Annotated in this window: 50 protein-coding genes, 6 tRNA genes, 3 rRNA genes and 1 pseudogene; 24 read left to right on the top strand and 36 right to left on the bottom strand. The window is 39.6% G+C overall.

Annotated elements, in window-relative coordinates; genetic code table 11:
• Positions 1-50 precede the first annotated feature (50 nt).
• The 7 genes from AC52J8_RS02570 (at position 51) to AC52J8_RS02540 (ending at position 4549) form a co-directional block, all read left to right on the top strand.
• Positions 51-704, top strand: a complete 654-nt coding sequence (locus tag AC52J8_RS02570; protein WP_005065247.1) for a glutathione S-transferase N-terminal domain-containing protein — start codon at positions 51-53, stop codon at positions 702-704.
• A gap of 6 nt (positions 705-710) precedes the next feature.
• Positions 711-1145, top strand: coding sequence for a ClpXP protease specificity-enhancing factor (locus AC52J8_RS02565; RefSeq protein WP_005804921.1), 435 nt, complete (start codon positions 711-713; stop codon positions 1143-1145).
• Between the two features lie 17 nt (positions 1146-1162).
• The gene (locus tag AC52J8_RS02560; RefSeq protein ID WP_005065252.1) at positions 1163-1819 is read left to right on the top strand and encodes a hypothetical protein; all 657 of its coding nucleotides are present in this window, start codon (positions 1163-1165) and stop codon (positions 1817-1819) included.
• A 340-nt stretch (positions 1820-2159) separates the two neighbouring features.
• On the top strand, positions 2160-2519 hold the full coding sequence (locus AC52J8_RS02555; RefSeq protein WP_003656109.1) for a roadblock/LC7 domain-containing protein: 360 nt from the start codon (positions 2160-2162) through the stop codon (positions 2517-2519).
• 83 nt (positions 2520-2602) lie between these two features.
• Positions 2603-3568: a hypothetical protein gene (locus AC52J8_RS02550; protein WP_086400386.1), complete on the top strand. Its 966-nt coding sequence runs from the start codon at positions 2603-2605 to the stop codon at positions 3566-3568.
• A gap of 8 nt (positions 3569-3576) precedes the next feature.
• On the top strand, positions 3577-4137 hold the full coding sequence (locus tag AC52J8_RS02545) for a GTP-binding protein (RefSeq protein ID WP_086400385.1): 561 nt from the start codon (positions 3577-3579) through the stop codon (positions 4135-4137).
• Positions 4130-4549: a roadblock/LC7 domain-containing protein gene (locus AC52J8_RS02540; protein ID WP_004796294.1), complete on the top strand. Its 420-nt coding sequence runs from the start codon at positions 4130-4132 to the stop codon at positions 4547-4549. The genes AC52J8_RS02545 and AC52J8_RS02540 overlap by 8 nt, the downstream gene beginning before the upstream one ends.
• Positions 4550-4601: 52 nt before the next feature.
• On the opposite strand, the gene AC52J8_RS02535 is transcribed toward AC52J8_RS02540, so the two are convergent.
• Genes AC52J8_RS02535 through AC52J8_RS02510 form a run of 6 tightly spaced genes read right to left on the bottom strand, consistent with a single transcriptional unit; the run spans position 4602 to position 12943 of the window.
• The gene (locus tag AC52J8_RS02535) at positions 4602-6542 is read right to left on the bottom strand and encodes an acetyl/propionyl/methylcrotonyl-CoA carboxylase subunit alpha (RefSeq protein WP_086400384.1); all 1941 of its coding nucleotides are present in this window, start codon (positions 6540-6542) and stop codon (positions 4602-4604) included.
• Between the two features lie 18 nt (positions 6543-6560).
• Positions 6561-7397 (bottom strand): enoyl-CoA hydratase/isomerase family protein, encoded by an 837-nt coding sequence (locus tag AC52J8_RS02530; protein ID WP_086400383.1) that lies wholly within the window; start codon positions 7395-7397, stop codon positions 6561-6563.
• Positions 7398-7413: 16 nt separating this feature from the next.
• Entirely contained in the window at positions 7414-8571 is a 1158-nt protein-coding gene (locus AC52J8_RS02525) for an acyl-CoA dehydrogenase family protein (RefSeq protein ID WP_086611621.1), read from the bottom strand.
• A gap of 42 nt (positions 8572-8613) precedes the next feature.
• Complete coding sequence (locus tag AC52J8_RS02520; RefSeq protein WP_086400381.1) at positions 8614-10227, bottom strand: acyl-CoA carboxylase subunit beta; 1614 nt, start codon at positions 10225-10227, stop codon at positions 8614-8616.
• A gap of 2 nt (positions 10228-10229) precedes the next feature.
• Positions 10230-11117 carry an SDR family oxidoreductase gene (locus AC52J8_RS02515; RefSeq protein WP_197738965.1) on the bottom strand — a complete coding sequence of 296 codons (888 nt, stop codon included), beginning with the start codon at positions 11115-11117 and terminating at the stop codon, positions 10230-10232.
• Positions 11118-11137: 20 nt separating this feature from the next.
• Positions 11138-12943, bottom strand: coding sequence for an acyclic terpene utilization AtuA family protein (locus AC52J8_RS02510; protein WP_086400379.1), 1806 nt, complete (start codon positions 12941-12943; stop codon positions 11138-11140).
• Positions 12944-13129: 186 nt separating this feature from the next.
• On the opposite strand from AC52J8_RS02510, the gene AC52J8_RS02505 reads away from it, so the two are divergent.
• Positions 13130-13729: a TetR/AcrR family transcriptional regulator gene (locus AC52J8_RS02505; RefSeq protein ID WP_086400378.1), complete on the top strand. Its 600-nt coding sequence runs from the start codon at positions 13130-13132 to the stop codon at positions 13727-13729.
• Entirely contained in the window at positions 13726-14244 is a 519-nt protein-coding gene (locus AC52J8_RS02500) for a GNAT family N-acetyltransferase (RefSeq protein ID WP_086400377.1), read from the top strand. The genes AC52J8_RS02505 and AC52J8_RS02500 overlap by 4 nt, the downstream gene beginning before the upstream one ends.
• A 27-nt stretch (positions 14245-14271) precedes the next feature.
• Here the strand turns inward: AC52J8_RS02500 and AC52J8_RS02495 are convergent, their stop codons facing one another.
• The 11 genes and pseudogenes from AC52J8_RS02495 to AC52J8_RS02445 form a co-directional block, all read right to left on the bottom strand.
• Positions 14272-15435: an acyl-CoA dehydrogenase family protein gene (locus AC52J8_RS02495; protein WP_017482432.1), complete on the bottom strand. Its 1164-nt coding sequence runs from the start codon at positions 15433-15435 to the stop codon at positions 14272-14274.
• A gap of 141 nt (positions 15436-15576) precedes the next feature.
• Positions 15577-16140 (bottom strand): DUF4256 domain-containing protein, encoded by a 564-nt coding sequence (locus tag AC52J8_RS02490; RefSeq protein WP_017482433.1) that lies wholly within the window; start codon positions 16138-16140, stop codon positions 15577-15579.
• A gap of 132 nt (positions 16141-16272) precedes the next feature.
• Positions 16273-16668, bottom strand: coding sequence for a putative signal transducing protein (locus tag AC52J8_RS02485; RefSeq protein ID WP_017482434.1), 396 nt, complete (start codon positions 16666-16668; stop codon positions 16273-16275).
• 146 nt (positions 16669-16814) lie between these two features.
• Positions 16815-16929, bottom strand: a 5S ribosomal RNA gene (gene rrf, locus AC52J8_RS02480).
• 186 nt (positions 16930-17115) lie between these two features.
• Positions 17116-20006: ribosomal RNA gene (locus tag AC52J8_RS02475) — 23S ribosomal RNA — on the bottom strand.
• A gap of 352 nt (positions 20007-20358) precedes the next feature.
• Positions 20359-20434, bottom strand: a tRNA-Ala gene (locus AC52J8_RS02470).
• A gap of 55 nt (positions 20435-20489) precedes the next feature.
• Positions 20490-20566 (bottom strand) — tRNA-Ile (locus tag AC52J8_RS02465).
• 59 nt (positions 20567-20625) lie between these two features.
• Positions 20626-22163, bottom strand: a 16S ribosomal RNA gene (locus tag AC52J8_RS02460).
• The 16S, 23S and 5S rRNA genes sit together here with 2 tRNA genes alongside, the layout of an rRNA operon.
• A gap of 443 nt (positions 22164-22606) precedes the next feature.
• Positions 22607-23693 (bottom strand): annotated as a pseudogene (locus AC52J8_RS02455) (DUF6670 family protein).
• A gap of 17 nt (positions 23694-23710) precedes the next feature.
• Complete coding sequence (pssA, locus tag AC52J8_RS02450; protein WP_002119541.1) at positions 23711-24544, bottom strand: CDP-diacylglycerol--serine O-phosphatidyltransferase; 834 nt, start codon at positions 24542-24544, stop codon at positions 23711-23713.
• A 41-nt stretch (positions 24545-24585) separates the two neighbouring features.
• On the bottom strand, positions 24586-25443 hold the full coding sequence (locus AC52J8_RS02445) for a 23S rRNA (adenine(2030)-N(6))-methyltransferase RlmJ (RefSeq protein ID WP_002119552.1): 858 nt from the start codon (positions 25441-25443) through the stop codon (positions 24586-24588).
• Positions 25444-25560: 117 nt separating this feature from the next.
• On the opposite strand from AC52J8_RS02445, the gene AC52J8_RS02440 reads away from it, so the two are divergent.
• Entirely contained in the window at positions 25561-26166 is a 606-nt protein-coding gene (locus tag AC52J8_RS02440; protein ID WP_086399114.1) for a 2OG-Fe(II) oxygenase, read from the top strand.
• 67 nt (positions 26167-26233) lie between these two features.
• A complete protein-coding gene (locus tag AC52J8_RS02435) occupies positions 26234-26761 on the top strand; it encodes a hypothetical protein (protein ID WP_002119538.1) in 528 nt (175 codons plus the stop codon).
• A gap of 62 nt (positions 26762-26823) precedes the next feature.
• Here AC52J8_RS02435 and AC52J8_RS02430 read toward each other — a convergent pair whose 3' ends face one another.
• The 4 genes from AC52J8_RS02430 to AC52J8_RS02415 form a co-directional block, all read right to left on the bottom strand.
• A complete protein-coding gene (locus AC52J8_RS02430; RefSeq protein WP_032004786.1) occupies positions 26824-27069 on the bottom strand; it encodes a DUF2789 family protein in 246 nt (81 codons plus the stop codon).
• A 172-nt stretch (positions 27070-27241) separates the two neighbouring features.
• Positions 27242-28228: a malate dehydrogenase gene (locus AC52J8_RS02425; RefSeq protein WP_002119517.1), complete on the bottom strand. Its 987-nt coding sequence runs from the start codon at positions 28226-28228 to the stop codon at positions 27242-27244.
• A 211-nt stretch (positions 28229-28439) separates the two neighbouring features.
• Positions 28440-29102 carry a ribonuclease T2 family protein gene (locus AC52J8_RS02420; RefSeq protein ID WP_005804634.1) on the bottom strand — a complete coding sequence of 221 codons (663 nt, stop codon included), beginning with the start codon at positions 29100-29102 and terminating at the stop codon, positions 28440-28442.
• A gap of 57 nt (positions 29103-29159) precedes the next feature.
• Entirely contained in the window at positions 29160-31103 is a 1944-nt protein-coding gene (locus tag AC52J8_RS02415) for a lytic transglycosylase domain-containing protein (protein ID WP_086399113.1), read from the bottom strand.
• Positions 31104-31390: 287 nt separating this feature from the next.
• On the opposite strand from AC52J8_RS02415, the gene miaB reads away from it, so the two are divergent.
• Genes miaB through ybeY form a run of 3 tightly spaced genes read left to right on the top strand, consistent with a single transcriptional unit; the run spans position 31391 to position 34454 of the window.
• A complete protein-coding gene (miaB, locus tag AC52J8_RS02410) occupies positions 31391-32842 on the top strand; it encodes a tRNA (N6-isopentenyl adenosine(37)-C2)-methylthiotransferase MiaB (RefSeq protein WP_002119558.1) in 1452 nt (483 codons plus the stop codon).
• A 37-nt stretch (positions 32843-32879) separates the two neighbouring features.
• A complete protein-coding gene (locus tag AC52J8_RS02405; RefSeq protein ID WP_002119513.1) occupies positions 32880-33968 on the top strand; it encodes a PhoH family protein in 1089 nt (362 codons plus the stop codon).
• A gap of 9 nt (positions 33969-33977) precedes the next feature.
• Positions 33978-34454, top strand: coding sequence for an rRNA maturation RNase YbeY (ybeY, locus tag AC52J8_RS02400; RefSeq protein WP_086399112.1), 477 nt, complete (start codon positions 33978-33980; stop codon positions 34452-34454).
• A 52-nt stretch (positions 34455-34506) separates the two neighbouring features.
• On the opposite strand, the gene AC52J8_RS02395 is transcribed toward ybeY, so the two are convergent.
• Positions 34507-35391, bottom strand: coding sequence for an energy transducer TonB (locus AC52J8_RS02395; RefSeq protein ID WP_086399111.1), 885 nt, complete (start codon positions 35389-35391; stop codon positions 34507-34509).
• Between the two features lie 232 nt (positions 35392-35623).
• On the opposite strand from AC52J8_RS02395, the gene AC52J8_RS02390 reads away from it, so the two are divergent.
• The 3 genes from AC52J8_RS02390 (at position 35624) to AC52J8_RS02380 (ending at position 37814) form a co-directional block, all read left to right on the top strand.
• On the top strand, positions 35624-36295 hold the full coding sequence (locus tag AC52J8_RS02390; protein WP_086399110.1) for a hypothetical protein: 672 nt from the start codon (positions 35624-35626) through the stop codon (positions 36293-36295).
• Positions 36296-36452: 157 nt separating this feature from the next.
• Positions 36453-37166, top strand: a complete 714-nt coding sequence (locus AC52J8_RS02385; protein WP_086399109.1) for a DUF3108 domain-containing protein — start codon at positions 36453-36455, stop codon at positions 37164-37166.
• A gap of 72 nt (positions 37167-37238) precedes the next feature.
• Positions 37239-37814, top strand: coding sequence for a xanthine phosphoribosyltransferase (locus AC52J8_RS02380; protein ID WP_002119547.1), 576 nt, complete (start codon positions 37239-37241; stop codon positions 37812-37814).
• 51 nt (positions 37815-37865) lie between these two features.
• Here the strand turns inward: AC52J8_RS02380 and wrbA are convergent, their stop codons facing one another.
• Positions 37866-38468, bottom strand: a complete 603-nt coding sequence (wrbA, locus tag AC52J8_RS02375; protein WP_197738964.1) for an NAD(P)H:quinone oxidoreductase — start codon at positions 38466-38468, stop codon at positions 37866-37868.
• A 361-nt stretch (positions 38469-38829) separates the two neighbouring features.
• Here wrbA and AC52J8_RS02370 point away from each other — a divergent pair, with 361 nt between their 5' ends.
• Complete coding sequence (locus tag AC52J8_RS02370; protein WP_086399107.1) at positions 38830-40077, top strand: YihY family inner membrane protein; 1248 nt, start codon at positions 38830-38832, stop codon at positions 40075-40077.
• A 100-nt stretch (positions 40078-40177) separates the two neighbouring features.
• On the opposite strand, the gene AC52J8_RS02365 is transcribed toward AC52J8_RS02370, so the two are convergent.
• Both AC52J8_RS02365 and AC52J8_RS02360 read right to left on the bottom strand, forming a co-directional pair.
• A complete protein-coding gene (locus AC52J8_RS02365; protein ID WP_086399106.1) occupies positions 40178-40819 on the bottom strand; it encodes a fumarylacetoacetate hydrolase family protein in 642 nt (213 codons plus the stop codon).
• 39 nt (positions 40820-40858) lie between these two features.
• Positions 40859-41356 (bottom strand): YcxB family protein, encoded by a 498-nt coding sequence (locus AC52J8_RS02360; protein ID WP_086399105.1) that lies wholly within the window; start codon positions 41354-41356, stop codon positions 40859-40861.
• A gap of 223 nt (positions 41357-41579) precedes the next feature.
• Between AC52J8_RS02360 and AC52J8_RS02355 the strand changes: the two genes are divergently transcribed.
• Positions 41580-42272 (top strand): nitroreductase family protein, encoded by a 693-nt coding sequence (locus tag AC52J8_RS02355; RefSeq protein ID WP_068930738.1) that lies wholly within the window; start codon positions 41580-41582, stop codon positions 42270-42272.
• Positions 42273-42387: 115 nt separating this feature from the next.
• Here AC52J8_RS02355 and AC52J8_RS02350 read toward each other — a convergent pair.
• Both AC52J8_RS02350 and AC52J8_RS02345 read right to left on the bottom strand, forming a co-directional pair.
• Positions 42388-42464: transfer RNA gene (locus AC52J8_RS02350), tRNA-Arg, on the bottom strand.
• Between the two features lie 88 nt (positions 42465-42552).
• Positions 42553-42672: a hypothetical protein gene (locus AC52J8_RS02345; RefSeq protein WP_227504977.1), complete on the bottom strand. Its 120-nt coding sequence runs from the start codon at positions 42670-42672 to the stop codon at positions 42553-42555.
• Between the two features lie 372 nt (positions 42673-43044).
• Here AC52J8_RS02345 and AC52J8_RS02340 point away from each other — a divergent pair, with 372 nt between their 5' ends.
• Entirely contained in the window at positions 43045-45162 is a 2118-nt protein-coding gene (locus AC52J8_RS02340; RefSeq protein ID WP_197738963.1) for a beta strand repeat-containing protein, read from the top strand.
• 64 nt (positions 45163-45226) lie between these two features.
• Here the strand turns inward: AC52J8_RS02340 and AC52J8_RS02335 are convergent, their stop codons facing one another.
• The 4 genes from AC52J8_RS02335 to AC52J8_RS02320 form a co-directional block, all read right to left on the bottom strand.
• Complete coding sequence (locus AC52J8_RS02335) at positions 45227-45820, bottom strand: HAD-IB family hydrolase (RefSeq protein WP_086399952.1); 594 nt, start codon at positions 45818-45820, stop codon at positions 45227-45229.
• A gap of 106 nt (positions 45821-45926) precedes the next feature.
• Positions 45927-46003: transfer RNA gene (locus tag AC52J8_RS02330), tRNA-Arg, on the bottom strand.
• 39 nt (positions 46004-46042) lie between these two features.
• Positions 46043-46119, bottom strand: a tRNA-Arg gene (locus tag AC52J8_RS02325).
• Between the two features lie 10 nt (positions 46120-46129).
• Positions 46130-46220, bottom strand: a tRNA-Ser gene (locus tag AC52J8_RS02320).
• A 261-nt stretch (positions 46221-46481) separates the two neighbouring features.
• On the opposite strand from AC52J8_RS02320, the gene rnr reads away from it, so the two are divergent.
• The 4 genes from rnr to AC52J8_RS02300 all read left to right on the top strand — a co-directional run bounded on the left by rnr (position 46482) and on the right by AC52J8_RS02300 (position 51781).
• A complete protein-coding gene (rnr, locus tag AC52J8_RS02315; RefSeq protein ID WP_197738962.1) occupies positions 46482-48899 on the top strand; it encodes a ribonuclease R in 2418 nt (805 codons plus the stop codon).
• A 134-nt stretch (positions 48900-49033) separates the two neighbouring features.
• The gene (locus AC52J8_RS02310; protein ID WP_086399323.1) at positions 49034-51088 is read left to right on the top strand and encodes a M3 family metallopeptidase; all 2055 of its coding nucleotides are present in this window, start codon (positions 49034-49036) and stop codon (positions 51086-51088) included.
• Between the two features lie 40 nt (positions 51089-51128).
• A complete protein-coding gene (locus AC52J8_RS02305; protein WP_002117042.1) occupies positions 51129-51338 on the top strand; it encodes a YheV family putative zinc ribbon protein in 210 nt (69 codons plus the stop codon).
• 11 nt (positions 51339-51349) lie between these two features.
• Positions 51350-51781, top strand: a complete 432-nt coding sequence (locus tag AC52J8_RS02300; RefSeq protein WP_068613735.1) for a hypothetical protein — start codon at positions 51350-51352, stop codon at positions 51779-51781.
• 161 nt (positions 51782-51942) lie between these two features.
• On the opposite strand, the gene AC52J8_RS02295 is transcribed toward AC52J8_RS02300, so the two are convergent.
• From AC52J8_RS02295 to AC52J8_RS02275, 5 genes are all read right to left on the bottom strand, one after another.
• The gene (locus tag AC52J8_RS02295) at positions 51943-54138 is read right to left on the bottom strand and encodes a TRAP transporter large permease subunit (RefSeq protein WP_017400431.1); all 2196 of its coding nucleotides are present in this window, start codon (positions 54136-54138) and stop codon (positions 51943-51945) included.
• 179 nt (positions 54139-54317) lie between these two features.
• The gene (rrtA, locus tag AC52J8_RS02290) at positions 54318-54893 is read right to left on the bottom strand and encodes a rhombosortase (protein ID WP_140157903.1); all 576 of its coding nucleotides are present in this window, start codon (positions 54891-54893) and stop codon (positions 54318-54320) included.
• A gap of 84 nt (positions 54894-54977) precedes the next feature.
• Complete coding sequence (locus tag AC52J8_RS02285; RefSeq protein ID WP_014207738.1) at positions 54978-56066, bottom strand: hypothetical protein; 1089 nt, start codon at positions 56064-56066, stop codon at positions 54978-54980.
• A gap of 770 nt (positions 56067-56836) precedes the next feature.
• Entirely contained in the window at positions 56837-57226 is a 390-nt protein-coding gene (locus AC52J8_RS02280) for a hypothetical protein (protein ID WP_086399324.1), read from the bottom strand.
• A 6-nt stretch (positions 57227-57232) separates the two neighbouring features.
• Entirely contained in the window at positions 57233-57490 is a 258-nt protein-coding gene (locus AC52J8_RS02275; RefSeq protein ID WP_002117064.1) for an FAD assembly factor SdhE, read from the bottom strand.
• Between the last annotated feature and the right edge of the window lie 181 nt (positions 57491-57671).

The raw sequence follows: 57671 nt of genomic DNA, 5'->3' as shown, positions 1-57671 counted from the left end.
GAGCATTTTTAGTATCCTAATCGATTCACTCAACCACGTCGTCTTGTGATATGTCGGTCGAAAACACCTCTATTCAGGGGATTACCCTTTACAGTCATGCTGATGATTTCCGTTCTCACTGGATTCGTTTCTTATTAGCAGAAAAACAAATCAAATATCAATTGATCATAACTGACCATGAAGACGAAGATTTAGCCAGCTTAAATCCTTACAACCAATTACCGATGTTGGTCGAACAAAATCTTAAATTATTTTCAGCGCCTATCATCGCTGAATATTTAGATGATCGTTATCGTCAAAGTAAGCTTTATGCTGATGCACCTATGATGCGTGCGGAACAGCGTCAGTATATCTGGAGACTTGAAAACGACTGGTTTAAGTTAGCAGATCACATGTTAAAACATGCTGACTCACTAAATGTCGAACAAAAGCAAAAAGCTCAAAAAGAACTACGTGAAACATTAATTTCACTTACTCCCCTATTTCAGCATTTTCCGTATTTCATGTCTGAGAATTTTACAATCTTAGACTGCATGCTTGCCCCTATCTTTTTAAGATTAAATAGCATGGGAATTGATTTACCAAAACAGCACTGTCGACCTATATTTTTGTACTGTAAACGTATCTTTGAACGGCCTTCTTTTGCTAAATCAATGACGCCTCAAGAGAAAAACCGTTACAATGAACTATTAAATATGGAATAGCGTGATATGTCTGAGCAAACTATTGATTTAACCCCTACACGTCCTTATCTTGCTCGTGCAATCTATGAATGGATTTGTGATAACCAGCTTACTCCTTATCTATTAGTTGATGCGACACAACCGTATACCGACGTTCCGCAACAATTTGTTAAAGATGGGCAAATTGTTCTAAATATTGTGCCCCATGCAGTTCATCAATTGCTTATTACCAATGAAGCTATTACTTTTTCAGCTCGTTTTGGCGGAGCATCAAAAGACATTTATGTTCCTATTCAAGCAGTTTTAGGGATTTATGCACGAGAAAATGGACAAGGTTTATTCTTTGATCCTGAAGAATATGCCAATGTAACACCTGTAGAAAATACAGTAGAGTCAGAAGTACAAGAAGCAACTGAAACAACATCGACTAAGAAAAAACCATCGTTAAGAATTTTAGATTAAATTTAGAGGAAGAAAGCATGGCATTTGATTTAGTCCAATACTTTGCTGAGCAGATAAAAATTCAAAAGCCTCAGCTTTTAAATCAATATCCAGTTAATGAAAAAAATAAACTGATTGATGAGGTGAATATTCTTACGCTTGGAAAACTGATTAGTTTATGGCGTCAGAATGATAATAAGATTTATCAAGAAATCAAAACCTCAGATCCACTTTATATTCAAGAAGTTGCTCGTCATTTAACGACTTCTAAACATAATCAGTCGACTTTAAAAAATTCAGAACTAGAACAGAGTATTTCTGAAATTTTAACTTTGCAGTTAGCAGAACTTAATCAGCTCGATGAAACAGGTGGTTTTGGGCATAATGGCTTAAAAGAATTAATTTTAGGTCAGATTGAACATTTATCAGGTCAAGCTGAAGATTGGGTTTGGTCAACAAACCACCTAAATGAATTAATTGGTTCTAAACCTGTGGAACAAGAAGAGCTATCATTGGATACAACAATGAAGGAGTTCAACCAAATGGTTCACCAAGCCCAACCTCATCATGATGACGTGCATATTGAAGAACAAGCTGCTGAAATTTCTGTACCTACATGGTCAAAGATTGTTGCCCCTGTAGTTGCTTTAGCAATTTTGGGCTATCTCTACTGTATTTATACACAGCTCGTTTAATTTAATTTTTATATAAAAAAAGGGGAGTTCATTATTCCCCTTTTTATGATTAAAATTAGAATATTTTATTTTTCAATATTTTATTAACATTCTATTACAATTGTTTTATTCAGATTTTAAAATATATAATGTAAAACTCAGCACAATATTAAAAGTATAATGTAAAAATAATCTTATAATATTTTTTATAATCTGACATTTTCTGTCACTTATTTCCCAAAATAACAATTTCTCTATTTCTTTGATTTATTGACTTCAAATTAAGCAGAAATATAATGAATTTCAACTACTTTTAGGAAAAAGTAGTAAATATAATTTTAGAATCCTGAGAGATAAAAACATGGCTAAACTTTCTTTAGATAGCTTAACTGAAATTGATGGTTTTATTGCATCTGCACTTGTTGATTCAGAAAGTGGTTTATCACTTGCAACTCAAGGTGGTGGGGAAATTGATTTAGAATTGGCGGCTGCCGGCAATACAGAAGTAATCCGCGCAAAACGAAACATCGCCAATGCTTTAAAATTAAATGACAATATTGAAGACATCTTAATTACATTAGGTAAGGCTTACCATTTAATTAGACCTCTAGAAAGTAATAATAATTTATTCCTTTACTTAGTCCTTGACCGAAGTAAGTCAAATTTAGCAATGGCTCGCCACGAGTTAAAGTCATTTGAAAAAGAGTTAGACTTTAGCTAATTAATCTAAGATGTGCTTTTTATACCTATTATAAAGAGCACATTAAAACCCCTCTCTTATTCAATAAAATTTAATGTGATACTATGGATAGGCATTGCATAAATATTGCAACCTCTGGTTTAAGCTTAAAAGTTTCGGATGAATTAAAAACTTTAATTAGAAACTTAATATCTAATCAGTATGATATTAATTGGGTTAATATTTCTAATATTCATATTGATCTATTATTAATTAACGAAAACTTTTTTGATTCAGATAGTATTCAAAATATTCTTCAAAAGAAAAAATGTCCTTATTTAAAAATTAGTAAAACTCCCTCAAAAAATGGATATCAAGTTGATGAACACACCCTGCATCTGCCACTAGAAAAAGTAGAGTCTTTACTTAACTGGATAGAAATAAACTTATTATTGTATTTGAACAAAAAAAATACTGCTGTAGTTTCAGATTTATCAAATGAGCCACTGTTGATTGATGATAAGTTTATAAGGAATTTACACAGTCCAGAAAATGCCAGACTACATATTTTTGATGATAAAGGTACTCTAGCCATTATTGATAATAGAACTCAAATCGCTTGGTTAGAGCCATCACGCCAACATACGCAAACCAATCAAAGCTTTGATTTTACTTTTGCTAATACTTCAGACTTCACTAAGGTTTCGCGTAAAAAAGATTATTATTTACAGGACTGGCTATGGAATCTGATTTGGAATTCAAACAATTTTGAAAATCTAGCCTCGAAGGATAGCTATTTTAAAATTGATCATTGGCCACAGCCCTATCAAAAAGAATATAGAAAAGTGAGCCTACAACTCTCTGCATGCTTTATACAGGGAGCTAAAATTACTGATGTGGCTAACCAGCTTAACTTATCAATTGATGATGTCTTACGCTTCGTTACAGCTTGCTTAATGGCAAATAATGGAAAATTTATTTCTGCAAGCAAATGCACTTACACGCCAAATTCGTACTTAGAGAATTCAAATACAGAGAATCATTTTTTTAAAAATTTTATAGGGAAAATTAGACGGCGATTTGGTCTTTAAGGGAAGTTATGATTATACAGCAATATAAAATTGTCTTTGCAGGTAGCATGGGGGCAGGAAAAACAGAAGCGATTAAATCGCTATCTGAAATTCCAATTCTGGAAACAGAAGCATTCAACACTGATGTACAAAGCCACCAGAAAACCCAGACCACTGTAGGCATTGATTATGGTGAAATTACTTTAGATGATGGAATCAAAATCGGACTCTATGGTACCCCAGGACAAAACCGTTTTGATTTTATATGGTCGGTCATTTGTGAAGGTGCAATCGGCGTTATTTTATTATTAGATCACAATAGTCCTAATCCGATTGACGAGCTAGAAAGCTACTTAGAAACTTTTAAAAATTATAACGATAATATTGCGATTGGTATTACTCATGTTGATGAAAATAAAGAATCGTCACTTCAACAATATCGTCATTGGATAAAAGAAAACGGACTGTCATATCCATTGTTTTTTATTGATGCACGCGAGCAAGAACAAATTTTAATGATGGTTGAATCATTAATTGCATCACTTGAAATCAAAGTAGGTTTAACATCTCAAGGGAATGATCATGCTTAGTATTCCAACTCAGAAACGCACCGCCCCGACACAATTGCTACAGCTAGCAAAAACTGAAGCTCATAATATTTTGATGAATACGCGTGGTGTTGATTTTGTCATGATTTGCTCTTCTGATGGTTTTGAATTAGCGACAGTAAGTCATAAAAACTACCATAACACCACCAAATTAGCGGCGGTGAGTAGCTCAATTTTGGCAATGGTCACTGCTTTTTTAAAAGAGATTCAGCTCACTGGCTGTAACAACATTACTTTAGATGCAGATAATGGTAAGGCTATTCTGACGGCTATTCCAGCAACTCATCACCCGATGGTTATGGTCACGCTCAGCAATAAAGAGGTACTTTTAGGACAACTCTTGTATAGCCTAAAAAAAGCAAGTCAGTTGATTGCAGAGGCTGATGGAGAATAAATCAAGACTTTTGATCGAAAATAAAAACCGCTCAAATAGAGCGGTTTTTTAATTAAATTTGAATACTAAATAACATTTGCCGTTTTTTTACTTGCTGTCCTTGCTGACCTAACACATCTTCAACTACACCATCCACATCAGATTTAATCTGTTGCTGGATTTTCATAGCCTCAAGCACTAATAAAGTTTGACCTTTCACGACTTGATCGCCTTTATTAACCAAAATATTTACCACAGCGCCATCCATCGGCGCACGAATATTGCCATCACCCGCCACATCAGCTATTTCTGGGGCAGCATAAGTTACGTTGCGAATTGCAACATTGCCATTATCCCGATCTAGATAAAGCTGATCATCATTTAATACATATTGCACACGGCGACGTACACCATCAATTAAATAAATCAGTTGCTCTGGTGTTCTCTCAAGCACTTCCATACAAACTGATTGATCACAGAGCTGTACCTTAAAGGTATTGTTCTCGGATGAGAGCTGTAATTGGATACTCTGATCATCACATTTCAACTTCAAAGGTAATGACACACCAAGACCCGTTTGCCATGCCACAGTTCCTTTGCTTTGGCTAAATAATGCCGCAGCAATCGCTAAGGTTTCTAAAGATAGAATCTGCTTATCTAGACTGCCATCATCTTGAAAATGCTGCTGAATAAATGCTGTATTGGTATCACCAGCCACCACAACTGGATGGCGTAGTAAATTGACCAAGAACTGCTTATTACTGTTCACTCCAAGTAAAACACAGTCATCTACGGCACGAGCCAGTAAGCGAATCGCATCCTCACGGGTTTTCCCATATGCGATCACCTTCGCCACCATTGGATCATAGAAAGGGCTAACCTCATCAGTTGCTAATATGCCATGATCTATTCGTACATTTGGCAAAGTTGCTGGCTGCCAACGCAGAACTTGTCCTGTTTGTGGTAAGAAATCTTGCCGTGGATCTTCTGCATACAAACGTACTTCAATAGCATGTCCGTTTAAAGTCAATTCATGTTGTTGCAGTGGTAAATGCTCACCATTGGCAACACGCAACTGCCATTCAACCAAGTCCAATCCTGTAATAAGCTCAGTCACAGGATGTTCTACCTGTAAGCGGGTATTCATTTCCAAAAAATAAAATGCACCCGATGCATCAAGTAAAAACTCAACCGTTCCCGCACCGACATAAGCACATGCTTTTGCCGCTGCCACAGCTGCCTCACCCATTTGCAGACGTAGTTCAGGTGTCATGACCGGACACGGCGCCTCTTCAACGACCTTTTGGTGACGGCGCTGGATTGAACAATCACGCTCAAACAAATAAACATAATTGCCGTGTGTATCGCCAAAAATCTGAATTTCGACATGGCGCGGAGCAATGACAGCTTTTTCTAAAATAAGCTCGCCTGAACCAAAGGCATTTTCAGCTTCTGAACGTGCTGTTTGTAATGCCTCAATCAATTCAGTTGCTTGTTGTACCAAACGCATGCCACGACCGCCGCCACCCGCAGAAGCTTTTACCATAATTGGAAAGCCAATCTGCTCAGCTTGATCTGCTAAATATTCAAGATCTTGACGATCGCCTTCGTAACCCGGTACACAAGGGACACCTGCTTCAATCATGGCAATTTTTGAGAGGCGTTTACTGCCCATTAACTCAATTGCAGAAGCAGTAGGCCCAATAAATGTAATCTGGTTGTCGATACATGCCTGAGCAAAATCAGTATTTTCTGACAAAAAACCATAGCCAGGGTGAACTGCATCAGCACCTGTCTTTTTGCATGCATCTATTATCTTGGTAATTGAAAGATATGACTCAGATACTTTTGAAGCACCAATATAGACAGCTTCATCGGCCTCTTGCACATGGCGAGCATGACGGTCTGCATCGGAATAAACTGCGACAGTTTGATAGCCCATTGCCTTAGCAGTTTGCATGACTCGAACTGCAATTTCACCACGATTGGCAATCAGTACTTTTGAAAATTTCATTATTTTTATTCCTATCGCTTATGATTCATCGGTCCAATTCGGCAACCGTTTCTGAATAAAAGCCATCGTTCCTTCTTGTCCCTCGATACCACCAACTGCTTGAGCAAACTGCTGTGCAGCATCATCTAATAAATCACTCAAAGGCTCATTGAGCGTTCGATGTAACAGTGCTTTAGTCACGCGGGAAGCCTCGGGTGCGGCACGTTTAATGTGTTGAATAGTTTCCTGTAAAGCTTGTTCAAGCTCAATTTCATTATGTGCAATTTGATGAACCACACCGACACTTAGTGCTGTATGTCCTTCAAAACGCATGCCGAGTAAAGCAAGTCGGCGTGCCTGAGTCAGGCCAATACGTTTCACCACAAAAGGAGCAATTTGCGCAGGAATTACACCTAGACCCGTTTCAGGTAAACCAAACTGGGTATTGTCACGACTAATGGCAACATCGGAAACACATGCAAGACCAAATCCCCCACCTAACACTGCCCCCTCTAAAATGACCACAACAGTCTGCAGCGCAGCTTCGACTTGCTCAAGCATGGCACCAAAACGGCGGTTAAAGTCAGCATAAGGTTGTAGACTGCCGACATGAGTTGCTTCAACTCGTAAGGCAGCCATGTCTTTAATATCCCCACCTGCACAAAAAGCCCCGCCTTCACCACGGATAATCACCGCACGAATCGAAAGGTCATCGCGAATAGCAGCAAAAACTTGTTGAATGGCATTCACCATATTCAAGTTCATGGCATTACGGCTCTCTGGTCGATTTAACCAAAGGTATAAAATACTGCTGTCTTGTTCTAATTGAATGCTGTCATCAAGATCTAAAGCTTGTAGAGATGCTGAAAGTGTCATGGTGTATTCCTTATATTTATTTGTGCTTTTTAGGCAGAATATCCATCAACTTACAGATAATCCCCAACATAATCTCATCTGCCCCGCCCCCAATAGACCCTAGGCGGCCATCACGATACAGCTGCGACGCAGGGTTATCCCACATGAAGCCATTGCCGCCCCAGTATTGCAGACAACTATCAGCAACTTCACGAGTTAAACGTCCAGCTTTGAGCTTTGCCATAGACGCCAACATCGTGACATCTTCGCCCGCAATATGCTGTTCGCATGCTTGATAAGTTAATGCTTTGAGTGCTTCCACTTCGGTCATAAGTTCAGCAAAGCGGAAATGGATATATTGGTTATTAATGAGAGGTTGACCAAAAGTAGTACGCTCTTTGGTGTAATTAATTGTTTGCTGAATACAATGCTGCAAGCCACCAATCGCATTGGCACATGCCCATAAGCGCTCTTCCTGAAATTGCATCATTTGCATCATAAAACCCATACCTTCAACACCCACCAAGTTACGCTGAGGTACACGTACATTGTCTAAATAAACCTGCGCTGTGGTTGTTGAACGCATCCCTAATTTATTAAGTGGCTCTGAAAAACTAATCCCTTTGGTTTTTGCAGGTACGATAATCATCGATTTATTAACGTGTGGTTTATCATCAGACGTATTGGCTAAAAGACAAAAGAAGTCTGCCTGCAATGAGTTGGTAATCCACATTTTGCTGCCGTTAATGACATAGTCATCGCCATCTTTTTTAGCTGTAGTTTTAATGGCAGCAACATCCGAACCAGCATGTACTTCCGATACTGCAATGGATGCAACATATTCCCCAGCAATCGCTGGTGTTAAAAATTCATCACGTAATTCTTTGCTGCCAAAACGGGCCAAGGCTGGTGTTGCCATATCGGTTTGCACACCAATTGCCAAAGGCACCCCACCACAGGCTGCATAGCCAATTTCTTCAGCAACCACGAGGTTATACGAATAATCTAACGCTAAACCGCCATTTTCTTCTGGCTTGCAAATACCTAATAAACCAAGATCACCCATCTTCTTAAATACTTCATGGATTGGGAAACGTCCCGCAGCTTCCCATTCTGGAATATGTGGATTCAGCTCATTTTGAACAAATTGACGAGCTGTACGGCGTAATGCTTCATGTTCGGCAGTAAATTTCATGGTTTTATTCCTATTAATTTTTTTAATTGCGGTAAAGGTTGATTAAAAACGGGACACACCAAAACGAGTTGGATTTAGCTCTCGTTGCTGTGCTTCATAAATGGTTTGTAAAAGGAAAATTAATAATTTTCGGGTATCTCGGGGATCAATAATGCCATCGTCATGTAGCATGGCCGTATTGAAAAGCGCGGTAGATTGCTGTTCCAATTTCATGGCCGTACTTTGCTCAAGAAAATCGAGCATTTGCGGATTCGGTTCCTGACCGGAAGCTTTTTGTTTTCCTTCGGCAACAATACGCAGTACTTTTCCAGCTTGTGCAGCACCCATTACAGCAACATGCGAATTTGGCCAAGCAAAAATAAAGTCTGGTGATAAACTCCGACCACACATCGCGTAGTTGCCAGCGCCATATGACCCTGCTACAACGATCGAAATTTTAGGTACGGTACAATTGGCAACCGCTTGAATCAGTTTTGAGCCATGTTTAATAATGCCATTTTGCTCTGCATCGGTTCCCACCATAAAACCAGTAGTGTTATGCAAAAATAATAATGGACGCTTAGTCTGTTCACACAGATGTATAAACTGAGCTGCCTTCGCTGCCCCTTGAGGTGTAATCGGGCCATTATTTGTAATAATACCGACATGTAATCCGCCAATCTTTGCCCAGCCACACACCGCTAAATCATCATATTCCTGCTTAAATTCTAGAAAATCTGAATCATCAATAATGCGGGCAACCACTTCTTTCATATTGAATGGGTGTTTAGGGTCACTTGGAATCACACCCAACAGTTCCTCGGAATCGTAACGAGGTTCTTTATAAGTCGTTTCAACTGGCTTGATTTGCTCTTTCCAATTCAGGTGTTCAAAAATTTCACGTGCCAGTCGAATCCCATCGGCATCATTTTCAGCCAGATATTCTGCGGTTCCGGCAACTTGCGCATGCATTTCTGCTCCGCCCAATTCTTCAGCTGTTGCTACTTCACCAGTCGCAGCTAAAAGTAAAGGTGGACCTGCAAGAAGCATTTCGGTTTGTTTGCGTACAGCAATGACATAATCGGAAAGTCCGGGTTGATAAGCCCCTCCTGCCGTTGCATTACCATGCACCACTGCAAGTTGGGGAATACCTGCCGCAGAAAGACGTGCCTGATTGGCAAAGGTCATGCCGCCATAGGTAAATACTTCTGCCGCATAATTTAAGTTGGCACCGCCACTTTCGGTCAGCGTAATCAGTGGGAGTTTTTGTTCTAAAGCAATTTTTTGCAAGCGCAAGGTTTTCTGTACACCCATGGGTGACATGGTCCCGCCTTTAATCGCGCTATTACTTGCAGAGACCAGACAACGCACACCACTGACAAAACCAAGGCCAGCAATTACCCCACCACCAGCTTCCGAGCCATCTTTATCATCATGCATGTTGTAACCAACCAAACCGCATAGTTCGATAAAAGGCGAATCGGCATCAAGTAATAATCGTACACGCTCATGCGGCAAAATCTTGCCTTTCTTGTCAAACTTCGGTTTGGCAGCATACGATTTATCAATACTTTTTTGTTGAATGGCACGGACTTCACTCAGTTGAGTAAGCAATGCCTCTTTATTCTTTTGATAATGTTCACTACCAACAGCAATTTCGGATTGGAGAATAGTCACTGTTACTCCTCCTCAGCCTCAGTCTTTTTCTGAAAAATTTCAGGAATAAACGCGCGATGGAAACCATTATAAGACTGACTATTTGTCGCATCAGCTAGTGGATACATTCGTGTTCCTTGCGATGCAGCGCCATCAATACGCAAAGTTACACCTGACACAAAAGCCGCAGCATCTGACAGTAAATAACAAATCGCCGATGAAACTTCTGATTCAGTTCCCATACGTTTTAACGGAACATTTCCAGCAAGGCTTGGAATAATCACTTTGGCAAAATCACCGCTATAATTATCCATACCGGATGACACAATCCACCCCGGTGCAACCGCATTTACACGAACGCCAGATTTGCCCCACTCAACCGATGCTGTTTTAGTTAAGTTATCAACCCCTGAACGCGCAGCACCAGAATGTCCCATCCCTGGCATGCCGCCCCACATATCAGCTGTCATGTTGACGATACTGCCACCATGTTTAGCCATCCATTGGTTATAAGCTTCACGCATTAAATAGAAAGTTGCATGCAAGTTATTACGCACCACTGCATCGAAACCATTCGCTGAAATATTCTCTAAAGCTGAGGGGAACTGGCCGCCAGCATTATTTACCAAGCCATCTAATTTGCCGAATTTCTCAATCACTTCGGCAATCATATTTTTCACTTGTTCTTCTTCACGGTTATCACAAACAATGAAATGAACTAAGCCCCCATCTTCTATAATTTCTTGGCTTACTTTCTCTAATTTTTCAATTTTGCGTCCCGTAATCACTACTTGTGCACCCAAAGCGGCAAGTTCATGTGCCGTACAACGGCCAATACCTGAGCCCCCACCTGTCACAATAATGACTTTATTGGCGAAAGCATCTGATCTAAATATTGATTGATAACTCATCTTTGTTTCATCCATTCATTTTATTTTTCTAAAAGATGTGCCGGAACTTTAACAGGCATATCCAATAATTGCTGTGCAAATGCTTTGCCTTGTGGATCGATACGTAAGCTTGCAACACCACCGCCACCCAAGGCATTTTCCAACATAAAATTCAGTGCATTCAAACCCGGTAACTCATAACGGATTACTCGCCCTTTCTCAGCATCCAAGACATGTTGCATATAGCTTGCAACAGCCTCTTCCGTAAGTGCTGCACGGATCCATGGCAAATATTCTGCTTTACGTGCAATCACACCGATATTGCTATGATTGCCTTTATCACCACTGCGGGCATGCGCAATTTCAATCAGAGCAACTTCAATTTCATTCCCTTGATAAACTGCACTTTCACCTGCCGTCAATGTAGGCAATTGCTCTGTAGAAACCCCTGGTGGAATTTCAACCGCGTAACGTTGGCCATCAAAATCGATTTCAACATTGACCTGATTTTTATCGATTAAAAATGAAAATAATTTAATCACTGGAGATGCTTTTGGACGCCCTCCCACAATCCCTGCCAAAGCTGGAGCCATACCTGTTGAAGCCTGCGCAATTTCAGATGCAAAGAACATACATGCTTCTTTGAACATGTGTTTTACAGTTATTTTGACCACAACTTCACGACTATTTAATGTTTGGGCATGTTCGCCATAGGTACTTTCAATACCTAAAATTTCAACAGACTTTTCACTAAAAGGTGGTACCGAACGCATTGCTAAAACACGTTCGCACTTAGTCAAAATCGCATCAGCAATGACTTGTGCTTTTTGTGGTGCCTCACGTCCTGCAATTAAAAAACTCACTAAAACCCGATAACCATCTGGATAGGTCGCACTGACTTTATATCGCGCAGTCGGTGCTTGACCTTTTGTACCCGTCACACGAACCCGGTGCTCCCCAACTTGTTCTAAATGCACGTGGCTGAAATCAGCAATTACATCGGGTAGTAAATACGCTTGAGGATTACCAATTTCATAAACAATTTGCTCTGCAACTGTAGCAGTAGAAACCAGACCACCTGTACCTTGAGGCTTAGTTACAACAAATGAGCCATCTTCACTCACTTCAACCACTGGAAAGCCCATGTTGTCGAAGCCCTGTACCAATTGCCAATCGGTAAAATTACCACCCGTACATTGGGCTCCACATTCAATCACATGACCTGCCAACGAACCTTGCGCCAATTTGTCATAGTCATCTAAAGACCACTGATATTCATGAAGTAAGGGTGCAAGTACCACAGCAGAGTCAACCACACGACCCGTAATCACAATATCTGCGCCTAAGTCTAAAGCATTGCGAATAGGGACCGCGCCTAAATAAGCATTACTGCTCGCCACCTGTTCTGGCAAAGCTTCTCCACTAAACATTTCCTGAATATTTTGTTGCTTGAGTTGTTCATGCTGCGCTAAAAGATCATCGCCTAAAACCACGGCAACTTTCAGGTCTAGACCATATTCTTTAATTATTTTTTGCAAGGCATCTCGACACGCCAGTGGATTAACACCACCCGCATTACTAATCACCTTAATCTTTTTCTCTGCAATTTTTTTAAGTAGAGGCGCCATGACACGACTGACAAAATCTAAAGCATAGCCATGTTTTGGTTCTACGATCTTCGCTTTTGCCATAATCGACATGGTGATCTCGGATAAATAATCAAAAACCAAATAATTAATATCGGTCAAATGTACTAATTGGAAAGCGGCAGTATTGGTGTCTCCCCAAAAACCTGAGGCACAACCTATTTTTATGACACACTCACCATCCTGTTGATTACTGGCCATCTTGTTTCTCATTATTTTGTTTAAAAATTACACTCAACATTACCAAGCAAGCGCTTGGTTTGTAAAGAGCAAAATGTTATTGTGAAATTGACTAAAACTGCCAAACTCGACAACTAGCCTAAAACATGATGAGATTTAGCAAAATTTTTTCCGTAAATATTTTTATATAAAGGATTCAGCTTTCGTATGATTGCTACTTCAATTGAACAGATTCCAAATATTTCTTGCTTTGATGATAGTCCACGAGGTCGTTTATTACAGGGGGCTGCCTATCTATTTCACAAGCAAGGCTATGACAAAACTACTGTACGCGAACTTGCTCAATTTATTGGGATTCAATCAGGTAGCTTGTTCCACCACTTCAAAAGTAAAGATGACATCCTCGCTCACGTAATGGAGCAAACTATCACTCACAATCTTGCTCGTTTAGAAGAGGCAGCAGCTCAATCTACCGATCCAGAACATCAATTACGAGCTCTTATTAAAGCAGAACTCATTTCAATTACTGGAGATACTGGTGCAGCTATGGCTGTTTTGGTTTATGAGTGGTTTGCGCTGTCAAAAGAAAAACAAGATTATCTTTTAGAAATGCGTAATGAATATGAACAAATCTGGTTAGATGTCATTGAAAAGTTACGCACTCAAAGCAAGATAAAACATGATGCCTTTATTTGGCGAAGATTAGTTGGTGGTGCGATTTCATGGACTGTCACTTGGTATAAATCTGAAGGTAAAGTCAAAATTGATGAGTTAACCGAAATGGTTTGGGAGATGGCATTAAAATGAGTTTAGTCTATTTGTGTAAACCCAAGAAAGGTGACCTTGTAGAGATTCAAGCAGCCTATGAACGTAGTATTCAATTACACCAACCTTGGACATATCCACCAGCCGACTTTCAAAGATATCTAGAACAAGAGCATCGCTATTTTGTTTGCTTAACTCAAGACCACAGTATTGTTGGAACTTTTAACATCTCTAATGTCATTAGAGGTCATTTCTATTCAGCTTACTTGGGCTATGAAGCATTCCACCCCTATCAAGGTCATGGCTACATGAAACAAGGGCTAAAGTTATTAATCAAAGAGGCCTTTGAAAAACTAAACTTGCATCGGCTAGAAGCAAATATACAACCTGATAACATTGCCTCAATTCAACTGGTTGCCAATGCCGGTTTCATAAAAGAAGGCTTTTCTCGCCAATATCTTCGTATTGGCGGAAAAACTTGGAAAGATCATGAGAGATGGGCAGTTTTAAACGAACAATGGGTTGATCCGTTACAACTAATACTCGAAGAAGATTAGGTAGTACAAAACCACCTAATCCATAAATCAGTAACCGAGCTGCTTACTAATCAAATCTTTCATAATTTCTTCAGCACCGCCACCAATCATATTCACCTTCACTTCACGGTAAATACGCTCAGATTTTGTCCCACGCATAAAGCCCATACCACCTAAGGTTTGCACAGCAGCATCAGCACAAAATTGCATAGCACGTGTTGCCACATTCTTAAGCATCGAAATCTGTGCGACTAACTCAGGGCCTTGTAATTGCGGCTGTGTCATTTTCCATGCAGTTTCTTCAAGCAAAGCACGTGTTGAGGTTAATTGCGTTGCCATATCTACCAATTTATGACGAACCACTTGATGATCTATTAATCGCTTACCAAAAGTTTTTCGTTGCTGTGCCCAATCTAAAGCTTCTTCATAACAGACTAAAGCATAGCCATACGCCACTACACCCAAGAAAAAACGCTCCATATTAAAATTATTCATAATAACTTTAAAACCAGCATTTTCTTTACCGAGCAGATTTGATGCAGGTACTCTCACTTGATCAAAATGCAAATGAGCTGTATCAGAAGCCCACCATCCCATTTTCTTTAAAGGTGTTTTAGTAATTCCCTCACTGTGCGCATCAACGAGCAACATTGAAATGCCTTCAGCACCTGTTTTGGTTGGATCTGTACGCACTGCAACAGTATAGTAATCTGCACGAATTCCCGATGTGATAAATGTTTTCTCACCCGAGACAACATAATAGTCACCATCACGAACAGCTTTAGTTTGTAATGCAGCCACATCAGAACCACCGCCTGGTTCTGTAATCGCCAATGCTGAAATCTTTTCACCAGAAATAATCCCTGGTAAAACTTTTGACTTTAATTCTTCGCTACCAAAATGCTGAATCGGTGGTGCTCCAATTGTATGTACCATGAGTGAAATATGTACTCCACCCGAACCAGCTTTTGCCATTTCTACACCAGCCAGTAATGAATAAAATGGATCTGCATCGGGAATACCGCCATATTCCTCAGAAAAACCTAAACCTAATAGACCAATTTCAGCAGCCTTTTTATATAGCTCTCTTGGGAATGTCTCAGCCTCATCCCATTCATTAACGAAAGGAGCCATTTCTTTTTGTACAAATCGACGAACATTATCAGCAAAAGCAATATGTTGTTCATTATAGTAAATTGGGTTGGGTTGCATTTCTACAGGTGTCCTGATGTTTTTATTTAATTCCAGAACATATCTTGTCATGTTTGCCATCAATCAAAAGTTGCAAGAATCTCCATTTTCTTGGCATAAAACATCAAAGCCTATTCTTTTTATTCAAATACAATGCAATGCCTATACTCTTAAGCAACAACGGAAACCACGAGCAGCATAATAAGACTGCGCTCCATTATGATAAATAAAGACACGACCATATCGACGATCAGCAAAAAGTGCTCCATCTAGTTTACGAATCTCATTTGGGGTTTTGAGCCAACTTGATGTTTTAAGATCAAACTCTTCAATTTCTTGTAGTTGGTAATATTGCTCTTCTGTTAAAAGTTCAACTCCCATTTCCTTAGCTACATCTATTGCGCTATTTTTAGGAGGATGATCTTTTCTAGATTCTAAAGCCTCACGATCATAGCAAAGGCTTCTACGACCTTTAGGTGTCTCAAGAGAGCAATCTACAAATAAATATTCGTCTTTCTGCTGGTCAAAAACAATAACATCAGGCTCTCCTCCTGTATTTTCCATTTCCTGCAATGACCAAAGTTTATCAGGAACCTTAATTAGTTTATTTTGCACATCCGACCAATCCATTTCTGTATGACGATGTGTATTTTTTTCAAATCTATTCCTTAATAATTCAAGGAGTAACTCTATTTGCTTTTGAGTGAGCTGTTTTTTATTTACCATTAAATAAGTCCTTATATTTATTAAATTGAATGGCCATCAAAATAATTTATTTTTTAATATCAATAGCTTTCATACCTATATCTCTTCATTAGGCTCCATAATTAAGATAATCAATAATCGTTTACTATATATTTAATTCCAAAAGTGTCCACAACGCTTACATCTATTACCATTTTTAAAAGAAAATAAAGGTAGGCCAAAAAACATAAACGCTAAAAAGGCAGATTTTTTTCCTTTAGTATTAACTTCTATATCCAAACTTCCACACTCAGGGCAACATTCTTTACTCTCCCCGAACTTTTGTTCAAGCTCATCACTAAAGTCTTTTTCAAGAAATGACTTCGCTTCATCAACATAGTTCTCTGGAACTAATAAACGAACCCCACCTAAAGCATTAGAATAAAACCAATCCATATTAATTGTATGCTCATTTTCAATATAAACAGGAATTCCAAATGCTTCTAGTTGAGTCTTTGCAATTTGTGCCTCATAAGGAAACGAGAAAGTTTTAATTACGATCCATTGCATATTAAATTTCTAATTAGGTAAATAATTTTAGAGTAGATTTATTTCTTTATAATTTGAATAAGTTTTAATGTTTAAAGATTGAGGATACAAATTCCACGCAATAAAAAACACCCCCATTCATTAGAACGGGGGTGTTTAGAATAATGAGCTGGCGATGACTTACTCTCACATGGGTAACCCCACACTACCATCAGCGCTAAGAGGTTTCACTTCTGAGTTCGGGAAGGGATCAGGTGGTTCACTCTTGCTATGGTCGCCAGCACAACTGGTATGGATACTTGCTTCGTTTTATTCACTGTGTGATACGTTGCGTTTTCCAAATCTTTACAGATGGGCTGATTGGTCTGATTTTTCGTTGTTCATTTTAGCTAGTAGTATAACTAAATCAAGTTGCTTTGCATGTTTATGAATCGATTGATGCTTCATATACAACTGCTTGGGTGTTGTATAGTCAAGCCTCACGAGCAATTAGTATTGGTCAGCTTCACATATCACTATGCTTCCACATCCAACCTATCAACGTCCTAGTCTCGAACGGCTCTTTAGAGGAATAAATTCCTAGGGAAATCTTATCTTGAGGTAGGCTTCCCGCTTAGATGCTTTCAGCGGTTATCCCTTCCGAACATAGCTACCCGGCGATGCGACTGGCGTCACAACCGGTACACCAGAGGTTCGTCCACTCTGGTCCTCTCGTACTAGGAGCAGATCCTCTCAAATTTCCAGCGCCCACGGTAGATAGGGACCGAACTGTCTCACGACGTTCTAAACCCAGCTCGCGTACCTCTTTAAATGGCGAACAGCCATACCCTTGGGACCTGCTTCAGCCCCAGGATGAGATGAGCCGACATCGAGGTGCCAAACACCGCCGTCGATATGAACTCTTGGGCGGTATCAGCCTGTTATCCCCAGAGTACCTTTTATCCGTTGAGCGATGGCCCTTCCATACAGAACCACCGGATCACTAAGACCTACTTTCGTACCTGCTCGACTTGTGGGTCTCGCAGTTAAGCGCGCTTTTGCCTTTATACTCTACGCGTGATTTCCGACCACGCTGAGCGCACCTTCGTACTCCTCCGTTACTCTTTAGGAGGAGACCGCCCCAGTCAAACTACCCACCAGACACGGTCCTCGTCCCGGATAACGGGACAGAGTTAGAACCTCAACATTACCAGGGTGGTATTTCAAGGACGGCTCCATTGGAACTAGCGTTCCAACTTCAAAGCCTCCCACCTATCCTACACAAGTAAGGTCAAAGTTCAGTGTCAAGCTGCAGTAAAGGTTCACGGGGTCTTTCCGTCTAGCCGCGGGTACACTGCATCTTCACAGCGATTTCGATTTCACTGAGCCTCTGCTGGAGACAGCGCCGCCATCATTATGCCATTCGTGCAGGTCGGAACTTACCCGACAAGGAATTTCGCTACCTTAGGACCGTTATAGTTACGGCCGCCGTTTACTGGGGCTTCGATCAAGAGCTTCGCTTACGCTAACCCCATCAATTAACCTTCCAGCACCGGGCAGGCATCACACCCTATACGTCCACTTTCGTGTTTGCAGAGTGCTATGTTTTTAATAAACAGTTGCAGCGGCCTGGTTTCTGCGGCTGTCGTCAGCTCAGGAAGCAAGTTCCATCACCAACAACAGCGTACCTTCTCCCGAAGTTACGGTACCATTTTGCCTAGTTCCTTCAGCAGAGTTCTCTCAAGCGCCTTGGTCTACTCGACCTGACCACCTGTGTCGGTTTCGGGTACGATTCCTGTGTAACTGAAGCTTAGAGACTTTTCCTGGAAGCATGGTATCAGCCACTTCACTGTACAAGTACAGCTTGCTATCGGATCTCAGTATAGAGTACCCCGGATTTGCCTAAGATACATACCTACATCCTTCCACCTGGACAACCAACGCCAGGCTGACTTAACCTTCTCCGTCCTCTCATCGCATTACACAGAAGTATTGGAATATTAACCAATTTCCCATCGACTACGCCTTTCGGCCTCGCCTTAGGGGTCGACTCACCCAGCCCCGATTAACGTTGGACTGGAACCCTTGGTCTTTCGGCGAACGGGTTTTTCACCCGTTTTGTCGTTACTCACGTCAGCATTCGCACTTCTGATACCTCCAGCATACTTCTCAATACACCTTCATCGGCTTACAGAACGCTCCCCTACCACTTGACTAATGTCAAATCCGCAGCTTCGGCACATAGTTTTAGCCCCGTTACATCTTCCGCGCAGGCCGACTCGACTAGTGAGCTATTACGCTTTCTTTAAAGGGTGGCTGCTTCTAAGCCAACCTCCTAGCTGTCTATGCCTTCCCACATCGTTTCCCACTTAACTATGATTTTGGGGCCTTAGCTGGCGGTCTGGATTGTTTTCCTCTTGACTACGGACGTTAGCACCCGCAGTCTGTCTCCCGGATAGTACTCATAGGTATTCGGAGTTTGCATCGGTTTGGTAAGTCGGGATGACCCCCTAGCCGAAACAGTGCTCTACCCCCTATGGTATTCGTCCGAGGCGCTACCTAAATAGCTTTCGGGGAGAACCAGCTATCACCAGGCTTGATTAGCCTTTCACCCCTATCCACAAGTCATCCCCTGGCTTTTCAACGACAGTGGGTTCGGTCCTCCAGTTAGTGTTACCCAACCTTCAACCTGCTCATGGATAGATCGCCTGGTTTCGGGTCTATACCCAGCAACTAAACGCCCTATTAAGACTCGATTTCTCTACGGCTCCCCTATACGGTTAACCTCGCTACTGAATATAAGTCGCTGACCCATTATACAAAAGGTACGCAGTCACACCACGAAGGTGCTCCCACTGCTTGTATGCATGCGGTTTCAGGATCTATTTCACTCCCCTCACAGGGGTTCTTTTCGCCTTTCCCTCACGGTACTGGTTCACTATCGGTCAGTCAGGAGTATTTAGCCTTGGAGGATGGTCCCCCCATATTCAGACAAGGTTTCACGTGCCTCGCCCTACTCGTCATCATTATGTGTGCCCTTTCGTGTACGGGAATATCACCCTCTACGTTCGCACTTCCCAGAGCGTTCCACTAAAACACACATAACTTAATGGGCTGATCCCCGTTCGCTCGCCGCTACTGAGGGAATCTCAATTGATTTCTTTTCCTAAGGGTACTGAGATGTTTCACTTCCCCTCGTTCGCCTTGCAACACTATGTATTCATGTTGCAATACCTACCTTAAAGTAGGTGGGTTCCCCCATTCAGAAATCTCCGGATCAAAGGATATTTGCCGCCTCCCCGGAGCTTTTCGCAGGCTATCACGTCTTTCATCGCCTCTGACTGCCAAGGCATCCACCACATGCACTTAATTACTTGACTATACAACCCCAAACAGTCGTCAACACCTACAAGTGAGTGTTGTCCGTGCGATTCTTCATCGCTACTATCTGTTGTCTGTGTACTTAAACACTGTACAGCTTCAATCTAAATTCATATACCAAAACGCTTGATTCAGTTAATTTGCTAGTTCTCAATTCATCTAGATTAATTGCTTAATCTAAACTCTTGAGTGAACAATTTATTTCAGACTCAATTTTGCCAATCTGTTAATGAATAAACACGCCTTCGTCAGGTCATGCTTAATACCGTGATACTTAAATCACAGAAGTTAATAAACCAAGACCGAAATCTCTATTTACTAATTTCTGTAATCCGAACTTATCTTAAGTTCTGGTGGAGACTAGGAGAGTCGAACTCCTGACCTCCTGCGTGCAAAGCAGGCGCTCTACCAACTAAGCTAAGTCCCCAGCTTACATCATCAGTCATGTATCTTTTATCTATAACTTCAACCAGTCAAAGTCATGGTGGGTCTGACAAGACTTGAACTTGTGACCCCACGCTTATCAAGCGTGTGCTCTAACCAACTGAGCTACAGACCCTCAGATACATCTATGAAGAACAACTTGTTGTGGATTCTTACCAATCGTCAATCTTTCGTTAAGGAGGTGATCCAGCCGCAGGTTCCCCTACGGCTACCTTGTTACGACTTCACCCCAGTCATCGGCCACACCGTGGTAACCGCCCTCTTTGCAGTTAGGCTAGCTACTTCTGGTGCAACAAACTCCCATGGTGTGACGGGCGGTGTGTACAAGGCCCGGGAACGTATTCACCGCGGCATTCTGATCCGCGATTACTAGCGATTCCGACTTCATGGAGTCGAGTTGCAGACTCCAATCCGGACTACGATCGGCTTTTTGAGATTAGCATCCTATCGCTAGGTAGCAACCCTTTGTACCGACCATTGTAGCACGTGTGTAGCCCTGGCCGTAAGGGCCATGATGACTTGACGTCGTCCCCGCCTTCCTCCAGTTTGTCACTGGCAGTATCCTTAAAGTTCCCGACATTACTCGCTGGCAAATAAGGAAAAGGGTTGCGCTCGTTGCGGGACTTAACCCAACATCTCACGACACGAGCTGACGACAGCCATGCAGCACCTGTATGTAAGTTCCCGAAGGCACCAATCCATCTCTGGAAAGTTCTTACTATGTCAAGGCCAGGTAAGGTTCTTCGCGTTGCATCGAATTAAACCACATGCTCCACCGCTTGTGCGGGCCCCCGTCAATTCATTTGAGTTTTAGTCTTGCGACCGTACTCCCCAGGCGGTCTACTTATCGCGTTAGCTGCGCCACTAAAGCCTCAAAGGCCCCAACGGCTAGTAGACATCGTTTACGGCATGGACTACCAGGGTATCTAATCCTGTTTGCTCCCCATGCTTTCGCACCTCAGCGTCAGTGTTAGGCCAGATGGCTGCCTTCGCCATCGGTATTCCTCCAGATCTCTACGCATTTCACCGCTACACCTGGAATTCTACCATCCTCTCCCACACTCTAGCTAACCAGTATCGAATGCAATTCCCAAGTTAAGCTCGGGGATTTCACATTTGACTTAATTAGCCGCCTACGCGCGCTTTACGCCCAGTAAATCCGATTAACGCTTGCACCCTCTGTATTACCGCGGCTGCTGGCACAGAGTTAGCCGGTGCTTATTCTGCGAGTAACGTCCACTATCTCTAGGTATTAACTAAAGTAGCCTCCTCCTCGCTTAAAGTGCTTTACAACCATAAGGCCTTCTTCACACACGCGGCATGGCTGGATCAGGCTTGCGCCCATTGTCCAATATTCCCCACTGCTGCCTCCCGTAGGAGTCTGGGCCGTGTCTCAGTCCCAGTGTGGCGGATCATCCTCTCAGACCCGCTACAGATCGTCGCCTTGGTAGGCCTTTACCCCACCAACTAGCTAATCCGACTTAGGCTCATCTATTAGCGCAAGGTCCGAAGATCCCCTGCTTTCTCCCGTAGGACGTATGCGGTATTAGCATTCCTTTCGAAATGTTGTCCCCCACTAATAGGCAGATTCCTAAGCATTACTCACCCGTCCGCCGCTAAGATCAGTAGCAAGCTACCTCTCTCCGCTCGACTTGCATGTGTTAAGCCTGCCGCCAGCGTTCAATCTGAGCCATGATCAAACTCTTCAGTTAAAATCATTTTGTACCTTATTTAAAGACAAGGTACCAATTCTGGCTCATCAATTACTGACTTAAATTTCGCTCAAATAAACTTCGAGTAATTTAAACCAATCAATCAATGAAAATTATTTCGATTAATCAATCAGTAAAAATCCACACAAGTTGTTCTTCAATTCTCTTAATGATCTTCTTCCTGGTTCGTCACCAGCAAGCTAGGTCGGCTATATTACTCTTAATCTCTTAAAAGTCAACAGGTAATTTCGATATTTTTAAAACTTATCTATCAAACCAACTTATCATCAAATTCATCACTTAAAGCAATTAACTTAATCACAAGTAACTGTTTTTCAACAAGTTTCTATCTGCATCACCGCCGATGGATGTGCATTATAGACCATCTCATCCCCTTTGCAACCCCTTTTTTAATATTAGTGCAACAACAGTTCGCTTTTTAATCAGAAATGATAAAAATAGTCATTTTTTATATAAACATGGTTGTAAAAGCATCAATTTATCTAAAATTTTCTCGTCTTGATTCTTTTCTTGCCATCTAAGTGGGCGACAATCAATATATTCACAGTATCCACCCTCTCCTTGCAGACACTGTTCATTCCAGCTTAATTGATATTGAAAGCTTCCCACATATCCCGCCGCCAAACCAAACTTATAGTCACCTCGGCTTTGTGCATAAAGTTCAAAAATTATTTTTCTATTTTTCTCACATTGCCAAGAAAACTCCCTAGGCAAGTACATCTCTTTACCATTCGGTGTTTTAACCTTTGGATAAACTCGGTGGATATGTAAATTTACGTCTTCTGTAAAACTTTCAACAGGCTTCCCAAATTCTTGAATATCTAATCTTGAACATAGGATGATATTCCACTGATTTCTTATTTGTAAGAATGTAAGCTGCGTCGTTTCATTTAAGTTAATAATTTGGCACGTATAGAAACATAAAGATAAGAACGGCAAGTGCAAAGCTCGCGCGTGTTTAAATCGCCCCAACCCTTCAATTTGATATTTATGTCCTTTATAAAAAATTTCACCTTCACATATACATAGTGTTGACCAATAGTCAGAAACGCCCCACTGCAAAGCAGAGGTATTAGATATATTTTCTGGAATCTGAATTGTAAGATCACACCCCATTTCCGAGTCTAATCGCTGAAGGCGAATCATGGGAATTTGCCATTGAATCAGGTCGGTTTTATCAAATTGATATAGCGCCGAATCAAACTGGCATTGGCGTCGAATAGAATATGTTTTTAAATGTCCCACACTATGTTGGCTATTACTTACAAGCACTGTTGCAGTGTCGATAGCTGAAGTTGTAATGCTATGGGTGTTATAACACAGAGGAATACGTGGCTGTCCCACTAAACTAATATAATTAAAATAACGAAGTGGGGTTGGTAAATTTGGAAGGATCAAGCCTTGATAAACAATTTTAAAAAAGCCACGAGAAGGTTGATAAACAACCCCCTCTTTAGCATTAGGGCCCAGCTGCTGTAATTGATTAATTTCACTTATCAACTTAGGCATACTGAACCTCTTCTATTTTATGTTTTTAGTGTTTCATTACTCTTGCGTGCAAATAAAGTCGTAACAAAACCAGATAGAGCATAGATAATTGAAACTGTCAAAATGCCCATTGGAATATTATAAGTGATTGCCGCAAAAATCAGTACTACTGGCAACATAACTACAAAAGGAACGCGTTTACGATCCATCTGCTTGAAAGAATAATATTTAATATTGGAAATCATGAGTAATCCCACAATTACCATAAGAACAGCATTAATAGTTTGAATCGCAATATCACGTAAATCAAAAATGAAAGGATAATCGCGAGCAACCCAGACGAGTGAAATAATGATAATAGCAGCGAGTGGACTTGCAATGCCGATAAAATAACGCTTATCAACAACGCCAATTTGCACATTAAAACGCGCTAGTCGGAAGGCTGCGCAGGCTGTATAGACAAAACAACAAGCCAAACCAATACGGCCTAAATCATGCAAACTCCAGCTATACATCAGCATTGCTGGAGCCACACCAAAAGCTAACAAGTCTGAGAGAGAATCATATTGTTCGCCAAAAGCGCTTTGTGCGCCAATTGCTCGAGCAACTCGACCATCTAAGCCATCTAATAGCGCTGCAATAAAAATGGCATAGATCGCTTGGTTAAAATCCCCATTCATACTTGCAATGATGGAATAGAAACCGGACAACAGAGCAGCGGTTGTAATTAAGTTAGGCCAAAGATAAATACCTCGGCGCTTCACTTTTTGTCCTTCCGGATTATCTTCTTCTTCAACCACTTCAAATGTAATCCCATCAAATGAATGTTCATTATGAGTTAAATCTTGCTCTGGTTTAGGCGCATTTGTCATTATTTTCTATTCCAAACATGTGCATTGATTTAAGTTAACTGTTACTCACCTACCAACCAGCGAACAGCAGCATGACCACCAGTTTCTTGCATGCGAAGATGCGGGAATAACCACTGTAGTGCTTGGTCTGCTTGTTCAGAGAACTGCCAAGGTGGGTTAATCACTAATAGACCACAACCATTTAGACCTACAGGTGTGTCATCTGGCCATACACAAATTTCACAAACTAACTGACGGCGGATGCCCGTTTTAAACATTTTCTTTTCAAAACGCTCAATCATCGCTCGGTCTTTGATTGGATACCAAACTGCAAAAACGCCTGTTGGCCATTTTTTATAAGCTTGTTGTAAAAGTTCAACTAATTGCGGAAAGTCTTTACGTTCTAATTCGTAAGGAGGGTCGATCATAACCAGACCGCGCTTTTCTTTTGGCGGAATTACGCCAAGCAAGCCTTCATATGCATCGCGCTCATGTAAACCTGCACGTTTATCACGAATGTTATGACGTAATTGCTGAAATACATCGCGCTGCATTTCAAATATAGTCGCTTTGTCGATTTCACGCATGCCTTGAAGGGCAAACCAAGGAGAACCAGGATAACTTCCCTTACCTTCTTCAGAACGCAATTGTTCGACTAACTTCAAATATTGTTGGATTGCTTCAGGTGCCTGACGCTTTTCCATTTCAGATAGTTGAACTAGACGATGAATGCCTGTGAGAAATTCTCCAGACTTTTGTGCAGGTGCCAGAGATAAATCATATTTGCCTGCCCCTCCATGCGTATCGATATAACGATAAGGTTTATCTTTAGCATTTAAACGGTTGAGAAGCTGTAGCAAAAGCACATGCTTCATAACATCTGCAAAGTTGCCCGCATGGAAATGGTGACGGTAATTCATGTTGACTTTAATTCCTCAATTCAACAAATAGTTTAACATGAAAAAAATATTCTTTCGTAAGGTTGTGATCATCTAAAATAGAGCTGCTTGATATTTTTACGATCTACCCGAGGTTATATGCACTCTCACTCACTTCCTGATTCATGGAATTTGGATCAAATTTTAGATGATTTAAATGCGCATGGCTTTGCCATTATAAATCAAGCATATCCAGATCAATATCGCGCACAGGTTTCTCAAGAATGTAGCCATCATATGAATGAATTTAGAGAAGCAGGCATTCAAAACGGCGTCGTAAGTAATATTCGTAGTGACCATATTCTCTGGATTAATGATCGGCTCCCTATTGCTCAGCAACATATTGAAACCTTAACTTTATTTTCACAAAGTCTAAATCAAGCATTCTATTTAGGTATTAAAGAGTTTGAAGCTCATTTTGCTCGTTATAATTTGGGTGAATTTTATGCTTTACACCGAGACAATCCTCAACAAAAAAATGATCGTATTATCTCAACTGTCTATTATCTACATCCAGAATGGCAAGAAGATTGGGGTGGACAATTGCGACTACAAGATAAAAATGAGAAATGGCATATTGTTAATCCTGAACCCAATCGACTGGTAATATTTCAAAGTGATTTATTACATGAAGTATTAATTTCAAAACAACAAAGACTCTCTATTACAGCTTGGCTTCGTAGTGGAAATTCCATTTGGGTCTAAAGGTTACTCTTTAAATTTGCTAAATGAACCCGATATAAGAGCTATTGATTAAAAAAGGTGATGGCGTATGTCTATTGAAAGTAAAACAATTGTGAACCGAATTGGTGAAACAGACCAACTTTATTTGACTGAAAATACGCCTGAGCTTGCTTTAGAGCGTGCTGAGTTACGCATGCAACTTGTAGTATTAAGTCGTGTTCGCCAAGAACAACTTCATTTCTTACAAGAAGCTATTGTTCTGCTTGAACAAGCTCGTATGGAATATGAAGAAATGCCATTGAGCTTATATCTTAATTTGTCTTTACATTTAGCCAAAGCCTATATGCTTTATTTTGAACTCAATAAAGAAAAACGTTTTGCGCTGATTACTCAACAAATTTTGAAGCCATTAGCACATCATGAACATGCTGATATCTATTTCTTCTTGGCATATGCGTCAGCAGCACGACAAGAGTCAGCATTAACAAGACATTGGTTAACTAAATATTTATCAACGTCTACATGTGATCTTGAATTGCTTCATGGCCAACCTGTATTTGACCTTGTACGTCATGAGCCATGGTATAAAGATAAATTAAAAGTAAAGACACATTAAACTCTTAATGCAATAAAGCCTGTTTTACGTATTACTTGTAAAACAGGCTTTATTTTTTGAACTTATTTTTTCACACTGTCTTCATGCAGTTGTTCATTAAGCTCATCAATCACCACAATCCACTCATCATCTTTTTCCCAATGACTCTTCAAAAAATCGCTTTGACCTTTTGACCAAAAAGAGGCTTCATGTAATTTTTGCTCGGCTGGCAATTGATGTGTTTTGATAAAGTTTTCAATACTTTCTTCATCAGAATCTAAACCCAACTGATCAAATAAAAGCTCTAAAGTCGGTTGCTGTTCAAACATTGTTATTCTCCTATAACTTCTTTTAAATCATCTATTAACTAATCTAACAATAAAACGTTTTTACTTGCATGATAGTGTCTATATTTTCTTGTTGCTTTTTGTGTTTGCTTTTTCAGAATTCAATAAAAAAGCACTCTAAAGAGTGCTTTTTTTAACTCATCAAGTTGATGAATTATTTTACCATGTCAGCAATTGCTGCACGCTCTTCTTCAAGCTCGTTTAGAGTGAAGTTGATACGCTCACGGCTGAATTCATCGATTTCTAAACCTTGAACGATTTTGTATTCACCGTTTTCAGTTGTAACAGGGAAACCGAACATAACGCCTTCAGGAATACCATAAGAACCATCAGATGGAATACCCATAGTTACCCATTTGCCGTTTGTACCAAGCGCCCAGTCACGCATATGGTCAATTGCAGCGTTAGCAGCAGAAGCAGCAGAAGACAAACCACGCGCTTCGATGATCGCAGCACCACGTTTACCAACAGTTGGAAGGAATACGTCTTTGTTCCAAGCTGGATCGTTGATTTTGTCTTTTAAGCTTTCACCATTTGCAGTTGCAAAACGGTAGTCAGCATACATTGTTGGAGAGTGGTTGCCCCAAACTGTTAAGTTTTCGATATCAGCAACTGCAACACCAGCTTTTTGAGCAACTTGAGTCAACGCACGGTTGTGGTCAAGACGCAACATCGCTGTGAAGTTTTTCGCTGGAAGATCTGGAGCAGATTTCATTGCGATGTAAGCGTTAGTGTTAGCAGGGTTACCTACAACTAATACTTTAACGTTACGGCTAGCAACTTCGTTTAATGCTTGACCTTGGCCGATGAAAATTTCACCGTTAACTTTTAACAAGTCAGCACGTTCCATACCAGGACCACGTGGACGAGAACCTACCAATAACGCGTAGTCAGCATCTTTAAATGCAACTTTCGGATCATCAGTCCCGATCATGCCAGCCAATAAAGGGAAAGCACAGTCATCAAGTTCCATCATTACGCCTTTAAGCGCTTGTTGTGCTTTTTCAACTGGAACTTCAAGCAATTGTAAAATAACAGGTTGATCTTTACCTAACATTTCACCGCTTGCGATACGGAATAATAAGCTGTAACCAATTTGACCTGCAGCGCCAGTCACGGCAACACGAACGGGTTGCTTCATGTAATTGTCTCCAATGAGTGTCCTTAATCGGGCTAAATAGGAATTCCATCTAACCAAATCATCATAAACGGCAAAGATTGTACTCTAAAGATTTGGCAGATGCATGTAAAAGCGACTCGTTTTCACCAAAAGTCTGATAGAAAATACAAATTAATCTTTACAAATAGATTCAATGTATGGTCAGCATTTCCTTACGAAATGTTCGTAAACTTTAATAACTACCTTTAATCATGATTTCACCAGGGCAATTCGATACCACATGATTTGCACATTGTTTATATTGGCCCTTTACCGTGTAACAAACTTTCACTTCCGTTAAGACCACATCCGAACGTGATAATTGACAACTAAAACGGATACCATTTTGAGGTAAGCTCGGATTAAGACGTACAAACTGCTGTCTTAAAGCGGATTGCTGCATTTCAACATTTGTTGAACTTGTGAGACTGGCCGGAATTTTTAAACGTTCAGCAAAATTAATAACCGTACGGAAATATTGGCTTGCATTCATAGGAACGCATCCGCCTACACTTTTCCATAGCTGTACACGAGCATTATTATCAGGCATAACCCGAGCTACGACTTTGGCTTGCAATGGAGACAAGGTTGCAGAACTGTCTGTTGAGCAGTTACTTTGGTTTGTTTCTGGCATGAGACCTGTAATTGTCAGTGAATATCCTTCAAGACATTTACGTTGTTTTTGTTTAGAGGGATCTAATGCACATGCGGCAGGTGTCATTTGCACATGCATAACATACCCCTGTAAATTAACAGGTTCGGCATGTAAAACGGAACTCATCAACCCTACTCCCGCACAGATGAGCCACCATGCAAGTTGCAAAATTGAACGAAGTTCCAAATATCTATATTTCATTTAATTAAAACTTGAATATGCCAATTAAAAGAAGATCCATCATCAACCACCTTAAAGTTAAGGCGACGTACGCATTGGGATGACTTTCATACGCTGCGATAACGACTGGGCGCCTTGACCCAATATTACGCCGTAATGTGTTGCATTCGTCATAACGTGCTTGACGTAGTCTCTGGTTTCTAACAATGGAATTGTCTCAGTATATTGGTCAGCCGAAATTGATTGATAGTCCGGCTGCCAACGTCTAGCCCGATTAGGCCCCGCATTATAACCTGCTGTCGCCAAAACAGGGTTATTGCTTAATTGTCCCTGAATCATCGACAAATAAAATGTTCCATATCGAATATTGGTATTCATTTCATTTAATGCAGCCGGATTATAAGTTTCACCCATTTGACGTGCAATCAACTTCGCTGTATCAGGCATAATTTGCATAAGACCACCCGCCCCAACGTGAGAACGCGCAGAAGTAACAAACCGACTTTCTTGACGCATTAAACCATAAGCCCATGCTGGATCAATTCCTGCATTGTAACTATGACTTACGACATTAGTCTTATGTGGAGTCACATAGCGATAAGTATCATTATGCTTATTTGTTGTACGATCTGCTGCATAAATTGCACGATCATACCATCCCATATCATGAGCACGCTTTGCCGCAGCTAAAAGTAGCCCATCATCGTGCTGAAGATAAGCTTGACGAACTGCCCAATTCCACTCTCGATTCGTATAACTTGGATTTGCATTAATACGTCTTAAAGTAAAAGCACGGTTAAAGTGAATATTCTGATCTAAACGTCTTAAATCACTTGCTGTCGGCTGATCATCATAAGGTTGGTGGTTATAACGCTCACCTAAGCGATCTTTTGCTAAAAGGTTATGATAGTCATCACCAGCCTGAGCTAATTTTCTATAAATTTGTTGTGCTGTTGCTTTAGAAGCACTATCACCACGCTGCTCTGTCGCACGAGCAAGCCAATATTGCCAGCGGTCTTCTTGTTTTTGGGTCACGGTCATACTATCAATCGCACGGATTAAGCTTTCCCACGCGCCAAAACGAATCGCCTGACGCGCATAAATTTCAGCTTCTTCCGGACTTAATGGATAACCATAACTTGCATCAAAGTATTGAAGAACTTCACGATTAAAATTATTTTTCATTACCGTGGTGCCACCAATATAGGCTACCGTACGATATAAATATTTTTGTACATTTTGTGGCGTACCTTGGGCAACACGCTGCACATTTGAAAAAGCATTACTTAAGTCATTATTAGCTAAACGCCCTAACGCGAAAATCAAATAAGCATAATCTGCATCATTTGTTTTAGGCGCACTCCATAAATAATTGAGTGGGTTGGCCTGAATTTGGTTAAGCTGAGCCAAAGACAAATTCAAACCCAAAGTCTGTGCTGTAGCAAGCGCCTGCCCAGACAGACCTGCACGCAGCTGTACCCACAGACGCTGTTGTTTATCTTGTGCGCTCATTAAAGGACTAGATAACATCATGCGCCCTAAACCTAAGCAAGATTCTGGTTGTGACTCAGTTGCTAACCAAACATCTTTATATTCAGCAAAAACTAATGCATCACCACTTCTCGCCCGCACCTGTGCCAAAGCACAATTTTCGGCTTGGTCGGGGTTGGTGACATAAGATAAGACGGGTTGTGCAGATGCAAAGTCAGCTTGTTTAACTTTTTCTTCAACATAATCGGCTGCTAATTTTTCAGCCATTGCTGATTGTGGATAGCGTTGAGCAAAGCTTACGATAGAGGCAGTAGGTTGAAAGCCAAGGTTTGTATTAAGTTTCCAATATTCTGGATAGTATCCCAACACATCATTTTGCATAGCAAGCTGATATTGGTCTAATAACGCTGTATTACCACTATTTGCAGCATTTAGTGCATCATTAAACTGCTCTTCGGCAGCATAGGTAAATGAACAACCAAGTAAACACATAGCTCCTAACCAGCTACGATGCATATATTTATTTTTCATTACACGACTATGGATTGATGAGCTCTTTCTACTTGGTCTCATATATATGCTAAACCCTGACTATTCACCTTCAACGCATAGTTTAATTATTCTTCGTGCTTTCTTTTGTTGTGTTATGTAACTCTATGATTCAACATCATTAAAATTCACCTAATTTACTTCACAAAAACTGTGTCATGTTCTGAAAGTTTACTGTTATCGGTTCAGCTCAAATACTGCTATAATAGATGGTTTGACCCATTTTGGGCCAATTTATTCTTTTTTAGATCGATCTGTTAGGAGCCTGCATGACGGTTCAAACCTTCATTCCCAATGGTGCCAAAGCTGCCTCAGAAAACACTGTTACCCAGCCAACGCACACCACTGATGTTTCAATAAAAAAACTTTATATTGAAACTCAAGGGTGTCAAATGAATGAGTATGACAGTCACCGTATGGCAGACCTTTTAGGGGATTCTCACGGTTACGTTTTGACGACCAACCCTAATGAAGCAGACATTCTGCTCATGAATACGTGTTCTATTCGCGAAAAAGCGCAGGAAAAAGTATTTAGTGAATTAGGTCGCTGGCGCAAACTAAAAGACAAAAATCCTGATCTTGTGATTGGTGTCGGTGGGTGTGTTGCGTCTCAAGAAGGTGACAACATTCAAAAACGTGCGCCTTATGTAGACATGATTTTTGGTCCACAAACATTACACCGTTTACCGCAAATGCTTGATCAACATAATGCTCAAGTAGAAAAACCTAAAAAAGATAAAATCAAACTGGTTGATATTTCTTTCCCAGATATTGAAAAATTCGACTTTTTACCCGAACCACGTGTAGAAGGCTTTAAAGCATTCGTTTCTATTATGGAAGGCTGCTCTAAATACTGTTCTTTTTGCGTAGTTCCTTACACACGCGGTGAAGAAGTTTCTCGTCCATTAGATGATGTACTTGCAGAAATTGCAGGTCTTGCGGAAAAAGGTGTCCGTGAAATTTCACTTCTGGGTCAGAATGTAAATGGATATCGCGGAGAAACCTTTGAAGGTGGTATCTGTACCTTCCCTGAATTGTTACGACTCGTTGCAGAAATTCCAGGTATTGGACGTTTACGTTATACAACATCGCATCCACTTGAGTTCTCTGACGAGCTAATTCAGTGTTATGAAGATTTGCCTCAAATGGTGTCGCATTTACACTTACCTGTTCAAAGTGGATCAAATGATGTTTTACAGGCAATGAAGCGAAATCATACGATTGATGTTTATATCGACAAGATTGCCAAATTAAGAAAAATACGTCCAGATATGCATTTATCGAGTGACTTTATTATTGGTTTCCCTGGTGAAACCGATGAAAACTTCGCCGAAACACTTCAATTTATCAAAGACTTAGATTTTGATCACTCGTATAGTTTTGTTTATTCAAAACGTCCAGGTACACCTGCATCAGACTTGCCTGATACTACGCCTGAGCACGTTAAGAAAGAGCGTTTAGCTCAAGTTCAGAAAGTGATTAAACAGTCTAGCATTGAAAAAACTGATGCAATGCTTGGCAAAATTGAACGTGTTCTTATTGAAAAAGTTTCGGACCAAGACCCTAATATTTTACTAGGTACAGCCGATAATACACGTCTAGTTACTTTTGTAGGTGATGCTTCTTGGGTAGGACGTTTTGCAGAGATCGAGATTACTGAAATTAAAACTTTAAATTTAGTTTACGGTGAGCTCTTGAATCTTGAGCCTGACGTGGCGTAATGTAGAGGTATTCTAAAGTCTACTGAAAGGTTTTCTCTTGACTGCAGCGATTCGACGTACCGTAACATTTCCTGAAATTTCAATGGAACGTTTAAAGAGCATCTTGGGTGCCTATAATGGGCACCTTAAGCAAATTGAACAGCGTTTAGATGTCAAAATTACTCATCGTGGAGATGTTTTTCATATCGATGGTGAGATAGATGCTGTTGGGAGAGCCGAGGCATTATTGCAACGACTCTACGAAGAGTCTGAGGTATCCCAGCAAATCAGTGCGGATCTGTTGCATCTGTTAATCCAATCTTCTCAAACTGAACGTAATTTCGAGTTAGTTGGAGAAGAGATGGATGAACATGATGCACCAATGGATGTCTATTTCCAGACTCGAAAAGGGCGTATTAACCCACGTGGTGCCAATCAAAAACGCTATGTACAGCGTATTTTGCAAAGCGATATTTCTTTTGGTGTTGGCCCTGCGGGTACAGGTAAAACCTATTTAGCAGTTGCCGCCGCAGTAGATATGCTGGAACGTAATGAAATCCAACGGATTTTACTTGTACGTCCTGCTGTAGAAGCTGGGGAAAAGTTAGGTTTTCTACCAGGTGATTTAACTCAGAAAATCGACCCATACCTACGCCCTCTTTACGATGCTCTTTACGAAATGCTCGGCTTTGAAAAAGTTGCCAAGTTAATCGAGCGTCAAGTGATTGAAGTTGCACCTCTTGCATATATGCGTGGTCGTACACTTAACCATTCATTTGTAATTTTGGATGAGGCTCAAAACACAACGCCTGAACAAATGAAAATGTTCTTGACCCGTTTAGGTTTTGGTTCTCGTGCAGTGATTACAGGTGACATTACCCAAGTAGATTTACCTCGAGGCCAACAATCTGGTTTAGCACATGCACTACGTGTACTCGAGAATATTAAAGAAATTCATATTACCCGTTTCCATTCCCGTGATGTTGTACGTCATCAACTTGTTCAAAAAATTGTTGAAGCGTATGAAGGATGGGATGGTGAACAACAGCGTCTTAATGCTGAAGCACGTGCTGAACGCAAAGCACGTCAAGAAGCATTAGTTGCTGAAAACGATACAGCAGCAGACTTGCAACATCAGGATGCTTAAGGATTCATTTTGAAAATCAGTTTAAGTTTACAACAAGACTTTCAATCACCTGAGTTAGAGCTCAAACGAGCTCAACTCAAAAAAATTATTGAGACAACTTTACGCCACGTTGGTTATAAAGAAGATTGTGAAATTGGGGTTGCTTGCGTTGATCTGGACGAAAGTCAGCAACTCAACTTGCAGTACCGAGAAAAAGATAAACCGACTAATGTTTTATCTTTTCCAAGTGATATTCCCGAAGAAGTTTTACCAATGCTAGATGCCTTACCTCTAGGTGATTTAGTTATTTGTATTCCGGTGGTATTACAAGAAGCATTAGAGCAGAAAAAAACTGCCCAAAATCATTTTGCACATCTATTAGTTCATGGTGTTTTACATTTACTCGGTTATGACCACGAAACTAGTGATGAAGATGCTGAAGAGATGGAAGGCTTAGAAATTGAAATTTTAGCAAAACTTAATATTTCAAATCCTTATCAGGAATAATGCGATGATTCTTAAAATGTGGATATCCTAAAAGCTATCCACATTTTTTTAATTAGTGAACCTCAAATTCAGCTTCCGCTGGATCAAAACGCCAAGTACGAACAATACGCAACTCCGAAATATCTTTCATATTTGCATCAAAATGCCCAAATGGCGCACCGCGACGTACTGAAGACTTTGCAGCCTCATCAAGTATTGAATGCCCTGAGCTTTCAAGCAAACGGATTGCACGAATTCCGCCTTGAGCGTTCAAAATCACCATTAAACGAACTTCACCTTTGAGCTGCTGTTGTTTCGCTTCTTCGGGATAATAGCGATTACCGTAAAGCTCTACTTTTTCACGAAACTTATCTAAATAAGCAGCCGAGGCATCTTTCTTCGCTTGAATTCCATCTACTGTTTTTATTTTTTGCTGGCGACTAAAATCTTGTCTACGTTGCAAATATTGTGCTTCAAGGCTTGCAACCATCGCAGCTTTTGCTTGAAATTGACTTTGTAGTTGTTCTAATTCTTTTTTTCTTTGACTTGCATCAGCTTGTTTCTGCCAACTTAAAACCGTCATTAGAACTTTTTCTTCAAATTTAAGCTCTCGTTGTTGCTGAATCTTTTGCAAAGTTTCTAACTCTGCATTCCCCGTTGAAGCATCATTAAGCATCGGATTTGGAGTATCACTAGAAGTCCGGTGAGCCTCACGAAATGCACCTGAACCCTGCTGGTCTGCTTGTGCCAAAAAATCTGCCTGAACAACTGGCTCATTGGTTGGTCGAATTGAAATTGCAATTTCTTTAGTAGACTGCTCTGATGGGCTAGGCATAGCAAAGTTAATGAGCAATACAAGAATATGCAGTAAGATTGCTAATATTGTTGCAGCAATAAAGACTTGGTCTTTCCACCAATAATGAAAAGACTCTATAGATAGACTTCTTTTGTTCAACATAATCTTAAAAGCATATAAATGCCTTTTCCCCACGGTTTAATACCGAATAAAACATAAACTGATATTCAAATCTGGATAAAAGTGTGATTCACTTCAAATATAGGATTTTATCCATTTTCATTTTGTCAAAATGTATCAATTAAATTTGTTACACTGCAAGATCAAAACCCGTTTTTTATCATAATAAAGATTGTGTGGGCTCTTTAGTAAATTATCTTCTGGAAGTTCTTTTATGCAAACGCTATTTTCCTCATTAGTCAGACGTCTTCAAAAAGTCTATAAAAAAGCAGAAGCATTCATTGAGGAAGAAAGAGATTTTACATTATCGCAAACCTTTCTGAATGCCACTTTGCAACGTTATGTCACCAATAATGTTGAATTTTTAGATGACCTACATGCTGATCTTTATCATGACTGGTTAAGATTATATGCAACCATGCACGTAAAAGGTTTAGAAACCACATTATCGGTTGATTTAAAACTGATCCAGATGGAATTTAATAAAGAACAACAACTTTTAGTTTTTGAACAAATTAGCAATACACAAATTATCGAGGCGAAATATAAAAACTTTTGGCAAAAAATCGCCGTAAAAGCCGCAGTTTTTTACTACCATAAAATTTTGAAAAAAGATCCATTAGGGATGATTCTTGAACGTTTTAATGTAGCAGAAGAACGCGACGAACTTTTATTCCTTGATCTCAATCGTTGGTTTGGTAAAAAAGCCAGCATCATCGAGACTTTAGGCAAAGTACATGTAAATTATGCAAGAGTTCGTGAAGCTGAGTTAGTCGTGTTTGGAAATGTGAATTTAGCAGCCTTACTTTCTCGTGATCAGGATGACGATTTTGAAGATGAATTAGAAGATTCAGAAATAACGCCAATCCAGCAAAAAGATGAATAAATCGTTATAAATGAAAATTAATTGGCTGCCAAAAAACACAAATAGATTACACATTTAGCATAAATCCTGATTTTTTCTCCATGATCAACAGGCATAATATGTTTAAGTTACAGATGCATCAGCACTGACTTTTTAGTCTGTACAAGGATACTTACTTATGGCAACAAAATTTCTGAAATCATTTGGCATCGCAACAGGTATTTCAACAACTTTGCTTTTTGCAGGCTTCTCAAGTCATGCTCTTGCCATGAGCCCATTTCAGGCAAATTATCAGTTTACTTATAATAACAAGGGTATGGGTACGGCTACACGTGCCTTAAGCCAGCAAGGTAATAACTGGACTTATAATTTCACTGCAAAAGCAGGTGGAATTGCTTCTGCAAGTGAAACAAGTAAATTCAGTTTCACTAATGGCAAAATCGGGTCTCAAAGTTTTAGCCGCACCAGCAAAATTTTGATTCATAACAACACTATGAGTATTAACTTCAATCCCAATAGCAAAATCATTTCTACAAAGAAAGATGATAAAGCCCGTTCATTCGCTTGGCAGGCAGGTGTTCTTGATGAGCTAAATGCAGAGTTACAGCTTCGTGAAGACTTAAAAAATGGTTCTCTTAAAGCATCTTACCCCCTTGCAGATGCAAAAGAAGTTGAAAACCGTCGATTTGTAAAACAAGGTAATGAGAAAATTAAAACCTCTTATGGAACATTCGATACCATTAAAGTCGTTTTACAACACAAAAAGCCTGAACGCAGCACAATCTTTTGGCTAGCACCGAAATTAGACTATTTACCTGTTAAAGTAAGCCATATTGATGGTAAAACTTCTTATGGGTTGTTATTAACAAGTTATACAGGTAAGACGAATTAAAGCTTGCATTTTTTTGGATGCTTTTTAAAATACGCATTTGCTTTAAAAAGCATCCGTCTAGAGGATTCTCCCGTGCACGCACTAGAACAGAAAATCTTAACAGAAGGTATCGTTCTATCTGATCAAGTCTTGAAAGTCGACGCTTTCTTAAACCACCAAATTGATCCTGTATTAATGCAGCAGATTGGTAAAGAATTTGCCGCTCGCTTTAAAGATGCAGGGATTACCAAGATTATTACCATTGAAGCATCAGGTATTGCACCTGCAATCATGGCAGGTTTAGAACTTGGTGTACCTGTAATTTTTGCTCGCAAATATCAATCATTGACGTTAAAAGATGATTTATATCGTTCAAAAGTATTTTCTTTTACTAAACAAACTGAAAGTACTATTGCGATTTCAAATAAGCACCTTCATTCAACTGATAAAGCATTAGTTATTGATGACTTCTTGGCGAATGGTCAAGCAGCATTAGGATTGATTGATTTAATTCACCAAGCAAATGCAGAAGTTGTTGGTGTAGGTATTGTGATTGAAAAATCATTCCAACCGGGTCGTGATTTATTGCTAGAAAAAGGCTATAGAGTTGAATCATTAGCACGTGTTCATTCTCTTACAGATGGCAAAGTTACTTTTGTAAAAGAATAAGATGTACACCTAAAAAAGAGCGGATATCCGCTCTTTTTTATTTGCTCAAAATTAATCTAAAAGCTTTTTGGCAACCTCTCCTAAACGTTTGCCTTGAGCTTCACACAAAATCTTTTCATCCTGACTTAAGTTTTGGTCATGACGCGGTCCACTTACATGGCTTGCGCCATAAGGTGTTCCACCTGTTTTAGTGTTAGATAATGCTGGAATTGCATTTGGTAATCCCATAATCATCATCCCATGATGAAATAACGGCGGTAACATAGTGAGTAAAGTACTTTCTTGCCCACCATGCATTGAACCAGAAGAAGTAAAAACACAAGCAGGTTTATTATGTAATGCCCCGTTGAGCCAAAGACTCGTCGTTTGATCCCAAAAATATTTCATTTCACTTGCCATATTGCCAAAACGGGTAGGCGAACCTAACGCCAAACCTGCACAATTCGCTAGATCATCTAAGGTACAGTAAATATCCCCTTCTTCTGGAATGCTTGGCTCAGCGATTGTGACGACTGGAGCAATATTTGGTACTGTCCGAATTTTCACTGACATACCCGCAGACTCAACACCATTGGCAATTAAATGAGCCATTTCTTTAGTAGAACCATATTTGCTGTAATAGAGTACAAGAATGTAAGGTTGCATCGGTTTCATAAATTTTGTTAAAAAGAACACTATACGGGATTTTTTATTTTTTTGGCGAAACCAATTTTATGAAATTCTAGCGGTGATTGATGCTGTAGCACAAAAGATAACGCGAGCAAATTTCTTGAACTCGTCGGGTAAAAGGTTTATCTACTTTTGGTAAACCCTTGCCCAGACAACAGAAAGCCTACTTTTTTGAAAAAAGTTTATGGCTACAATTCTTTATATAGCACCTAGTAAACTTACAGAATGTCTTTCATTCTATAAGTTATTGTTTTGCTCTAATCTACTATTTGAGTATTTAAGCTCATACTTTGATAAGTTATCAATCGCCCAACATGATGATTAAAAAAATCGGGATAGACAACGCATGTTACAACGTTTTTTAAGTAAGCTTCCTTTTTATAATAAGACCTGGTTTCAGTTCGTTTTATATGTATTTAAGCGTTTTGAAGCTGATCGGTGCCGCGAACAAGCTGGGTCTCTCACTTATACAACGCTATTCGCCGTTGTGCCAATGTTAACTGTCTTTTTAGTAATTATTTCTTCCATTAAAGCGTTAGAACCCGCAAGACAACAGCTCCAACATTTAATTTATAGTAATTTTTTACCAAAGAGCACGATCGCATTTGATAAAGCGCTAAATGCTTTTACAGAAAAATCTAGCAACTTAACCGTTATTGGTGTGCTGTTTTTATTCGTCACTACAGTTTTAATGCTCACCTCGATTGAAACTGTCTTTAACCGTATTTGGCGCGTTAAAGAAACCCGTAGTGGCATTATGGGCTTTATGCGTTACTGGACGATCATCTCCTTAGGCCCAATTATTTTAGGAAGCGCATTCGTCATTTCATCTACAGTTGCCTCAATGAATGTTCTTAGCAATAACTTTGCTGGCTATCAACTTGATGGAGCGTTCATACTCTGGTTTATTTCTTTTCTATTAACTATTGTTGGTTTTTTCATTTTGTACTGGACGATTCCAAATCGAACAGTGCCTATATATTCAGCAGGTATAGCTGCTTGCTTAAGTGCTGTACTTTTTGAAATACTCAAAAACTTTTTTAGCTTTGTAATGTCAAATTTTACTAGCTATGAACTTATCTATGGTGCATTTGCAGCAGTACCCATTTTCCTTCTATGGATCTTTCTTTCTTGGAATATTATTTTATTAGGAGTAGAAGTAAGTTTTGCTTTAACTGCATTTCATTCAGGTAAAGAGCAAAAACGGCACCCTGTTCTAATGTTATTAGATGTTCTTGAGTTATTTTATAAAAAGCAAAAACTCGGTGAAAGCGTAAGTGACAAAGAAGCTTTAGAAATTTTAGGGCGTGGAGAAATTGGCCGTTGGCCAGCTTATGTACTTTTACTTGAAGAACAAAATTTGGTTAAACGCACCGATAAAGATGAATATGTTCTAGCACGCAATTTGTCCCAAGTTGATTTCTGGAGTTTTTTTACAGCACTTCCATACCCATTACCTTTACGTCAAGATGTTCAAAATATACACGATGACGATGAGTGGATGGAAAAAATTGGACCAGCTCTTGTCGAGTCTAATGATTATTTAGCTGCCAAACTTTCTATTCCACTTTCAACAATTTTTGAAGAGAAATAATACAACAGAGCCATTCAATAATATAAACATTCATTCCTAACCAATAAAAAACCCTATTATTGAAAAATAATAGGGTTTTTTATTAGCAACTTAGAATAAGTTATGCTTTTACAAAAGTTTCCCATGAAAAATCTTGCGTTGCCCCTTTTAATGTCATTTTCAACTGATCACCTGCATGTAATGGTCCAACCCCAGCAGGTGAACCTGTCATAATCACATCACCCGGTTCTAGTGAAAATACCTGATTAATATCAGTTAACAGATCACCAATAGTAAACATTAATAGTGCAGTATTTCCATCTTGACGTAATTCATCATTAATATGGAAAGTGAATTTGGTCTTTTGCCAATCTGTAATTTCGCTCAAATCGACCCAGTCTGCCAAAACACAAGCACCATCAAAAGCTTTAGCACGCTCCCATGGGTGGCCTTTACTTTTCAGATCATTCTGTAAATCACGCATTGTTAAATCAAGGCCTAAAGTCACTGCCCCAACCGCTTTTAAAGCTTTTTCAGGGTCAGTTTCACCTTTCAAAGGTTGATCAATACGTAAAACCAATTCACACTCAAAATGACAACTGCCCCAAGCCGGATTCCAAGAAATACCGTCATTTAAACCAATCAAGCTACTAGGCGGTTTAATAAATAATATAGGCCTTTCAGGCATAGCATTATTTAATTCTTTGACATGATCGGCGTAACTTCTGCCCACGCAAACGATTTTTGAAGGACGTGTATTCATGAGGCTTCCTTTGTTGTTGCAGCTAATAATTCTAAAAATTTATTTCTTAAATGTATTTTCAAATATGGTTTGATCTGAAACCTGTGCAAAGGCACGCTTTGGTACAATAATTACAGTTTTATTCTTTAGCTCAAGCATGTAGGTCAACTTACCTTTAGCAAAAGTTTGTACATCCGCATACTGCACTACTTGCTTACGGCCATTAGCATATAGTTCAAAATAATCTTGATATAGATCGATTCCCTGCTCACTCTTTCCAAATTGGTAACGAACAAATTGACGCTTAAATAACATAGGTAAAAGCCAGTAACGCATCAGGCCTTGCATCACCAGAAAAAATACGCCTAACCCGACATAATATCGTCCAACACCAGAGAGACCTAAATAAAATCCCCAAATAATAATTGCGATACTAATTGCAGGTGTAAGAAAACGGGTAAATTGCTTTTTCCCAAATGTCACTAATGAAAATCCATCTTGTGACTCTTCTAAATTCAAATAGTAACGTAAAGATAAAGCTGTTTTTTGCTCAGTCATTGCACTGCATCAATACTCAATAAATCGAAACTATTAGAGCATATTCATTTCAGCTTTAAAATGAATCAAAGGCTATTTTTTATTTTGTTTAAAAGTAGAGCTTATTATGAGATTCGAAGATCAACTACGTTGCATATATAGAACGTAGATTCATATTTTTTGAGCTTATTTCAGTTTTTAAAATTTCTACCATAAGAGCATTACCTTCTTAGTGGAATGTCTCATGTCTTTCTTTGCAAAATTATTTGGCTTAAATCAAAAAGCAACAGTCTCAAAAGATGTGGTTACTCAAGCCACTCAAGAGTCCCCTCTTTTCAATCAGCCAAGCTTTTTAGAATTAATTAAAAAACGTCGTTCTATTTATTCGATCGGGAAAAACTTACAACATACTCCTTCGGAGATTGAAGGGTTAATTCAAGAAGCGGTCAAACATAGCCCTTCAGCATTTAACTCTCAGTCATCTCGCATTGTAATTTTATTTAATGAGTCTCATCAAAATTTCTGGGATATTGTTTTAGATGTATTAAAAACTATTGTTCCTGCCGAAGCACTGGCTGGAACTGAACAAAAAATTCAAAGTTTTGCAGCGGGTGCTGGTACAGTTTTATTTTTTGAAGACCAAGATGTGATTAAAGGTCTACAAGAGCAATTTGAATTATATGCTGATAATTTCCCAGTTTGGTCTGAACACTCAACAGCAATTGCACAATTTGCAGTATGGAATGTATTGGCTGAGCAAGGTATTGGAGCTTCTTTACAACATTACAACCCAATTATCGATGAGAAAATTAATGCTGCTTTTGATATTCCTGCGCAATGGAAACTAAGAGCCCAATTAGTATTTGGTTCAATTGAAGGCGAAGCAGGTGAAAAAGCTTTTATTGAAGACGAAAGCCGTTTTAAAACATTTGGCTAATTTTTTTCAACTTCAAATCATTTAAGAGCTGGTTGCCATGAGCACTAGCTTTTAAATTAAAATAATAAAAAACAGGCACAAAAAAACCGCTATAAATAGCGGTTAATTCTTCAAGTGGTGCGCTCAGAGAGATTCGAACTCCCGACCCCTTAGTTCGTAGCCAAGTGCTCTATCCAGCTGAGCTATGAGCGCGTACTTGATGTTGCGCATTATACGCATTTTTTAAGGCTTAGGAAGCCTTTTTTCATCTTTCTGTCATCAAACGTCTAGTTCTTAGCCATCACTCTAGTTTACATAGCTTTGTAGCTAAAGTTATTGAAACTTTGCTCACCAAAGATGTATCTGAAATATTTTTTTTCAAATAAGTTTTATAGAATTTTTGAAGCTTTTTGCCATCTATCTAGAACATAAAGGCTACTGTTTTAGTCAACATTATATAAATAATATATTTCTGGTTGAACCTAACCATTATAAGACTGTTTGAAATTTGACTAAGATAATGCCTCAAATAAGTGAAAATATGATTAAAAAAATAGTTAGTTAAAATTATATAATATAAAAATTATTATTATTTTTATGTCTAAATTAAATAAATTATTATTTCTTTAAATATTATTTAATAACAAAAAATGTGACTAAAAATACACATTGACAGCTTTTGAGATCTAACCAATACTAAATCGCAATTATTGAGATACACATCTCATTAATTATAAAGCGCAATAAATAATACTTACTTAAAAATACAAAATTATATAGGAAATAGACCAACATGTTCTTACTAACAAACCTCGTATCTTCGATATCAAAAATTACTCAAGATTTGGGTAATATTGTATCGGTGAACACTACTGTAACTGGTAGTTCTTCTATTGAAGGCCAGATATCAACTTCTGGTTTACTTTCAGATACTCTATCTACAGTAACAAATACTCTTACAACAACCACAACAGGCCTTGTTTCTGATGCCGTTGGTACTGTTACTGGCAGTATCGGTTCTACAAGTCCTGTAGACACAGTAACTAATATTATTGGCGGAGTAACTGGCGGTATTGATCTTGGAACTTCTCCAATTGCTCCAGTTATTGACGTTGTTCAAGGTGGTATCGACATTCTTCAGGGTGTTGAAAGCCTAAAAACTGAAATCATCAACACAGGTATCGACACTGTTGCTGATACTATCATTGGTGTTCTTCCTCAAACTGAACACCCTGTTTCTGAAATTGCTGATCTTGGCACTCTAACTTTCGAAACTTCTCGTGACACAGTAAATGGCACGCTTGAAGTCATTTCCGATCTAGTGGGTGGAGACATTCAAGGCGCAACTGAGTCTGCTACTGGTGTCGTTGAAACATTAATCACTAATGGTACAACTGCGACAGGTATTGTTACTGACGTTGTCGGAAGCATTACAGATGTCGTTGGTGGTGTAACTGGTGGCGTTGATGGCAACCCGCTTGAAGTAATTACTGACATCATCGGTGGCGTAACTGGTGGCGTTGACGGTAACCCGCTTGAAGTAATTACTGACATTATCGGTGGTGTAACTGGTGGTGTTGACGGTAATCCGCTTGAAGTAATTACTGATATTATCGGCGGCGTAACTGGCGGTATCGGTGATGGCACATCTCCAATCGCTCCAGTGATTGATGTCGTTCAAGGCGGTATTGATATTCTACAAGGTGTAGAGAGCCTAAAAACTGAGATCATCAATACTGGTATCGACACTGTTGCTGATACTATTATTGGTATTCTTCCACAAACTGAATATCCTGTTTCAGACCTAGCAGATCTTGGCACTTTAACTTTCGAAACTTCTCGTGACACAGTAAACGGTGCACTTGAAGTTGTTTCTGATTTAGTTGGTGGTGATATCCAAGGTGCTACTGAATCTGCTACCGGTATTCTCGATACGCTGATTACAAATGGCACAACTGCTACTGGAATTATTAATAACATTATCGGCGGTGCAACAAGTGGTGATAGCCCACTTGGCGTGGTAACCGACATTATTGGTGGTGTAACTGGCGGTGTTAGTGGTAATCCTCTTGAAGTCGTGACTGACATTATCGGCGGTGTAACTGGTGGTGTTGACGGTAACCCGCTTGAAGTAATTACTGACATTATTGGCGGTGTAACTGGTGGTATCGGTGATGGAACCTCTCCAATCTCTCCAGTGATTGATGTTGTTCAAGGCGGTATTGATATCCTTCAGGGCGTAGAAAGCTTAAAAACTGAAATTATCAACACTGGCATTGATACAGTTGCAGATACAATTATCAGCATTCTTCCACAAGCAGAACATCCTGTTTCTGAACTTGCAGACCTCGGCACATTAACTTTCGAAACTTCTCGTGACACAGTAAATGGCACGCTTGAAGTCATTTCTGATCTAGTGGGTGGAGACATTCAAGGTGCTACTGAATCTGCTACCGGTATTCTCGATACGCTAATTACAAATGGCACAACTGCTACTGGCTTAGTAACAGAAATCATTGGTGGATTGACAGGAACTATTGGTGGGGTTACTGGTGGAGATAGCTCACTAGGCTTAGTCACTGATTTACTTGGCGGTTTAACTGGTAGCGTAGATGGTGATAGTCCTCTTGGCTTAGTGACCGACCTTCTAGGCGGCTTAACTGGTGGCGTTACTGGCGGTACAGACAACCCTATCGGCATCGTAACAGATATCGTGGGTAGCTTAACGGGCGGTGTGACTGGTGAAGGCGGATTAGATGTTATTTCTAATTTACTAGGTGGATTAACTGGTGGTAGCTTACTCGGTGGTGTAACTTCGACAGTATCAAGCGTAACTAATACAACGCATACTATCGTACCTACATCATTACTTACCGATAACTTCTTAGAAAACTCTTTCAATACTGTTTAATATAAGTCATTAAAATAAAGCCACTTATTACAAGTGGCTTTATTTATTAATATATCTTTAAATATTAATTCACTTCTTCCCATCTATAATATTTCTTATGCGCTAGCTCTAACATTGCATAATCATTAGGTGTATCACCATAAGCATAAATTGTAGAATACTGAGTTAAATCATATTTGTTTTTTATTCTATTTACTTTTTCTAAATAACCACAATCACCATTAATAAAATCACCTGTCAAAATACCATCACGTATTTCAAGTTGATTACATATAACGTCTAAATCTAAAGATTGACACCAGCTTTCTAAATAAACACCTAATGATGCAGATACAACAACAATCCGATCACCTTGTTGTTTATGCCAAAGAATACGCTCCAAAGCATTTTGACGCACACAGGTAGGAAGGACATTTTTAGCAAACTCTTGCCCCATATATTTTAGGGAGTCCGCATTATAGCCCACGTATCCCAGCTGACAGAGTTTAGTTCGAATGGTTTTATCGGTTACCCATCCAAGCTTATAACCCGCTATATAAGGTGCAAGTCGAATACCACCTAGTATTTGAGTTTTTTTATTTAAAGAAAATTTAAGGAATAGACTGAATGTATCGTTATGAGTGATCGTGCCGTCAAAGTCAAATAAAGCTAAGTTCATTTATGATTATCTCTAATATAATTAAAAAGTTATAAATTTAGATTTTTTTAAAGTACTAAAAAATAGGCACAAAAAAACCGCTATAAAAGCGGTTAATTCTTCAAGTTGGTGCGCTCAGAGAGATTCGAACTCCCGACCCCTTAGTTCGTAGCCAAGTGCTCTATCCAGCTGAGCTATGAGCGCGTAACTTGTGTGCCTTTCAGCGATTCGTTCTATTTTACTTGGTGCGCTCAGAGAGATTCGAACTCCCGACCCCTTAGTTCGTAGCCAAGTGCTCTATCCAGCTGAGCTATGAGCGCATTAAGTAAATGGCGGTGAGAGAGGGATTCGAACCCTCGATACCAGTAATAGGTATGCTTCCTTAGCAGGGAAGTGATTTCAGCCACTCATCCACCTCACCGGAACGAGCCGCCATAATACAAACTAAAACCCTATTGTTCAAGTCATCATAGTGAAATTTTCTTGTTTTTTAGTTCAATGAATTATTTTTTAAGCAATTTTCTCATTATTTTCGTCTTTTTCGATCAAACGCTTGTTAAGATAGATATTATTTCTTCATCAAAATACTGTAGTGCATAACACATTATTGCAAACCTAAACGTGCAGTTCGGGTCTGCATGACTTATGCTAAACTTATCTGCCAAGCGTGAAACCAAACGACATGACAAAAAACTGGGCTGACCCCGAAGCGAAAGCTGAAGCTGAACGTTATGACAATCCTATTCCAAGCCGTACTCTTATTTTAGATACATTGGAACAATTGCAGACACCGCAATCTCATGCAGAACTTGTCGATCATTTTAATATTCATGACCAAAAAAGTATTGAAGCACTCAGTCATCGCTTAAGTGCTATGGTTCGTGACGGTCAAATCATGAAAGACGGGTTTAAATTTCAGTTGGTGGCAGATCAACCGACCTATGAAGCAACTGTTTATATCAATAGTAAAGGTTTAGGCACAGCACATATTGATGGTCAAAGTGACCTTTTACTTCCTGAACGTGAATTACGTTTAGTCTTTAACGGTGACCGAGTTAGAGTGCGACAGACTTCAGTTGATCGTAAAGGCAAACCTTGGGGATTTATCACAGAAGTTTTACAACATCGTGTTAAACAATTAATTGGTAAATTGTCGGTTCATGATGGCGAATATTTTATTCAGCCCAACAATCCAAATCAGCACCAGCCTATTCCTTTAGAAAAAGAACTGGTAACGCATGCTGAAGCAAATGTTGGCGATATGCTACGTGTCGCAATAGATAGTTATCCGACTCGTGAAGAATTTGCGACGGCGCATATTATTCAATCTATGGCCGACAAAGCTGATACAGAAATTATTATTCCGCAGACTATTCTTGAGTTTGGCTTACCTTACGAATTTCCAGATGAAGTTATAAAAGAAGCTGAAAGCTTTAAAGAACCATCTGCTCAAGACCGTGAAGGCCGCATTGATTTACGAGATTTAGCATTAGTTACGATCGATGGTGAAGATGCTCGAGATTTTGATGATGCGGTTTATGCTGAAAAACGTCCAGGTGGCGGTTATCGTGTAGTTGTCGCAATTGCTGATGTTAGCCATTATGTACGCTTAGACTCAGCCCTCAATGAAGAAGCTGAGGAACGTGGTACTTCGGTATACTTCCCGCATTTCGTATTACCGATGCTACCAGAGGCATTGTCAAATGGCTTATGCTCTCTAAACCCTCATGTAGACCGTTTATGTATGGTCTGTGACTTGAAACTCTCTCGTACAGGCCGTGTAACTGGTTACGATTTTTATCCATCAGTGATGCATTCAAAAGCGCGTTTGACCTATACACAGGTAGCACAATATTTTGACGGCGCAACAGATGCGATTCCAAAAGACCGTGATGTTCATAAATCGTTAAATACGCTTTTCCAGCTTTATCAGATTTTGAAAAATTTACGTGCTGATCGTCATGCAATGGAATTTGAAACCATTGAAACTTACATGACTTTTGATGAGCTAGGCGGGATTAAAGAAATTTTGCCACGTACACGTAATGAAGCACATAAACTTATTGAAGAGTGCATGTTACTTGCTAACGTTGCTGCGGCTGAATATGCATTAGAACATGATGTTCCAATGTTGTATCGCGTGCATGAAGCTCCAGAGTTCTCACGTATTCAGAAAGTAAAAGACTTTGTTAAATTACTGGGTCTACCCTTCCCTGACCAACCAACTCAAGCAGACTATCAAAGAGTAATTGAAGCAACCAAAGATCGCATTGATGCATCAAGTATTCATGCCGTCTTATTACGTTCAATGATGCAAGCTTATTATGGCGCTAAAAATGCAGGGCACTATGGTTTGGCTTATGAAGCTTATACGCATTTCACTTCGCCAATTCGCCGTTACCCAGACCTATTGTTACACCGTGCCATTAAAGCACACTTGAAACAAAAGCCTTACCCACTCTCTGGTGCTGCACTAGATGATGCAGGTGAACATTTCTCTCAAACAGAGCGCCGTGCTGATGAAGCTTCTCGTAGCGTAACAACTTGGTTGAAATGTCACTACATGCAGCAGCATCTAGGTGATGAATTCATTGGTATTGTAAGTGCGGTGACCGAATTTGGTTTATTCGTGACACTGAAAGATTTATATGTCGATGGTATGATTCATATTAGCCAACTCGGCGATGACTTCTTTATTTATGACCAAGCGAGTCAAAATCTAGTAGGTCAAAATCGTGGTCAAGTCTTTGGTTTGGGCGATGAAGTTAAAATTCAGGTCGCTGGTGTCAATCTGGAAGAACGTAAAATTGACTTCCAGCTCATTAAGCAAGTTACCCATGCAGGCCGAGTAGTTCGTAGCCGTGCGCCGCGTACGACTAAAACTACTACGCAGGCGACTGAAGAAGTTTTCAGTAAACCAACTGTCAGTAGTGATGGTGAGCGACCTGTTCACAAAAAGAAAGAAAAAAGTAAGCCAAGTTCTTACACCAAAAAATCTGGTAAGAAAACCTCAGCAAAAGCCGAGACTAAATCAGAAAAGGTGAAGAAAAAATCTAAGCCTAAAAAGAAAAAGTCGAATGCAAAATCAAAGGCTGAATAGTGAGTAAATAATTATCACACTTCAGAAATAAGTCTCCAATTGGAGGCTTATTTCTTTTTAAAAGGGTTATTTTACACATTAAGCTTGATTTCCGACTTGAGAGGACCTACATCTAATACCATGTTTAAAAAATAATGTGGCTATTAGCAATGACTTTACAGCAAGCGACTTTACCAACTCCGCGTTTTGACCAAATTGAATTAGAAAATTTAAAACAAGACATTCAACAAGCAATCCAAGCAGGTCAGGAATTTTTAAATACTCTTACGGCTGCACCTACAGATGTAGCTCAGCAACTTTCTGTACTTGAGCAAGTCGATACACTTGAAAATAATCTAAGTGAATCATGGGGTGTTTTATCGCATTTAAACGCGGTAATGAGCAATGCAGAAACGAGAGAAGTCTATCAATCTTTATTACCAGCATTAAGTGAATATTACACTCAGCTTGGTCAACACACGGCGCTTTATCAAACCTATCAACACATCCATGATGGTCAAGGTTATACATCTCTTAGCCCAGCCCAACAAAGTGCTATTCGTTTAGCTTTACGAGACTTTAAACTTTCAGGTGTAGCCTTAGAGGGTGAAGAGAAAAAACGTTATGCAGAGATTTCTGCGCGTCTTTCACAGCTTTCTTCTGATTTTTCAAACCACGTACTTGATGCAACACAAGCTTACTTTAAACCACTTACCGAAGATCAGCTAAAAGGTCTTCCAGCAAGTAATATTGAGTTATTAAAACAGTACGGCAAACAACGTGAACTTGACCAAGCTGTAGCAACCCTAGATTTCCCAGCATATTTTGCAATTATGACTTATGCAGATGACCGTGCATTGCGAGAAGAGCTTTATAGAGCTTATGTGACTCGAGCATCTGATCAGTCTGAACCAACTGAGTTTGATAACAGCAAAATTATGGAAGAAATTTTGAGCCTTCGTCAGGAAATGGCGAAACTACTTGGTTTCAATAACTATGCTGAATATTCTCTGGCAAGTAAAATGGCACCAGACGTAAAAACAGTACATGAGTTTTTGGTTGACCTAGCAGAGCATGCGCGCGCTCCTGCGCTTCAAGAAGTTGCCGAACTTCAAGATATTGCTAAACAAGATGGTGTGGATGAGCTTAAACCTTGGGATACAACTTACTATTCTGAAAAGCTGAAACAGCAACAATTCAACCTATCTCAAGAAGCTTTAAAACCTTATTTCCCTGCACCTAAAGTTGTTCAGGGATTATTCCAGATTGTGCAGCGCCTATACGGTATTAATATTATCGAAAGACAAGCACCTGTCTGGCATCCAGATGCACGTTATTTTGAATTAGAAGACCAAGGTCAAGTGATTGGTGGCTTCTTTTTTGACATCTATGCACGTACAGGTAAACGTGGTGGCGCATGGATGAACGGCTTCCGCTCGCGCATGCAAACACTTCATGGCTTACAAAAACCAATTTGCTATATGGTGTGTAACTTTACTCCTCCAGTAGGTGACCAACCTGCTTTATTGACTCATGACGAAGTGATTACTTTGTTCCATGAGTTCGGACATGGTTTACATCATATGTTGACCGAAGTAGATAATATCTCGGTTGCAGGAACTCATGGTGTTGCTTGGGATGCAGTAGAATTACCAAGCCAGTTTATGGAATTCTGGTCATGGGATAAAGAAAGCCTAGATGTATTAAGTGAACACATCGATAGTAAACAGACTTTGCCACAAGAATTACTAGATGCTTTATTAAATGCTCGATTCTTCCAATCTGGTATGCAAACTTTACGTCAGCTTGAATTTGCATTATTTGACTTGACCATTCATACCAAGACACCTGCCCTGAACAGTGAGCAAATTCAGCAAACCTTAAACGATATTCGTAAGCATTATGCGGTCGTTCCTACTGTCGACTACAACCGTTTCCAACATAGTTTTAGTCATATTTTTGCGGGCGGTTATGCCGCAGGTTATTACTCTTACAAATGGGCAGAAGTCTTAGCGAGCGATGCATTTGATCGTTTTGAAAATGAAGGCATTTTTAACACTCAAACGGGTAAAGAATTCCGTCAGGCAATTCTAGCTGTGGGTGGAAAAGACACTGCGCTTGAGGCATTTGTTAATTTCCGTGGACGCGAGCCTAAAATTGACGCATTGTTACGTCATCAAGGTTGGACGAATGACAACAAAACCGCTTAAACTATGGGCCTAAATTGATCGTGTGGTTAGGGTGATAAAGATGAAAAAACGTTTCATTGCTGGGGCAAAATGTCCAAAATGTGAAGCCATGGATCGGATTATCATGCTAACCACCGCAGAAGACGAATGGATTGAATGTATCGAATGCGGTTATAGCGAAAATCGTCCGACTCATGTTGATGAGCCTGAAACACCTGCTGAACCGGATGAAATTGGGGTAATACAGTTCAAGCCACGTCGTCCCGACTAAAGGTCTTAAACATGCCACTACAAAGAAAACAAAACTCAAAATTATTATGGATTTTAATTGGGGGCTTAAGCATTCTCGTAGTGCTTTTTTTTGCAGCGCAATGGTTTTTTAAAAAAACCGAGTCGTCAGCACCACTGGTTGATCCACAACCTGTCTCGACTCCTGCTCCTACTAAACCGAAATCGGCTGAGCCATTACCAAGTTCTGAACCCTTAGCTGAAAATGCAAGCTCTCAGCAACTTGTTAGTGAAAATGTACTTAAAGAGCCTGTCCCTGCCCAAGAGTCTTTAGCAAAAGAAGAAGTATCTAAACTTGAAGATATTCATCGCCAGCTAAAAGATCAGGAAGCCACCTTAAAAGCTCAGCATGCAGATGCGGATCAACTAACTAAACTCAAAGAAGAACAAGTTAAATTGCTTGAAGCTCAGCTTAAACAGCAATAGTTTTTCAATGAACTCTTAAAAAAAGCTAAAGCTGTACATCTTTAGCTTTTTTTCAAATTTAAATAATTCTAATCATCTTGTTCTAGATTTACTTAATCTATTTATTAAAAAAGCCCTCCATTTAGGAAGGCTTTTTTGTATAACCAATACTTTGATTTAAGTTATTTATACCAATCGAATAACTTAAATACGTATGGCACATAAGTCACTAATACCAATGATGAGAACAAGACAATAATTGGTAGCAACCAGCGCTCATAACGGAAGTAGAAGCTTGTATATTTCTCTTTCGCTTCAGCATCAGCAGCGTTCACTTCATCATCTCCGACGGACAACCGCGTAAGTAGATGATTCAAGGCAACTGGTGGTGTTACGTAGCCAAATTCGAATGCAACCAACACAATCATCCAGAAATGAATTGGATGAATACCATTTTCGTATGCCACAGGTGCAATGGTTGCAGCAACTAAAATTACAGCACCAAATGGATCTGTACACATACCAATAATGGCAAGTAATAGCGCAATACATGCAAGTGAAATGTAAATACTGCCCAAATGAGTCGGTAATAATTCGACTACTTCAGAGCGTTCAATTAAACCACCTACACTTGCGGACAATGCCATCAAGATAATTAAAGCACCGATATGGCCTACAGTTTCTGAGGTCGCAAAACGAAGTGCTCCACCAAAACCGAGACGGTATTGAGAGCTATGCGGATCATGTGCACGAAGAAATGGTGATTTTTGTTCGTGTTCACGAACAATCGCTTCATGAATATTGATTGCAGGTGCTTCTTTTGTTGCAACTAATTTGTCATACAAGATCATTGCGATCAGGACTAATGGCAAAATTACTGGTGCAGTAAATTCATTCATTCCTGTATCTAGTGCATATTTATAGATCGCAAGAACAACAGCAGTGATCAGAATGTATGGAATTACGGGTACAAAGGCACGCATCATGCCCGGAATCGCAACTTTTGGTGAATTCACACGGAATTTTTCTTCAGCCAAAAGTAGTGAAACGCCCAAGAAAATAAATGCAGTTAACCAAAATACATAAATACCATGCCCAAACAGCTCATCCGACGTAACATGACGGCTATCAAGCATTGCAATTAAAACGACCAGTAGACATGGACGTACAACTACCCCTAAAGAACCTGACATGGCAGACACAGCCAAAGCATATTGACGGCGAGCACCCGCATTCCAGACTTCTTTATAAATAATTGCACCTGCTGCGATAACGAAAATGCCTGATGCACCTGTATAGGCTGTGGGTACAGCAGCAGCAATTAGAATTAACCAAGTTAAGGTTTCTGGCGCCAAGTTCCATGGACGAAGCACATTAAGGAACAAGTCCATAACGCGTGTTTGAGTTAAAAGCATACCTGCCCAAATAAACAAGGCAAGGTTTAAGAAGATACCCGAGAACTCAACCAATAAACCAAGGTAAATCCCTTGCCCCATTGGATAATCCATAAAGAATGTAAATACAATACCTGTAATTAGGGCCATGTAAGCGTATAAAGGCACCGATAATAAGGCTAAGCCTATATTCCCGCCTTCACGCTTTGGTGGAGGTGAAACAAATAATTGATACAAACTAATTAAAGTCAGAACAACAAATAGAATCATCCAGATCCAGTAAATCGTTACTGTTTCATAGGTAGGTGTTACCCCAGAATTTATGACTGAACGATACTGACTAATGACAGAGGTACTAAGCAGCGCATTACCAATCAACATAAATAGGGAATACACTTTGTAATCTATTTTTGTTGCTGGGTTACGCAAGCCAATATGGTGATATTTCAACGATGCAGTAATCGCAGAAATCAGAACCATAAAGACCAGTAAAATGGCACGGTTTTCTGTACCAAATTTAAAAATACCAAAGAAACCAGTCTCGATAGCACGGTAAGTACGTACCCCTGGGTTAGCTTCGATATATTTAATAGTTTTATCATATGCCTGATATTTTTCATCACATTGTTGCTGCGCTGCGAGTAGTGATGCACGGACATCACTTTCCGATGCTGCACCAAAGAAACTCGCGAAATCATCAGACGCATTCGCTTTCATTTGTTCTTTTACTTGAGCCTCGATATTTGGATGTCGATCACAAGTTGGCTTTTCAGGCTCAGCACGCAAAAAAGAATATTGCATACCTGTAGCAGGGTCGCCATAAAGACGTTCCCCGATACGTAATAATTGTCCGTGGATCATTTCCCCGGTACCAATAATTAGCGTCATTAATAGCAGAATGAGGATGACGAATGTTGAGATCCATTCGTTCCAGATATAACCCAGCAGACCTAATCCAGATCTTTTTTCTTGATGTTCTTGCATAAATATTCCAATTTTGTTCTCTCAAGTCCCTAAAAATTAAAGAATTGAGTCATGCAATTTTTCTTGGTCAGGGGTTAAATCCATCCCCCTTCTACCAATCCCTTTATTCAACGATCAAATTTGCATCAAACTTTGTTAATAAAGAATGACTAAAATCTCTTTTTTAACAGTTTGTATTGTCAATGTTTCTTTTTTAATCTCTGGAAAAGCCAATAGCATCCTCCAAAGATTGCGCCACCAATTGCTCCATATAGGTGAGCTTCAGTTAAAACTGGACTCCCTATTAACTGAGCGGTTCCTGTTTGCCCAAAAGTGTTTTCCCATATAAGTTTGGCAATAATTAACCCTAAAACCAGCAAAGCAAAATTTCGCTCTTTACGATATTGCAGATAGACTAAAGCAACCGCTGTATATAGCCCATGTAAGGCACCAGACAAGCCTGCATAAGCTTCGATATAAGGTAAATAAAAGTAGAACACCAAACTAATAAAGGGTGGCAATAGTAAAAGTAGACTTAGAAGATGCCATGCTTTTGTATGTGGAAAGATAAAGGGTAAACAGGCGAATGCCATCATATTTAAAAGGAAATGAACCCATCCAACGTGTACCCAATGAGCAGTCCATAAACGCCAGAATTCGCCAAGTAAACTTTCGCGCCAATAAATAAAAGTATCAGGAAACACCTGTAGACAAGCAGATATGGAAATGCACACTGCGACCAAAAGCACTTTACTATTCAGTACATGATCCTTCATGGCACACTCCTTGAAATTAAACTTCTTACGATTATTGTAGAACTTAACAATAGACTCGCAAGAAGTTAGCCTTTCAAATATTCTTTACTGCGCTGCTGGTGGAGCAGATGAATCAGCAGGAACTTCTGAAGCGGCTCCCCCATCAAACAACTCATCTAGCTCTGCTGCACCTTCATTCTTATCATCCCAGAAATGAGACATACCATCATCTCCGGTACGTACACCAGTATGTTCAGTCCAGTAACGGTCAGAGATACCACGTACAATAAGGCCAGCCATACTATCAATTAACTTAAAGTTAGGATTGACAGGTTTGTCATCAGCTTGAGACGCTGCATAAGATCTTAATGCATCACGGATTTTTGCATCATCACCGCTTGCTTGAGCAGCTACGGCATATAAGGCATGAGATAAGCGAACACCTTTTTTCTCACCAATCTGAATTGACTGTTTTAAAGTTTGGTATGGATCAGGTTTCCCTTCATCAGCACCTGGCAATAAAGTCCAGATAACAGCACGCGTTGCGTTAGGTGCGCCCCAGAATTTTTCATTATCTAGACAAACCATGCCACGCTCTACAATAGCAGCAATATCTTTAGGAACATTGACTGCGCCGCCTGAGTTAATATCGTTGGTCACAGCCTGAAGACCACTGATCATGCCAAGCAAATAAACGGTTTGATCAGTATCATTACGCATCGTTGGGCAAGAGTCACCTAAGTGATATTTATATTTAGATTCCCAACGATCAGCAAATAACTTATAGCCTGTATACTGACGTTCAGCTGCAATTGCTGCCCAACGCTTCTGTGCAATACGTGCATCTTGGGCTTCTGTCACTTGACCTGCTTTTGAAGCACGTAAATAACGCAGTTCTTGTTCTAAAGCTTGATTTTCCGCACATACACCTGATGCTGCATACATTAATACTGCAACACGTGTCGGATCTGCACCCATCCCTTTAGTAGACATGATTGCAGGTGTTAACGCACTACCGGTATTACATACCATTTCAGCATCTTGCATTGCCAAAATAGGTGGAACGACGTGCTTTTCCGTAAAACCTAGAGCAACATTTGCTCCGGTTTTCACGACGTATGAACAACCTGATAAAACTGAAGCTGCAAGAAAACTCACCGCCAAACCTTGGCTTATTTTTTGGACTTTAGACATCTTCCTGTCCTCTATGTAATTTGTTTTTTCCTTTTCAGATGTACATTAGCAGATGCATATCTTGAATAAAAGAGTAATTACTCTAATTGTAGCGCTTATACTTTGACACACTTCACAGCAGATAAAATTGACAGTTTTTCGAGGAAACAGAAATTTTAGGCAAAAAAAAGTAGCATTGCGACGGTTCAGCACATGCTACTTATTAACTGGGATAAGCTTTTAACGGCTTATATTATTTTTGTTCTATATAATCCTTAAGTAAAGTTCCTGCTCTTCCTACTACTACAGCCATAACAACTGCAATTAACAGAAACATCCACATTGAAATCTCCATGAGAGACCTCCTTACTACAATCGCACCCAGTTATAAACTGGACACTTGATGAAATTAATCGATTAACCAATTTTAATAATTGACTGATCGACGACCTTGCATCCTCTGTCTCTTAACCTTGTTAAAACTAACTTTGTTAAGATGTTCCCTGAGTAAAGTTCCTGCTCTTCCTATCACCACTGCCAGAATTATGGCAATGACCAAGAACGACCATGTTGGCATCTCCATTTTGAGACCTCCGACACACTTTACGTTGGTGTTTGTACTTTAACCGATCAAATAGCTACCCATAGGTGAAATTGTCAGACAATTGTCTTTCCTTGGCTTTTTTCTATATTCTAATTAGACAATCCGAAGTTTAATGAAGAAAAAAATTATTAAGTTTTTGTTTTTTATGGTTTTTAAATAAATATACAATTGTAGAATTGTCGAACAATTAATAGAGTTTTTCTAAAACTTTTAATCTTTTCCACTGCTGAATAGGAAGCTGATCGAACCAAACAATAGCTATATTCGTAGGAGTCTCTTCAAAATAAATAACTACAAATAGCTGATAATCAATTATTTTAGTAATTTCTGCACGGTAAATTTCTTTTTCCGAGAAATATGCAACCGACCATAATTTTTGATCTAAATATTCAATTTGAGATATTTGTACTTGCTTTAAAAAGAAAATAAAACCAATAAATAGAAGAATGACAGCGCATAGCCACCACATGGGTGTTAATAATTGATAAAGCAGAATTGCTAAACCCAAACCAACAAAAAGCTGAAATACTACCGAGACACGACTATATTTCAGCTCAAAATTTAATTCTTTTATCAAAACAGTTTAGCCATGCACATACTGTTTTAGTTTATAAATAAATTCACGTAACTCAGTACGTGGAGGTTCAGAAACTTCCATGAACCAATCTAATAAATCTGGATCTTCTTGATCGACTAACTCTGCAAATAATGCTTTTTCTGCCGGATCAGCTTTTAAATAATAGTTTTTTACATACGGGTCAAAATAGACGTCAATTTCTTTTAAGCCGCGGCGTGCTCGATAAATTACTTTACGTTCTTCCAAGGTCATTTCGTCAGACATTTACGTCCCCATCTGTGTTGATAGTGCGCCTAGTTTACCTGATCACATCCTAAAGATCGCTAAAAATATCAAATTGACCAAATTTATCATCTTATCCGCATAATTGAGCATTCATCACATTGTAGGGCATGAAATGCTTACGTATGTTTAGGGCATAACATCACACCTGAACCAAGGAAGA

This window comes from Acinetobacter sp. S-1, from assembly GCF_059579785.1.
This window is presented reverse-complemented; position numbering and strand designations above follow the sequence as displayed.

Excerpts from the sequence above, each read along its gene's own strand:
- AC52J8_RS02570 (WP_005065247.1), top strand. The coding sequence starts at position 51 with ATGTCGGTCGAAAACACCTCTATTCAGGGGATTACCCTTTACAGTCAT.
- AC52J8_RS02565 (WP_005804921.1), top strand. The coding sequence starts at position 711 with ATGTCTGAGCAAACTATTGATTTAACCCCTACACGTCCTTATCTTGCT.
- AC52J8_RS02560 (WP_005065252.1), top strand. The coding sequence starts at position 1,163 with ATGGCATTTGATTTAGTCCAATACTTTGCTGAGCAGATAAAAATTCAA.
- AC52J8_RS02555 (WP_003656109.1), top strand. The coding sequence starts at position 2,160 with ATGGCTAAACTTTCTTTAGATAGCTTAACTGAAATTGATGGTTTTATT.
- AC52J8_RS02550 (WP_086400386.1), top strand. The coding sequence starts at position 2,603 with ATGGATAGGCATTGCATAAATATTGCAACCTCTGGTTTAAGCTTAAAA.
- AC52J8_RS02545 (WP_086400385.1), top strand. The coding sequence starts at position 3,577 with ATGATTATACAGCAATATAAAATTGTCTTTGCAGGTAGCATGGGGGCA.
- AC52J8_RS02540 (WP_004796294.1), top strand. The coding sequence starts at position 4,130 with ATGCTTAGTATTCCAACTCAGAAACGCACCGCCCCGACACAATTGCTA.
- AC52J8_RS02535 (WP_086400384.1), bottom strand. The coding sequence starts at position 6,542 with ATGAAATTTTCAAAAGTACTGATTGCCAATCGTGGTGAAATTGCAGTT.
- AC52J8_RS02530 (WP_086400383.1), bottom strand. The coding sequence starts at position 7,397 with ATGACACTTTCAGCATCTCTACAAGCTTTAGATCTTGATGACAGCATT.
- AC52J8_RS02525 (WP_086611621.1), bottom strand. The coding sequence starts at position 8,571 with ATGAAATTTACTGCCGAACATGAAGCATTACGCCGTACAGCTCGTCAA.
- AC52J8_RS02515 (WP_197738965.1), bottom strand. The coding sequence starts at position 11,117 with ATGAGTTATCAATCAATATTTAGATCAGATGCTTTCGCCAATAAAGTC.
- AC52J8_RS02510 (WP_086400379.1), bottom strand. The coding sequence starts at position 12,943 with ATGGCCAGTAATCAACAGGATGGTGAGTGTGTCATAAAAATAGGTTGT.
- AC52J8_RS02505 (WP_086400378.1), top strand. The coding sequence starts at position 13,130 with ATGATTGCTACTTCAATTGAACAGATTCCAAATATTTCTTGCTTTGAT.
- AC52J8_RS02500 (WP_086400377.1), top strand. The coding sequence starts at position 13,726 with ATGAGTTTAGTCTATTTGTGTAAACCCAAGAAAGGTGACCTTGTAGAG.
- AC52J8_RS02495 (WP_017482432.1), bottom strand. The coding sequence starts at position 15,435 with ATGCAACCCAACCCAATTTACTATAATGAACAACATATTGCTTTTGCT.
- AC52J8_RS02490 (WP_017482433.1), bottom strand. The coding sequence starts at position 16,140 with ATGGTAAATAAAAAACAGCTCACTCAAAAGCAAATAGAGTTACTCCTT.
- AC52J8_RS02485 (WP_017482434.1), bottom strand. The coding sequence starts at position 16,668 with ATGCAATGGATCGTAATTAAAACTTTCTCGTTTCCTTATGAGGCACAA.
- pssA (WP_002119541.1), bottom strand. The coding sequence starts at position 24,544 with ATGACAAATGCGCCTAAACCAGAGCAAGATTTAACTCATAATGAACAT.
- AC52J8_RS02445 (WP_002119552.1), bottom strand. The coding sequence starts at position 25,443 with ATGAATTACCGTCACCATTTCCATGCGGGCAACTTTGCAGATGTTATG.
- AC52J8_RS02440 (WP_086399114.1), top strand. The coding sequence starts at position 25,561 with ATGCACTCTCACTCACTTCCTGATTCATGGAATTTGGATCAAATTTTA.
- AC52J8_RS02435 (WP_002119538.1), top strand. The coding sequence starts at position 26,234 with ATGTCTATTGAAAGTAAAACAATTGTGAACCGAATTGGTGAAACAGAC.
- AC52J8_RS02430 (WP_032004786.1), bottom strand. The coding sequence starts at position 27,069 with ATGTTTGAACAGCAACCGACTTTAGAGCTTTTATTTGATCAGTTGGGT.
- AC52J8_RS02425 (WP_002119517.1), bottom strand. The coding sequence starts at position 28,228 with ATGAAGCAACCCGTTCGTGTTGCCGTGACTGGCGCTGCAGGTCAAATT.
- AC52J8_RS02420 (WP_005804634.1), bottom strand. The coding sequence starts at position 29,102 with ATGAAATATAGATATTTGGAACTTCGTTCAATTTTGCAACTTGCATGG.
- AC52J8_RS02415 (WP_086399113.1), bottom strand. The coding sequence starts at position 31,103 with ATGAAAAATAAATATATGCATCGTAGCTGGTTAGGAGCTATGTGTTTA.
- miaB (WP_002119558.1), top strand. The coding sequence starts at position 31,391 with ATGACGGTTCAAACCTTCATTCCCAATGGTGCCAAAGCTGCCTCAGAA.
- AC52J8_RS02395 (WP_086399111.1), bottom strand. The coding sequence starts at position 35,391 with ATGTTGAACAAAAGAAGTCTATCTATAGAGTCTTTTCATTATTGGTGG.
- AC52J8_RS02390 (WP_086399110.1), top strand. The coding sequence starts at position 35,624 with ATGCAAACGCTATTTTCCTCATTAGTCAGACGTCTTCAAAAAGTCTAT.
- AC52J8_RS02385 (WP_086399109.1), top strand. The coding sequence starts at position 36,453 with ATGGCAACAAAATTTCTGAAATCATTTGGCATCGCAACAGGTATTTCA.
- wrbA (WP_197738964.1), bottom strand. The coding sequence starts at position 38,468 with ATGAAACCGATGCAACCTTACATTCTTGTACTCTATTACAGCAAATAT.
- AC52J8_RS02370 (WP_086399107.1), top strand. The coding sequence starts at position 38,830 with ATGTTACAACGTTTTTTAAGTAAGCTTCCTTTTTATAATAAGACCTGG.
- AC52J8_RS02365 (WP_086399106.1), bottom strand. The coding sequence starts at position 40,819 with ATGAATACACGTCCTTCAAAAATCGTTTGCGTGGGCAGAAGTTACGCC.
- AC52J8_RS02360 (WP_086399105.1), bottom strand. The coding sequence starts at position 41,356 with ATGACTGAGCAAAAAACAGCTTTATCTTTACGTTACTATTTGAATTTA.
- AC52J8_RS02355 (WP_068930738.1), top strand. The coding sequence starts at position 41,580 with ATGTCTTTCTTTGCAAAATTATTTGGCTTAAATCAAAAAGCAACAGTC.
- AC52J8_RS02340 (WP_197738963.1), top strand. The coding sequence starts at position 43,045 with ATGTTCTTACTAACAAACCTCGTATCTTCGATATCAAAAATTACTCAA.
- AC52J8_RS02335 (WP_086399952.1), bottom strand. The coding sequence starts at position 45,820 with ATGAACTTAGCTTTATTTGACTTTGACGGCACGATCACTCATAACGAT.
- rnr (WP_197738962.1), top strand. The coding sequence starts at position 46,482 with ATGACAAAAAACTGGGCTGACCCCGAAGCGAAAGCTGAAGCTGAACGT.
- AC52J8_RS02310 (WP_086399323.1), top strand. The coding sequence starts at position 49,034 with ATGTGGCTATTAGCAATGACTTTACAGCAAGCGACTTTACCAACTCCG.
- AC52J8_RS02305 (WP_002117042.1), top strand. The coding sequence starts at position 51,129 with ATGAAAAAACGTTTCATTGCTGGGGCAAAATGTCCAAAATGTGAAGCC.
- AC52J8_RS02300 (WP_068613735.1), top strand. The coding sequence starts at position 51,350 with ATGCCACTACAAAGAAAACAAAACTCAAAATTATTATGGATTTTAATT.
- AC52J8_RS02295 (WP_017400431.1), bottom strand. The coding sequence starts at position 54,138 with ATGCAAGAACATCAAGAAAAAAGATCTGGATTAGGTCTGCTGGGTTAT.
- rrtA (WP_140157903.1), bottom strand. The coding sequence starts at position 54,893 with ATGAAGGATCATGTACTGAATAGTAAAGTGCTTTTGGTCGCAGTGTGC.
- AC52J8_RS02285 (WP_014207738.1), bottom strand. The coding sequence starts at position 56,066 with ATGTCTAAAGTCCAAAAAATAAGCCAAGGTTTGGCGGTGAGTTTTCTT.
- AC52J8_RS02275 (WP_002117064.1), bottom strand. The coding sequence starts at position 57,490 with ATGTCTGACGAAATGACCTTGGAAGAACGTAAAGTAATTTATCGAGCA.